This is a genomic window from Providencia sp. PROV268, assembly GCF_028477805.1.
GTDB classification, from domain to species: Bacteria; Pseudomonadota; Gammaproteobacteria; order Enterobacterales; family Enterobacteriaceae; genus Providencia; species Providencia stuartii.
Genome location: NZ_JAMPLW010000016.1, coordinates 115,344 through 173,014, shown reverse-complemented (window position 1 = coordinate 173,014; position 57,671 = coordinate 115,344). Strand labels below are relative to the sequence as shown.

Annotated in this window: 58 protein-coding genes and 2 pseudogenes (2 of these 60 cut by a window edge); 19 read left to right on the top strand and 41 right to left on the bottom strand. The window is 42.1% G+C overall.

The window, feature by feature from the left end:
* The 7 genes from rpsG to fkpA all read right to left on the bottom strand — a co-directional run.
* Positions 1-154, bottom strand: partial view of a 30S ribosomal protein S7 gene (rpsG, locus tag PR699_RS13495; protein WP_004923925.1) — the beginning only. Its footprint begins 317 nt before the window's first position; the window shows 154 of its 471 coding nt (coding positions 1-154); the start codon lies at positions 152-154; the stop codon falls past the left edge of the window.
* A gap of 98 nt (positions 155-252) precedes the next feature.
* Positions 253-627 carry a 30S ribosomal protein S12 gene (gene rpsL / locus PR699_RS13490; protein ID WP_004923923.1) on the bottom strand — a complete coding sequence of 125 codons (375 nt, stop codon included), beginning with the start codon at positions 625-627 and terminating at the stop codon, positions 253-255.
* Positions 628-764: 137 nt separating this feature from the next.
* Positions 765-1,052 carry a sulfurtransferase complex subunit TusB gene (tusB, locus tag PR699_RS13485; protein ID WP_004923919.1) on the bottom strand — a complete coding sequence of 96 codons (288 nt, stop codon included), beginning with the start codon at positions 1,050-1,052 and terminating at the stop codon, positions 765-767.
* Between the two features lie 20 nt (positions 1,053-1,072).
* A complete protein-coding gene (tusC, locus tag PR699_RS13480) occupies positions 1,073-1,432 on the bottom strand; it encodes a sulfurtransferase complex subunit TusC (RefSeq protein ID WP_004923916.1) in 360 nt (119 codons plus the stop codon).
* Between the two features lie 126 nt (positions 1,433-1,558).
* Entirely contained in the window at positions 1,559-1,960 is a 402-nt protein-coding gene (tusD, locus tag PR699_RS13475) for a sulfurtransferase complex subunit TusD (protein ID WP_014656962.1), read from the bottom strand.
* Positions 1,957-2,661: a transcriptional regulator gene (locus PR699_RS13470; protein WP_014656963.1), complete on the bottom strand. Its 705-nt coding sequence runs from the start codon at positions 2,659-2,661 to the stop codon at positions 1,957-1,959. Before PR699_RS13470 ends, tusD begins: the two co-directional genes overlap by 4 nt.
* Positions 2,662-3,070: 409 nt before the next feature.
* A complete protein-coding gene (gene fkpA / locus PR699_RS13465; protein ID WP_004923907.1) occupies positions 3,071-3,823 on the bottom strand; it encodes an FKBP-type peptidyl-prolyl cis-trans isomerase in 753 nt (250 codons plus the stop codon).
* Positions 3,824-4,033: 210 nt separating this feature from the next.
* On the opposite strand from fkpA, the gene PR699_RS13460 reads away from it, so the two are divergent.
* Positions 4,034-4,255, top strand: coding sequence for a SlyX family protein (locus tag PR699_RS13460; protein WP_004923904.1), 222 nt, complete (start codon positions 4,034-4,036; stop codon positions 4,253-4,255).
* 68 nt (positions 4,256-4,323) lie between these two features.
* On the opposite strand, the gene slyD is transcribed toward PR699_RS13460, so the two are convergent.
* The 4 genes from slyD to kefG form a co-directional block, all read right to left on the bottom strand.
* Positions 4,324-4,926 carry a peptidylprolyl isomerase gene (slyD, locus tag PR699_RS13455; protein ID WP_004923903.1) on the bottom strand — a complete coding sequence of 201 codons (603 nt, stop codon included), beginning with the start codon at positions 4,924-4,926 and terminating at the stop codon, positions 4,324-4,326.
* Between the two features lie 89 nt (positions 4,927-5,015).
* Positions 5,016-5,219, bottom strand: a complete 204-nt coding sequence (locus PR699_RS13450) for a YheV family putative zinc ribbon protein (RefSeq protein ID WP_004923902.1) — start codon at positions 5,217-5,219, stop codon at positions 5,016-5,018.
* An 11-nt stretch (positions 5,220-5,230) separates the two neighbouring features.
* On the bottom strand, positions 5,231-7,036 hold the full coding sequence (kefB, locus tag PR699_RS13445; RefSeq protein WP_004923898.1) for a glutathione-regulated potassium-efflux system protein KefB: 1,806 nt from the start codon (positions 7,034-7,036) through the stop codon (positions 5,231-5,233).
* Positions 7,036-7,590 (bottom strand): glutathione-regulated potassium-efflux system ancillary protein KefG, encoded by a 555-nt coding sequence (gene kefG, locus PR699_RS13440; RefSeq protein ID WP_004923894.1) that lies wholly within the window; start codon positions 7,588-7,590, stop codon positions 7,036-7,038. The genes kefB and kefG overlap by 1 nt, the downstream gene beginning before the upstream one ends.
* Positions 7,591-7,756: 166 nt before the next feature.
* Between kefG and PR699_RS13435 the strand changes: the two genes are divergently transcribed.
* On the top strand, positions 7,757-9,694 hold the full coding sequence (locus PR699_RS13435; RefSeq protein WP_004923891.1) for an ABC transporter ATP-binding protein: 1,938 nt from the start codon (positions 7,757-7,759) through the stop codon (positions 9,692-9,694).
* A gap of 47 nt (positions 9,695-9,741) precedes the next feature.
* On the opposite strand, the gene adiA is transcribed toward PR699_RS13435, so the two are convergent.
* Together adiA and PR699_RS13425 are read right to left on the bottom strand one after the other, a co-directional pair.
* Positions 9,742-12,018, bottom strand: a complete 2,277-nt coding sequence (gene adiA, locus PR699_RS13430; protein WP_004923888.1) for an arginine decarboxylase — start codon at positions 12,016-12,018, stop codon at positions 9,742-9,744.
* Positions 12,019-12,134: 116 nt separating this feature from the next.
* The gene (locus PR699_RS13425) at positions 12,135-12,995 is read right to left on the bottom strand and encodes a MurR/RpiR family transcriptional regulator (protein ID WP_014656964.1); all 861 of its coding nucleotides are present in this window, start codon (positions 12,993-12,995) and stop codon (positions 12,135-12,137) included.
* A 237-nt stretch (positions 12,996-13,232) separates the two neighbouring features.
* Here PR699_RS13425 and murQ point away from each other — a divergent pair, with 237 nt between their 5' ends.
* Entirely contained in the window at positions 13,233-14,144 is a 912-nt protein-coding gene (gene murQ, locus PR699_RS13420; RefSeq protein WP_004923882.1) for an N-acetylmuramic acid 6-phosphate etherase, read from the top strand.
* Between the two features lie 27 nt (positions 14,145-14,171).
* A complete protein-coding gene (murP, locus tag PR699_RS13415) occupies positions 14,172-15,644 on the top strand; it encodes a PTS N-acetylmuramic acid transporter subunit IIBC (RefSeq protein WP_004923877.1) in 1,473 nt (490 codons plus the stop codon).
* Positions 15,645-15,684: 40 nt separating this feature from the next.
* Here the strand turns inward: murP and PR699_RS13410 are convergent, their stop codons facing one another.
* A complete protein-coding gene (locus PR699_RS13410) occupies positions 15,685-16,290 on the bottom strand; it encodes a LysE family translocator (RefSeq protein WP_004923874.1) in 606 nt (201 codons plus the stop codon).
* A gap of 97 nt (positions 16,291-16,387) precedes the next feature.
* On the opposite strand from PR699_RS13410, the gene PR699_RS13405 reads away from it, so the two are divergent.
* The 3 genes from PR699_RS13405 to PR699_RS13395 are packed head-to-tail and all read left to right on the top strand — an operon-like array spanning position 16,388 to position 18,507.
* Positions 16,388-17,368 carry a hydrolase gene (locus PR699_RS13405; protein WP_004923872.1) on the top strand — a complete coding sequence of 327 codons (981 nt, stop codon included), beginning with the start codon at positions 16,388-16,390 and terminating at the stop codon, positions 17,366-17,368.
* Positions 17,365-17,583, top strand: a complete 219-nt coding sequence (locus tag PR699_RS13400; RefSeq protein ID WP_004923869.1) for a YheU family protein — start codon at positions 17,365-17,367, stop codon at positions 17,581-17,583. The genes PR699_RS13405 and PR699_RS13400 overlap by 4 nt, the downstream gene beginning before the upstream one ends.
* A 57-nt stretch (positions 17,584-17,640) precedes the next feature.
* Positions 17,641-18,507, top strand: coding sequence for a phosphoribulokinase (locus PR699_RS13395; protein ID WP_004923866.1), 867 nt, complete (start codon positions 17,641-17,643; stop codon positions 18,505-18,507).
* A gap of 73 nt (positions 18,508-18,580) precedes the next feature.
* Here the strand turns inward: PR699_RS13395 and PR699_RS13390 are convergent, their stop codons facing one another.
* On the bottom strand, positions 18,581-18,985 hold the full coding sequence (locus PR699_RS13390; protein WP_014656965.1) for an OsmC family protein: 405 nt from the start codon (positions 18,983-18,985) through the stop codon (positions 18,581-18,583).
* 304 nt (positions 18,986-19,289) lie between these two features.
* On the opposite strand from PR699_RS13390, the gene crp reads away from it, so the two are divergent.
* Positions 19,290-19,922, top strand: coding sequence for a cAMP-activated global transcriptional regulator CRP (gene crp, locus PR699_RS13385; protein WP_004923862.1), 633 nt, complete (start codon positions 19,290-19,292; stop codon positions 19,920-19,922).
* Between the two features lie 194 nt (positions 19,923-20,116).
* Positions 20,117-21,091 (top strand): hypothetical protein, encoded by a 975-nt coding sequence (locus tag PR699_RS13380; RefSeq protein WP_014656966.1) that lies wholly within the window; start codon positions 20,117-20,119, stop codon positions 21,089-21,091.
* Between the two features lie 25 nt (positions 21,092-21,116).
* Here the strand turns inward: PR699_RS13380 and PR699_RS13375 are convergent.
* Positions 21,117-21,251, bottom strand: a pseudogene (locus tag PR699_RS13375) (IS5/IS1182 family transposase); the annotation flags it as partial.
* 954 nt (positions 21,252-22,205) lie between these two features.
* Here PR699_RS13375 and PR699_RS13370 point away from each other — a divergent pair.
* Positions 22,206-22,346, top strand: a pseudogene (locus PR699_RS13370) (IS256 family transposase); the annotation flags it as partial.
* A gap of 81 nt (positions 22,347-22,427) precedes the next feature.
* On the opposite strand, the gene PR699_RS13365 reads toward PR699_RS13370, so the two are convergent.
* The 12 genes from PR699_RS13365 to ppiA all read right to left on the bottom strand — a co-directional run bounded on the left by PR699_RS13365 (position 22,428) and on the right by ppiA (position 33,726).
* Positions 22,428-23,642, bottom strand: a complete 1,215-nt coding sequence (locus PR699_RS13365) for an aspartate aminotransferase family protein (protein ID WP_014656967.1) — start codon at positions 23,640-23,642, stop codon at positions 22,428-22,430.
* A 129-nt stretch (positions 23,643-23,771) separates the two neighbouring features.
* Complete coding sequence (locus PR699_RS13360) at positions 23,772-24,347, bottom strand: aminodeoxychorismate synthase component II (RefSeq protein WP_004923848.1); 576 nt, start codon at positions 24,345-24,347, stop codon at positions 23,772-23,774.
* Between the two features lie 326 nt (positions 24,348-24,673).
* Positions 24,674-25,822: an N-acetylglucosamine-6-phosphate deacetylase gene (nagA, locus tag PR699_RS13355; protein WP_088498890.1), complete on the bottom strand. Its 1,149-nt coding sequence runs from the start codon at positions 25,820-25,822 to the stop codon at positions 24,674-24,676.
* Positions 25,823-25,866: 44 nt separating this feature from the next.
* On the bottom strand, positions 25,867-26,721 hold the full coding sequence (locus tag PR699_RS13350) for a tagatose bisphosphate family class II aldolase (RefSeq protein WP_014656969.1): 855 nt from the start codon (positions 26,719-26,721) through the stop codon (positions 25,867-25,869).
* 9 nt (positions 26,722-26,730) lie between these two features.
* Positions 26,731-27,165 (bottom strand): PTS galactosamine/N-acetylgalactosamine transporter subunit IIA, encoded by a 435-nt coding sequence (gene agaF / locus PR699_RS13345; protein WP_004923836.1) that lies wholly within the window; start codon positions 27,163-27,165, stop codon positions 26,731-26,733.
* Between the two features lie 12 nt (positions 27,166-27,177).
* Positions 27,178-28,071: a PTS system mannose/fructose/sorbose family transporter subunit IID gene (locus tag PR699_RS13340; protein ID WP_014656970.1), complete on the bottom strand. Its 894-nt coding sequence runs from the start codon at positions 28,069-28,071 to the stop codon at positions 27,178-27,180.
* Positions 28,061-28,843 (bottom strand): PTS N-acetylgalactosamine transporter subunit IIC, encoded by a 783-nt coding sequence (gene agaW / locus PR699_RS13335; RefSeq protein ID WP_004923830.1) that lies wholly within the window; start codon positions 28,841-28,843, stop codon positions 28,061-28,063. Before agaW ends, PR699_RS13340 begins: the two co-directional genes overlap by 11 nt.
* A gap of 10 nt (positions 28,844-28,853) precedes the next feature.
* On the bottom strand, positions 28,854-29,336 hold the full coding sequence (agaV, locus tag PR699_RS13330; RefSeq protein WP_014656972.1) for a PTS N-acetylgalactosamine transporter subunit IIB: 483 nt from the start codon (positions 29,334-29,336) through the stop codon (positions 28,854-28,856).
* A 14-nt stretch (positions 29,337-29,350) separates the two neighbouring features.
* Positions 29,351-30,505, bottom strand: a complete 1,155-nt coding sequence (locus PR699_RS13325) for an SIS domain-containing protein (protein WP_004923826.1) — start codon at positions 30,503-30,505, stop codon at positions 29,351-29,353.
* A complete protein-coding gene (locus PR699_RS13320) occupies positions 30,502-31,797 on the bottom strand; it encodes a D-tagatose-bisphosphate aldolase, class II, non-catalytic subunit (protein WP_004923825.1) in 1,296 nt (431 codons plus the stop codon). Before PR699_RS13320 ends, PR699_RS13325 begins: the two co-directional genes overlap by 4 nt.
* Before the next feature lie 70 nt (positions 31,798-31,867).
* A complete protein-coding gene (gene agaR, locus PR699_RS13315) occupies positions 31,868-32,641 on the bottom strand; it encodes a transcriptional repressor AgaR (RefSeq protein WP_014656973.1) in 774 nt (257 codons plus the stop codon).
* A 512-nt stretch (positions 32,642-33,153) separates the two neighbouring features.
* Entirely contained in the window at positions 33,154-33,726 is a 573-nt protein-coding gene (gene ppiA, locus PR699_RS13310; RefSeq protein WP_014656974.1) for a peptidylprolyl isomerase A, read from the bottom strand.
* A 366-nt stretch (positions 33,727-34,092) separates the two neighbouring features.
* Between ppiA and yihA the strand changes: the two genes are divergently transcribed.
* Positions 34,093-34,704, top strand: a complete 612-nt coding sequence (gene yihA / locus PR699_RS13305; protein ID WP_004923816.1) for a ribosome biogenesis GTP-binding protein YihA/YsxC — start codon at positions 34,093-34,095, stop codon at positions 34,702-34,704.
* 510 nt (positions 34,705-35,214) lie between these two features.
* Here the strand turns inward: yihA and PR699_RS13300 are convergent.
* Complete coding sequence (locus tag PR699_RS13300) at positions 35,215-36,018, bottom strand: SDR family oxidoreductase (RefSeq protein ID WP_004923813.1); 804 nt, start codon at positions 36,016-36,018, stop codon at positions 35,215-35,217.
* Between the two features lie 320 nt (positions 36,019-36,338).
* On the opposite strand from PR699_RS13300, the gene tolC reads away from it, so the two are divergent.
* Together tolC and PR699_RS13290 are read left to right on the top strand one after the other, a co-directional pair.
* Entirely contained in the window at positions 36,339-37,691 is a 1,353-nt protein-coding gene (gene tolC / locus PR699_RS13295; protein WP_053110236.1) for an outer membrane channel protein TolC, read from the top strand.
* A gap of 129 nt (positions 37,692-37,820) precedes the next feature.
* Positions 37,821-38,147, top strand: coding sequence for a hypothetical protein (locus PR699_RS13290; RefSeq protein WP_004923806.1), 327 nt, complete (start codon positions 37,821-37,823; stop codon positions 38,145-38,147).
* Positions 38,148-38,226: 79 nt separating this feature from the next.
* Here the strand turns inward: PR699_RS13290 and polA are convergent, their stop codons facing one another.
* The 4 genes from polA to PR699_RS13270 all read right to left on the bottom strand — a co-directional run bounded on the left by polA (position 38,227) and on the right by PR699_RS13270 (position 43,324).
* On the bottom strand, positions 38,227-41,019 hold the full coding sequence (gene polA, locus PR699_RS13285; protein ID WP_014656976.1) for a DNA polymerase I: 2,793 nt from the start codon (positions 41,017-41,019) through the stop codon (positions 38,227-38,229).
* A 376-nt stretch (positions 41,020-41,395) separates the two neighbouring features.
* Complete coding sequence (gene dsbA, locus PR699_RS13280; RefSeq protein WP_004923800.1) at positions 41,396-42,019, bottom strand: thiol:disulfide interchange protein DsbA; 624 nt, start codon at positions 42,017-42,019, stop codon at positions 41,396-41,398.
* Between the two features lie 33 nt (positions 42,020-42,052).
* Positions 42,053-43,048, bottom strand: coding sequence for a serine/threonine protein kinase (locus PR699_RS13275; RefSeq protein ID WP_014656977.1), 996 nt, complete (start codon positions 43,046-43,048; stop codon positions 42,053-42,055).
* Between the two features lie 6 nt (positions 43,049-43,054).
* Positions 43,055-43,324, bottom strand: a complete 270-nt coding sequence (locus PR699_RS13270; protein WP_004923794.1) for a YihD family protein — start codon at positions 43,322-43,324, stop codon at positions 43,055-43,057.
* Positions 43,325-43,539: 215 nt separating this feature from the next.
* Between PR699_RS13270 and mobA the strand changes: the two genes are divergently transcribed.
* Entirely contained in the window at positions 43,540-44,127 is a 588-nt protein-coding gene (gene mobA / locus PR699_RS13265) for a molybdenum cofactor guanylyltransferase MobA (RefSeq protein ID WP_014656978.1), read from the top strand.
* A 2-nt stretch (positions 44,128-44,129) separates the two neighbouring features.
* Positions 44,130-44,651 (top strand): molybdopterin-guanine dinucleotide biosynthesis protein MobB, encoded by a 522-nt coding sequence (mobB, locus tag PR699_RS13260; RefSeq protein ID WP_004923791.1) that lies wholly within the window; start codon positions 44,130-44,132, stop codon positions 44,649-44,651.
* A gap of 294 nt (positions 44,652-44,945) precedes the next feature.
* Here the strand turns inward: mobB and gorA are convergent, their stop codons facing one another.
* Positions 44,946-46,298, bottom strand: a complete 1,353-nt coding sequence (gene gorA, locus PR699_RS13255; RefSeq protein ID WP_014656979.1) for a glutathione-disulfide reductase — start codon at positions 46,296-46,298, stop codon at positions 44,946-44,948.
* Positions 46,299-46,418: 120 nt separating this feature from the next.
* Positions 46,419-47,261, bottom strand: a complete 843-nt coding sequence (locus PR699_RS13250) for a 23S rRNA (adenine(2030)-N(6))-methyltransferase RlmJ (RefSeq protein WP_004923787.1) — start codon at positions 47,259-47,261, stop codon at positions 46,419-46,421.
* 235 nt (positions 47,262-47,496) lie between these two features.
* Between PR699_RS13250 and PR699_RS13245 the strand changes: the two genes are divergently transcribed.
* Entirely contained in the window at positions 47,497-47,898 is a 402-nt protein-coding gene (locus PR699_RS13245; RefSeq protein WP_004923780.1) for a DUF1090 domain-containing protein, read from the top strand.
* A 176-nt stretch (positions 47,899-48,074) separates the two neighbouring features.
* A complete protein-coding gene (gene yhjD / locus PR699_RS13240; protein ID WP_272577848.1) occupies positions 48,075-49,070 on the top strand; it encodes an inner membrane protein YhjD in 996 nt (331 codons plus the stop codon).
* 73 nt (positions 49,071-49,143) lie between these two features.
* Here yhjD and PR699_RS13235 read toward each other — a convergent pair whose 3' ends face one another.
* Positions 49,144-50,205: a nitronate monooxygenase family protein gene (locus PR699_RS13235; RefSeq protein ID WP_014656981.1), complete on the bottom strand. Its 1,062-nt coding sequence runs from the start codon at positions 50,203-50,205 to the stop codon at positions 49,144-49,146.
* Positions 50,206-50,290: 85 nt separating this feature from the next.
* Here PR699_RS13235 and PR699_RS13230 point away from each other — a divergent pair, with 85 nt between their 5' ends.
* Entirely contained in the window at positions 50,291-51,172 is an 882-nt protein-coding gene (locus PR699_RS13230) for a LysR family transcriptional regulator (RefSeq protein WP_071599670.1), read from the top strand.
* 106 nt (positions 51,173-51,278) lie between these two features.
* Positions 51,279-52,283 carry a serine hydrolase gene (locus tag PR699_RS13225; protein WP_014656982.1) on the top strand — a complete coding sequence of 335 codons (1,005 nt, stop codon included), beginning with the start codon at positions 51,279-51,281 and terminating at the stop codon, positions 52,281-52,283.
* Between the two features lie 55 nt (positions 52,284-52,338).
* On the opposite strand, the gene PR699_RS13220 is transcribed toward PR699_RS13225, so the two are convergent.
* From PR699_RS13220 to dppC, 5 genes are all read right to left on the bottom strand, one after another.
* Positions 52,339-53,817, bottom strand: coding sequence for a pitrilysin family protein (locus PR699_RS13220; RefSeq protein ID WP_014656983.1), 1,479 nt, complete (start codon positions 53,815-53,817; stop codon positions 52,339-52,341).
* 169 nt (positions 53,818-53,986) lie between these two features.
* On the bottom strand, positions 53,987-54,682 hold the full coding sequence (locus tag PR699_RS13215; RefSeq protein WP_004923758.1) for a HAMP domain-containing protein: 696 nt from the start codon (positions 54,680-54,682) through the stop codon (positions 53,987-53,989).
* Between the two features lie 399 nt (positions 54,683-55,081).
* Positions 55,082-56,086, bottom strand: a complete 1,005-nt coding sequence (gene dppF / locus PR699_RS13210; RefSeq protein ID WP_004923755.1) for a dipeptide ABC transporter ATP-binding subunit DppF — start codon at positions 56,084-56,086, stop codon at positions 55,082-55,084.
* Entirely contained in the window at positions 56,083-57,063 is a 981-nt protein-coding gene (gene dppD / locus PR699_RS13205) for a dipeptide ABC transporter ATP-binding protein (RefSeq protein WP_004923750.1), read from the bottom strand. The genes dppF and dppD overlap by 4 nt, the downstream gene beginning before the upstream one ends.
* Before the next feature lie 12 nt (positions 57,064-57,075).
* Positions 57,076-57,671 carry the 3' portion of a dipeptide ABC transporter permease DppC gene (gene dppC / locus PR699_RS13200; protein WP_004923748.1) on the bottom strand. Its footprint extends 307 nt past the window's final position, so only the last 596 of its 903 coding nucleotides appear in the window; the start codon falls outside the window, past its right edge — the gene reads right to left on this strand; the stop codon is at positions 57,076-57,078.

Sequence of the window (57,671 nt, the reverse complement as noted above, 5' to 3'; positions counted from 1 at the left end):
GAGCCAGGGTCTCAAGCGCGTTATATACGATTGCTTCAGCAGTAGATTTTTTCCCGTCTACCATCAGGATGTTCACAAATTTGGCCAGTAATTCTGATCCGAACTTAGGATCTGGAAGAATTTTACGTTGACCAATTACGCGACGACGTGGCATGGATATTACTCCGTTTTTAATTCAGGTTTGCCCAAAACTCGATTCGAGTATTTTGACATTAAGTTTAAAAATGTTTGGCCTTACTTAACGGAGAACCATTAAGCCTTAGGTTTCTTAGCACCGTATTTAGAACGGGCTTGTTTGCGGTCTTTAACACCAGAGCAGTCCAGTGCACCGCGAACGGTGTGATAACGCACACCTGGCAAGTCTTTAACACGACCGCCACGGATCAGGATTACAGAGTGTTCCTGCAAGTTGTGGCCTTCACCACCGATGTAGGAAGAAACTTCATAACCATTAGTTAAACGAACACGGCATACTTTACGTAGTGCTGAGTTTGGTTTTTTAGGAGTGGTGGTATATACACGAGTACATACGCCACGTTTTTGCGGGCAAGCTTCCAGTGCTGGAACGTTGCTTTTAACAACTTTCGAGCTACGTGATTTGCGTACCAGCTGATTAATAGTTGCCATTATTAAAAAAGCTCCTGGTTTTTTTGCTTCGTAAACACGGATTTTCGACCTCGTTCGCCAACATGACGATACACGAGGACGCGAAATTTTATTGCTGACTGACTCAGGTGTCAAGAAATATACAACTTTTAACCCTTTTATAGGGCAAAATGTTGTTTATGACTCACTGTGAGCTGTACAAAATCTCGATATGAGGCTAAAGACACCTGCTCTGAAATCATATTCTGCAAGCCGCGGGCATTAACATCTGCATCTAATGCGTAGACTCGCGCACCTTTTTGTTGCAGTTCACGTAAATGAGTCGATTGACTTACCGCGGCAATCACACCGTCTTGTATCAGTAATACCGCATCATCTGGCGCAATCAGCCGCAAAATGGCCGTGAAATCACAATGAAAAGGTGAAGTTGCTATAGTATAAAGCATAGAAAAGATCCTACAACAGATCAAAATTTAAGCACAACATCACATTTGGATAATTTATCGCGAATTTGTGTCGAATTGATGACACTCGCGTCCACAATCCATCGACTCTCTTCGCAAATTCCTCTTTCCTTTAAAGAATCAGAGCAAATGTAAATATTGTCGATATCGTAAAGCGGCAAAATTTTAAAGGTAGAAATATAGTCCCGCGCTAAAATTTCAGTGGGATTTTGATTTGCCAGTAACTGGCACACACCATCCGACAAGAAAAACACTGAAATATCCTCCGTCAGTGCTGATGTCGCCAATAAGGCATCTAACCCTTCTCGGCCACTGGCATTTCCATGAGGCATTGATGTAAAAACAAAAGCGAATTTTTTCATATCTGCTCTAAATAATTCGAAATGCGGCTAGGAATTGAGGTAACGGCATCATTCGCACGGATCCCCCACGAACGTCACCATTTCTACTGCAATATCATGCTAGTTTTGCAGTATAACGAGGAAGCCCTAAAAACGGATAGTACGATCTGCCGTCATCATTGCTTCTGCCAAACTGCCTAATCCGCTCATGATAAAGCCATCACCGAGGTTACTGACAGCAAGGGAGAGTAGCTCAGCTTGTTCTTTATCGACCACACCACGGCGCAATGCAGCAGACACACAGATATGCATTTCACAACCCGACTTTTGAGCAAGCTGTTGCCATGCTTTCACTAAATTAAATTCATCATTGGCAGGTGAAGTGAGCGCATTCGCATTTGTAACACCTTCACTGTAAAAAAACAGTGTTTTTAAACAATGCCCTTCTTCAAGAAGGGCATGAGCAAATTGGTAAGCACTCGCGGCTTGCTGAGTACCATAAGCAGGCCCGGTCACCAGCAAACAGTATGTTAGAGGTTGTGTGTTCATTCCCCACTCTTAAACTGGCGAATATAGAGATAAACAGTATGTTTAGAGATATTTAGGCGATCTGCAACTTGGTTTATCGCATCTTTGATATCAAAAATCCCTTTTTCATAAAGATTCAGGACAACCTGTTTATTTTTCGCATTATTTGACACATTACGATCAGAGCTAACTTCTTCAATTGTATATTCTAATGTTTGTGCAACCAAATCATCGACTGAGGAGGCAAAGTTAACGTCTGAAGTCACATCTTGCTTCTCTTCAGGGACAAAACTTTTGATGATTTCTGAGAATGGCACATCAAGATTCATGTTAATACACAGTAAGCCAATGACACGCTGATTGCGGTTACGAATGGCAATCGTAACCGATTTCATTAAATCACCGCTTTTAGCCTTGGTGAAATAGGCTTTTGATACATTAGATTCTTCATCAGCCATGTCATGCAGCATACGCAATGCAAGATCCGTGATTGGTGAACCAATTTTACGCCCTGTATGTTGCCCGTTGGCTATTCTGACGGCTGAACATTTTAAATCTTCCAGAGAATGAAGGACAATTTCACAATGTGCACCTATCAACATAGCTAAGCCATCAACGGCCGCTTCATACGATTTTAGAATTTCATGATCGGTTTGGGTGAAAGGCTCATTATTAAGTAAATTAATATCACTGTGATCATTTGAAAGTACTGAGTTAGACATTTTTAAACACCATCCTTCAAGTGTACGAAAATTCACCAATCTGACTAATGAGGCGTTAATTGTTAGAGGCTTTTGCCTGCATTTCATTATAAAGCGTCAGTAAATAAGGCGAAGAAATAATAAAACGTTATATAGTGAAGTTAAAACTACGGGGCGCTGCCGTCAAGCGATTGCATGCAAGACAGTTTGTTTTATCACAAGTTTTAAACAAAATAAGCATTATTTTTAGCAAATAATCAATAAACTTATTCGAAATCAAATTCCAGATGGCTTTTCTTAAATATGTCAGCATAATCAACTAATTATTTATTATATCTTGTTTAACTTTTTCTTCGCAAAAAATAAGTTGATCCCGCCTTAACGTAAAAAACCCAGACAATGCTGGGTTTTTTAAACTACTGCTTAAAAGTTATTTGCCTGTTGGCTTGATATCTAACAATTCAACATCAAACACCAGTGTGGAGTTAGCAGGAATACCTGGAACACCATTTTCACCGTACGCCAGTTCTGCAGGGATCACTAACTGGATTTTCCCGCCTTTTTTCACGTTAACTAGACCTTCGGTCCAACCTTTAATCACTGAATTCAGTGGGATTGTCAGAGGTTCATTGCGTGAATATGAGCTATCGAACTCAGTACCGTCAACTAATGTACCTTTATAATGAACAACAACGGTATCATCTGCTTTAGGTTTAGCGCCAGTACCTTCTTTTTCAATTTTGTATAACAGACCAGATTTCGTTTTCACTACGCCTTTTTCTTTCGCGTATTTTTCACGATATTCAGCACCTGCTTTTTCGTTAGCCGCTGACTCATCTTTCATTTTTTTTTCAGCTGCTTCTTTCACTTGGCCTTCAAACTGACGCAAAGTTTCTTCAACTTCTGCATCCGTCATTTTACTTTTGTTGTTAAACGCATCTTGAACGCCTGCAAGCAGTTGCGCTTTATCTAAATTGATACCAATATTTTTCTGCTCATCCAGTGAGTTTTGCATATAGCGGCCTAAAGATGCCCCTAACGCATAGGCATTACGCTCTTCGGCTGATTTAAATGCGCTACTTGTTGGCGCTTTCGTTGTCGTTTCAGCGGCCATAACTTGTGGTGCTCCGAAAGCTAGCGCCAATGTCGTTGCCAGAAGACTTGCCTTAAACAGTGATTTCATCCTAATCTCCGATATCTATTATAAGTATGCGTTGTTACTTACTTCATAATCTTTAGTATAGAATAGTAAGCAACAGAATTGACTACTTAGACAACATTAACAAAAAGAGGTTTCAACGCCTATCCTTTTAACTAAAACTTATCTATTGATTTGTAATGTTCAGTTATTATGATGATTTTTTTATGATGAAAAACCATAAGGAGCCACTAAATGGATTCATCGGACGCTTTTGAACAACGCCTTGAGCTTTTGGAAAGCAAAGTTGCTTTTCAAGAGGTAACGATAGAACAGCTCAACCAAGTCATTACGGACCAACAAATGCAACTGTCTAAATTACAAGAGCATATCCGTATTGTGGCTGAAAGACTAAAATCATCACAATCCTCGCACCTTGCGAGGCCTGAAGAAGAAACACCACCGCCACACTATTAAGTTTTCACCCATTATAAAAACAAAAAAGGAAAGCGATTTCAATGCTTTCCTTTTTTAATATTGATTAATTAGTGGCAGCCACAACCGCCGTGTTTGTGACCATGTCCGTGACCTTCGCCACCACCACAGCAACCACCTTCTTCGCCATGGCTATGACCGTGACCACCGCCACAGCAACCCCCTTCATGGTCATGATCATGACCGTGAGCGCCATGTGCGTGACCATGAGCTAATTCTTCTTCTGTTGCTTCACGAATTGCGATGATCTCAACATTGAATTTTAGGTTTTGACCAGCCAACATGTGGTTACCATCAACGATCACTTCATCACCTTCAATACCGGTAATTTCAACTGGCACTGGTCCCATATCTGTATCAGCCAAGAAGCGCATACCAACTTGTAGTTCTTCAACGCCCATAAACACATCTTTTGGAACACGCTGAACTAAATTTTCATCGTATTGACCATATGCGTCGTCTGATGCCACTTCAACGTCAAAGTGATCACCCACCGCACGGCCTTCTAGCGCTTTTTCCAAACCTGAAATTAAAGAACCACGGCCATGTAGATAGTCGAGTGGCGCATTTGCCGGGGACTCATCAACTAAAACACCGTCTTCTGTTCTTACTTGATAAGCCAAGCTGACTACCAAATCGTTTGCTACTTTCATGACATCTCCTACTACCCATAGAGGGGGAAAAAATTTTGCTAATTGTACCGGAAAACAAGACGGCTGTATTGAGAATTGACAAAATTCTCTTACTCAGGTGTAAAAATTCCGATAACTTGTTCCTGCTTGCGTACATGAGGCGTTGCACTATCGTCAACTTGGCGCTGCTGATCCCCACAATTCACACATTCGACGACATCAATTTTATCTTCACGCCACATCATAAGAGTGTCTTGTGACTGACATTTAGGGCATGTTGCCCCTGCAATAAATCGCTTACGTGTTGACGACATTGTCCTATCCTTTATTCATCATGATTCCAGCTATGAGGCTGGCGGTGCTCTCTAAGCATCTCTTTTTCGAACAGCTCATTTAATTCTCTACGAGCCTCTTTCACACGGGAAATTTGACCACTATCCCCTTCATTTTCAGGGATAATCTCTCTTAATACCCGCATATCTAAGCGCCTAAAATGCTGTTTTGCACGATAGGCTTTATGAGGGTGCATTCCCGTACTGATTAACGCCTTGCTGCCAAGCTCTAGCGCACTGGAGAACGTTTCACGGCTGAAATCTTTAACGCCGCTTTGCAATAATTCATGGGCTTCAACGCGCCCTTTCGCCCTAGCAATAATATGCAGGTTAGGGAAATTTTCTTGGCATAAATGAACAATTTCCATGACCTCTTCGGGAACATCGCTCGTGATCACAATCGCCTTCGCTTTATCTGCCCCAGCAGAGCGTAGCAGTTGTAATTCGCGCGCATCCCCATAATACACCGTATAACCATAACGGCGCATGGTACTAATTGCCGTGACATCCTGCTCAAGTACCGTAATTTTAACTTTGTTCGCCATCAATAAACGCCCGACGACTTGCCCCATCCGCCCAAAGCCAACCAAAATAACGTGTGGGTCGTTATCTTCCACAAAGGGCTTCTCCGTGGACGTTGGCTGGCGATTATAACGGTAGTTGAGGTAGGCATCTATCAACTGCATCACAAGTGGCGTCGTCATCATAGACAAGGTGACGACGACTAACAGTAAATCCATTTGCCTTTCATCAATCACGCTTGCCCCAGAGGCGGTCGCAAAAATAACAAAAGCAAATTCACCACCTTGGCTTAATACCCCTGAAAATTGAGCTCTCGCGCCACCGCGTAATCTTGCTATCCAACTTAAGATATATAAAACCAATGCTTTAACCGTGACTAAAGCCAACACCCCAAGCAAAACTTGCGGTAGGTATGACCAAAGGACTTGTAAATTTAACGACATCCCTACTGAGATAAAAAATAGCCCCAATAATAGCCCTTTAAATGGCTCTATATTGATCTCTAATTCATGACGAAATTCCGTTTCCGCCAGCATTACACCAGCCATAAACGTACCTAATGCCATAGAGAAGCCAAGGCTTTCCATAATCAGTGCAGAGCCAAGCACCACGAGCAATGCCGCTGCGGTAAAGATTTCATGTACGCCAGATTTTGCAGCAAGACGGAACATTGGGCGTAACAGATAGCGTCCTACAACCCAAAGGCCAGCGAATGCCACCACTTTTATCCCTATACGATACCAATCATTACTTGCTGTATCGCCGGCTAACAGTGGGATCAACGCCATTATCGGGATCACCGCCATATCTTGGAATAGCAAAACCGAAAACCCTAGCTGCCCGCTCTCTTTGTTGGACATCCCTTTTTCGTTCATGAGTTGCAATGCCATTGCGGTTGATGACATCGCCATACCAAGACCACCCACAACGGCAGCTTGCCAAGAGAACTTAGCTAAAAAGAGTAAACCTGCCATTAAAGCAGCCGTCACAACGACTTGAGCCGTTCCTACCCCAAAAATTGAGCGGCGTAGCTCCCACAGTTTGGATGGTTTCAGTTCCAATCCAATCAGAAACATCAAAAAGACAACGCCCATTTCTGAGAAATGGAGAATATCGTCAACGTTATGGATAAAGCCAAATACAAATGGCCCGATCACAATCCCAGCGAGAAGGTAACCCAGTACCGCCCCTAAACGAATTTTTTGTGCGATGGGCACCATCACTACACCAGCACACAAGAAAATAATCACAGATTCAAAGATATCGAGTTGCCCCATTAGGATAGCCCCCCAATTTGTAGCGGCTGTTGAATCCACTCGCGATATCCCGCAATAATCTGTTGTAACTGTTTTTTATCTTGCCGACGTGCTGCATAAATCACACTTGGCTCTAACCATTGCATATCACACATCGCTGCCGTTAATTCAAAAGGCCGTAAAATATCGCTCAAAGGGTAATGGTTATACCCTCCGTATTGATAGGCCTCTTGAGGTTCCCCTGTAGTAATAATGGAACGCCAATATTTCCCTTTTAGCTTTTGATATCCCATATCCGTTGCGAAACGGCGAGTTAATACCCTATCAAACCACTCTTTTAATAAGGCCGGACAGCTATAGGTATAAAGTGGGTGTTGAAATACAATAATGTCGTGCTGGCATAACAATTTTTGCTCTGCCGTCACATCAATAAAATAGTCAGGATACGTCGCATACAGATCATGAATTGTGACATGTTCTAAATCCTCAACGGCTTTGAGTAAAGCTTTATTGGCGACGGATTCATCAGGATCTGGGTGTGCATAGAGCACCAGTATTTTCAATTTATTTGACATCTTTCCCTCCTCAAAGGCGTGTCAGACGGATAATTTTCCGTTACCATGCAGCTTTTGGTAAAGCGCTTTTATTTTTACGCCCCGTCATTTTCATATGGCCATACGCTTGTTGAAAATCTGAGGGTATTCATTATTTAATTTAACATATTTTCAACTGACGGCTGCTATGATTGTTTTCTCTTCCTTACAAATTCGCCGTGGCGTACGTGTTCTTCTGGACAATGCCACCGCTACAGTTAACCCCGGTCAAAAAGTTGGGCTAGTGGGGAAAAATGGCTGTGGCAAATCCACACTGCTTGCGTTACTCAAAGGTGAATTACAAGCAGAAGCAGGCTCAGCTAGCTTTCCCAGCACATGGTCACTGGCATGGGTTAATCAAGAAACACCTGCGCTGGATGTTCCTGCTCTAGAATATGTCATTGATGGTGATCGCGAATTTCGTGCGCTTGAACAACAGCTACAATTCGCCAACGAAAAAAATGATGGTAATGCAATCGCGGCCTTGCATGGTCAACTTGATGCAATTAATGCTTGGAGCATCCGCTCTCGCGCCTCTAGCCTATTACATGGCCTAGGTTTTAGCCAAAACCAGTTACAAGAGCCTGTAAAATCTTTTTCAGGTGGATGGCGTATGCGCCTTAACCTTGCTCAAGCGCTGCTATGTCGCTCAGACCTCTTGCTGTTGGACGAACCGACCAACCACCTTGATTTAGATGCTGTTATTTGGCTAGAAAAATGGCTCAAAAGCTATCCCGGCACATTAATATTAATTTCTCATGACCGAGACTTCCTCGATCCTATTATCGATAAAGTGCTGCATATTGAACAAGAAACAATGTTCGAATATACGGGCAACTACTCCTCATTTGAACGTCAACGCGCCACGAAACTCGCTCAGCAACAATCTCTCTATGAGAGTCAGCAGGCTAAAGCGGCTCACTTACAAAGTTATATCGACCGATTTAGAGCAAAAGCCACCAAAGCGAAACAAGCACAAAGCCGTATTAAGATGTTAGAGCGTATGGAAATGGTGGCACCTGCACATGTGGATAATCCGTTTCATTTTTCATTCCGCCAGCCAGAGAGTTTGCCAAATCCATTATTAAAAATGGAGAAAGTCAGCGCGGGTTATGGTGATAAAGTCATCCTAAACTCAATCAAATTGAATTTAGTACCAGGCTCTCGTATTGGTTTATTGGGCCGTAATGGCGCAGGTAAATCGACACTGATTAAACTACTTGCAGGTGATTTGCAGCCTCTGCAAGGCGTAGTATCGCTAGCGAAAGGGATTAAACTCGGCTATTTCGCGCAGCATCAGCTTGAGTACTTGCATGCGGATGAATCCCCTTTACAGCACCTAGCTCGAATTGCGCCACAAGAGACTGAACAACAGTTACGTGATTATTTGGGAGGGTTTGGTTTTAAAGGCGATCAAGTTACTGATCCTAGCGGGCGTTTTTCTGGAGGGGAAAAAGCACGCTTAGTGTTGGCATTGATTGTTTGGCAACGGCCTAATCTGTTACTACTCGATGAGCCAACCAACCATCTTGATTTAGATATGCGCCAAGCCTTAACAGAAGCTTTAATTGATTTTGAAGGTGCATTAGTTGTCGTTTCCCATGATAGGCACTTACTACGCTCAACAACGGATGATTTGTATCTCGTGCACGACGGTTTAGTAGAGCCTTTTGATGGTGATTTAGATGATTACCAGCAATGGCTAGCAGAGCAAAATAAACTGGAGTTGCAGCAGGTTCGTGAATTGCAAGAAAAAGAGCGACCAACCAATAACGCAACGGTCACTGCGCAAGATAGGAAAGATCAAAAGCGCCGCGAAGCAGAGTTTCGTCAACAAACTCAGCCTATCCGTAAGAAGTTGATTGAGTTGGAAAAGAAAATGGAGAAACATTCAGCGCTGCTAGCAGAATTGGAAGCAACATTATCTGACGCTGCAATTTATGAGCAAGAGCGTAAAGCTGAATTGACCGAGTGCCTGAAAAAGCAAACGGAGCAAAAAAACGCATTAGAAGAGGTAGAAATGGCGTGGATGGAGTTGCAAGAGCAGCTTGAAACCATGACTAGCGAATTTGAGGCCAACGCATAATTGTTTGATTAAGATAGCCCATTTAATATCGGGCTATCTTTTATCGCTTATTCGTCACATGTTTTCACACACATCACATAATATTGGCCATCAATAATTTCTGTTCCTTCTGTTTCATGCTCAAACCCGGGAAATTCACTATCCCATGCCTGTAAACTCCGTAGATAATGAATATGCGGGCTATTTTCATCACCAAAGTTCTCCCCCGATAAGAGCATCGGGATCCCCGGTGGATAAGGGATAATCGAGTTTGCAGCCACTCTCCCCATGAGCTGATCAACGGGTACGGCTTCAACACGGTTAGCGACTATTTGTTGATAGGCATCGCGTGGGGTCATCATCACTTGAGGTAATTGCGAATAGGCCTGATTTAATCGTGCACCTGGGTTATTTTTTTGTAGATAGGCAAACATTTTATCGCCGAGATCACGTAATCCCATTTCACCATAAATTTCAGGTGCTGACGCCACGACTTCGGGTAACACCTTTTTCAAGGCAGTGTTGTTATCATAATGGCGTTTAAAGGAAAGTAACGTATTAACTAATGTTCCCCATTTTCCTTTGGTGATGCCCATGGAGAATAAGAACATAATTTGGAAATCCGTCGTTCTTGTTGGCACAATGCCATAGTGATTCAGCCATGCTGTCACGAGAGCGGCAGGAACCCCTGTATCTAACAGCTTTCCATCGTCTCCCATACCGGGAGCAAGAATACTCACTTTAATGGGGTCTAGCATGGCCCAATTATCAGGAATATCATTAAAACCATGCCATTTATCTTCAGGGTGCATTACCCAACAACTCTGTTCCCTCATCAATAATTCAACAGGTGCATCTTCAAAGGCGTATCGTTTCCCTGTTGCGGGGTCTTTCACCATCTCCTGATTCCAAGGTTTGAAAAACCATTCATCATCATTGAGAAACTCTTTATATAGGTAGGCTAAAGATTGCCTAAAGTCGATAGATTCTCGGATCACTTCATCCGTCAGTGAACGTCCACTATTGCCGTCCATCATGTCGGCAGCAATATCATTAGATGCACAAATAGCATATAGCGGTGAGGTTGTTGAGTGCATTAGATAGGCTTGATTAAAACGATTAAAGTCAATGGCGTTACGCCCGTTACGCACATGAATAAACGACGCTTGAGACAGCGCATTGAGTAATTTATGGGTGGAATGGGTAGCGAAGATAGTCGGCTCGTTTTCTGTCCGCTCTTCGTCACGCATGGCAAAGTGGTTACGATAAAGCGGGTTAAAGCGCGCGTAACCATACCAAGCCTCATCAAAATGAATACGGTCTAAAGAGCCATCGAGCAAATCTTGCACTTTACGTGCGTTATAGCAGACACCATCATAAGTACAGTTAGTCACCACACTATAAGCGGGTTTTTGCTTTACTTTACCTTTCGTTAACGGGTTAGCCGCGATTTTAAATTTAATCGCATCTGGGGTCATTTCTTTTGGGTAAATTGGCCCGATAATACCGTAACGGTTACGACTTGGGATCATATAAACGGGTTTTGCTCCCGTTAAAATCAAGCCCTGCTCGATCGATTTATGGCAGTTACGGTCAATCACCACCACATCATCATCGGTCATACAGGCCTGCATAATTGTCCGATTAGAGCCGGACGTACCGACCACCACGGAATAAGATTGGTCGGCGCCAAAAATGCGAGCGGCGTTCTTTTCACACTCACCAAATGCACCGGTATGATCCAGTAGCGATCCCACTGCCACCCGTTCAATACCAATATCTGTACGAAAGAGATTTTCACCAAAGAAATCATGGTAAATACGTCCAGCAGGCGTTTTGGTAAAACCAACACCTCCTTGGTGCCCCGGCGCTGCCCATGAATATTCATGAACATCACTGTATTTAATGAGGCTTTTCATGAGCGGCGGGAGTAGTTGTGAGCGATAACGTTGGATAGCGGCAAGTACTCGACCCGCAATAAAGTCGGCAGAGTCCTCCAATATCCATGCGAACTCGTCAACTTGCTCCATCATATTGCGGTCAAAGGCGACCAATGCCTCTTCACGGTCACTAAGCAAGAAAACCGGTACATCTTCTTGCCTTCGGTGTAATTGCGTAATTAAGCGATGTGCTTGGATTTGTTCGTCACGATCCGACATATCGCGACCGTATAACAAGCAATCAATACTGGTATTTGAACGGATATAAGCGAGGCCATCTTCAAAGTCACGAATAATGACAGTTTCCACATGCTCATCATTCAACTCACTGGCAAGTCTTGCTACAGCATGGCTAATCACGGAATCTTTATCCGTTAGCTCGGTATAAACAATTAGTGCCCTCATTAATAATGCCCCTATAAATTACGTCAAATTATTCACTCACTACATTAGTCTTAACGCAAATAGGTACTTTTTGCAAAAACAAGCGGATTACTAATTGATAAAAAACAGCTTTATTTTTATTCATCTAGCCTGTTGATCATGACTCGCGCATTCATCACCAACATTTTCGCCCGTGCTTCACGTTTTTGTAATAGCGCCATAAACAGCAGATCGGTTAAGGTATTTTGTGCCGTGCGTGAGGAAATCGATGAACTGCGCCATTCATTTTCTTCCGCGATACTCTCAAGCACATAATCAGCTAATTGAGCAAGCGGTGACAGCCGACTACGGGTGATTGCAATCACATTCGCACCTTGCTTACGCGCAATACTCGCGGCGGTCAGCATGTCTTTACGTTTGCCCGTAAAAGAAATGACAATCTGTGTATCTTGTGGGGTCAATGTCAACGCTGCAGCAATTTGCACATGATGATCGGACTCCACCAATGTGGTAATGCCTATCTTTTGTAATTTATAGCTTAAATCCTTCGCGGTTAACCCCGAGCCGCCAATGCCAACAATTTGTACACGCTGGGATTTATCAATGGCATCCACAATTTTTTCAAACAGTTTGAAATCGATATGGCGAGTTGTTTCAGTAATCGAATAATTTTTTTCTAATGCTAATTTTTGTGCAACTACCATCAAGTTATCATTTTGCGTGATACGGTTATGCAACGCCGTATGCGGATTGGCCTCATCAAATTGCTGCCGTCCGATGATCTCACTTAACGCTAACTTCAATGCTGGATACCCTTTGACACCGACTTTTTGGCTAAATTTCACCACAGCGGATTGGCTCACATTTAATGTTTCCGCTAACTGCTGTGACGATAAGCTCAGTACACGCTCTGGCTTCTCAAGAATAAACTGAGCGATCCTACGTTGGTTTTCCGCAAGTCTTGGCAGCAAACAAGTGATGGTATCCAGTAAAGTCATCCTTAATTCCTTATTTGTTGAATATAATAAAAAATAAATTATTCCTATTAGAATAACTTCATTACTTAGTTTTAATCCTTTAAATTCAATAAGTAATTTATTTAAGCAATCTAAATTATCCGAAAATATTCTTTCATATTGGCAATTCAGAATAGAGAACGCCGTGATCATTATCACATCACTGGAATAAATAATTCCTTAATATCGCCTCATTAACTGAGGTAGGAGTAATTTATTATGACCATTGACTTAAGCAGAATGGTAACTGAAAGCCGTAACGCCGCGAGCACCAATATCGATCAACTGTCGACCATCGATATGTTGCAAGTCATTAATAACGAAGACAAGCAAGTGCCTTTAGCGGTTGAGAAAGTCCTGCCGCAAGTTGCCCAACTTGTCGATAAGGTGGCCCAAGCATTTCTTAATGGTGGCCGCTTAATTTATGTTGGTGCTGGCACTTCTGGCCGTTTAGGAATTTTAGATGCCAGTGAATGCCCTCCTACCTACGGTACACCTCATGAGCAGGTGGTCGGCTTAATCGCTGGCGGTCACCAAGCTATTTTTCGCGCTGTGGAAAATGCCGAAGATAAGCCAGAGCTGGGTGAGCAAGACCTGCTTAATATTCAATTTAACGATAAAGATGTTTTAGTGGGTATCGCGGCAAGTGGGCGTACACCTTATGTACTCGGGGCACTGGCTTATGCGCGCAAGGTCGGCGCAGCTACCGCTTCAATCAGCTGTAATCCGAATAGCCCTGTCGCAAATGCTGCCGATATCGCCATCACCCCTATTGTCGGGCCTGAAGTCGTGACAGGCTCTTCACGTATGAAAGCAGGTACTGCACAAAAACTGGTGCTCAATATGATCACGACTGGCGCCATGATCCGTATCGGAAAGGTTTTCGGTAATTTAATGGTGGATGTCGAAGCAACCAATGCCAAATTGGTTGAGAGACAAGTCAAAATTGTCATGGAGGCAACTGAGTGTGACAGGCAAACTGCGGAGCTAGCACTACAACAATGCCAAAGACACTGTAAGACTGCAATTTTGATGATCTTATCTGGGCTTGATGCTCAGGAAGCGCGTCAATTGCTATCGGACAACCAAGGTTTTATTCGTACAGCTCTTAATGTCGCAAAGTCCGTTTAATACACGGGAACTGATAGGGTAAATGGCATGGCTAAAATAACAAAAGAAATGATGCAGGCAATCCTGCAAAATGTCGGGGGTAGTGAAAATATTCGTCATGCAGGAAACTGTATGACACGTTTACGTTTGACCCTCAACAATGACCAACTTGTCGATAAAACAGCAATTAAACAGATCCCCGGCGTTCTTGGTGTGATTGAAAGTGAAGATCAATTGCAGATTGTACTCGGCCCCGGCAAAGCACAAACCGCCTCTGATCTCATGAATCAGCTCTTAGAAAGCGATGAATCTGGTTTCTTTTCTAACATCGATACATCATTAGAAAATAACTTAAATGCCCTCGCTTCATCCAATAAACAGCAAATGAAGCAAAAGCAAACAAGTGCAATTCATCGTTTTTTATCTAAGTTTGCGACCATTTTTACCCCTCTTATTCCGGGCTTTATTGCAGCAGGCTTATTACTCGGTTTTGCTACGTTAGCAACTCAAACCCTTTACCCTGGGGGTTTACCGAAGTCGCCTGAACAACAGACATTTGCAGTTCATCTGATCCTGTATATGTCAGTGTTTAGTAAGGGGCTATTTAGCTTTTTAAGCATTCTGATTGGTTATAACGCGCAAAAAGCATTCGGTGGAAGTGGCGTCAATGGTGCTATCATCGCTGCACTATTCGTCCTTGGTTATGACCCAAATGCCACTTCAGGGGTCTTTTCTGGAATGACCAACTTCTTTGGTTGGGATATCGACCCGCGTGGTAGCATTATTGGCGTGTTAATCGCTTGTATTTTCGGTGCATCGGTTGAAAAACAAGTCCGTAAAATCATTCCTTCTAACCTCGATATGATTTTAACATCAACCATCACGTTGCTTATTGTTGGTGCTGCCGCTTATGTTGTCATTATGCCACTAGGAAGTTGGTTATTTAATGGCATGTCATGGCTGTTTATGCACTTAAACGGTAATCCTTTCGGAACGGCAATATTAGCGGGTTTATTCTTGATTGCGGTGATGTTTGGTGTACACCAAGGGTTTGTTCCCGTCTATTTTGCCCTAGTGGATGCTCAAGGCTTCAACTCCCTATTCCCTATTTTAGCAATGGCGGGGGCAGGACAAGTCGGTGCAGCATTAGCGCTCTATGCGAAAGCGAAGAAAGGCTCTATCTTACGTAATCAAATTCGTGGCGCTATCATTCCGGGTTTCCTCGGCATCGGCGAACCGCTGATTTATGGTGTCACCTTGCCTCGAGTAAAACCTTTTGTAACGGCTTGCTTGGGTGGTGCTGCGGGTGGTTTCTTCATTGGGCTAATCGCTTGGATGGGGTTACCTGTCGGGCTTAATACCGTATTCGGGCCATCGGGTCTTGTCGCCATTCCGCTAATGACATCAGCCCAAGGCGTATTTGCTGGAATGGCTGTGTATGTTGGTGGTATTGCTGTTGCTTATGTATGTGGATTTATTTTCACTTACTTATTTGGCAGCAAAAATATCGATTTAACATAAAGCCAATCAATGCAATGGGGGGTTGTCTATCCCCCCTTTTTTATTCGAGCCAAATTAATGGCACACACGCCGCGGTTAATAGCCCCATCACTAAGTTGAAAATAAACCACGCTCTGCGACTTTTTAGAAAATGGCCGATCAATGCTCCGCCCGCCATCCAGATTAGCCCTGCCACAAAATTAACGGTAACCACCGCAATACTCATGATGATAATGGATTGCACAAACAGTTCTCCGGGTAGACTATAGCTCCCCACAGCACCTAACCCCATCATCCATGCTTTAGGATTTAAAAATTGTAACAAACCACCTTGATACCATTTGATATTTTTTGTTGCTGTCGTTTCTGTTTTTAGTGGCGAATAACGAGCCGTAGCGGTTTTCCATGCTAACCACAATAGGTACGTACTACCCGCGATTTTCATCGCCACATGCAAAGCAGGATAAAGCAATAAAAGCGCTGCAACACCGAAAGCGGAGAGGTAAAGTATTGATTGCATGCCTAACATAATCCCTAATAATAAGGGAATACTGCGACGAAACCCATAATTTGCCGTGCTTGATGTTAATAGCATGTTATTAGGGCCAGGTGTTATTGCTGCAATGAATAGAAATGTAAAAAGAGAAAAAACCAGCCCTAGACTCATTTATAATCAATCCTCAAAAATTGAGCATACTTGCATCATAAAAAAATAACAGTATGTTATGTGCCCTACAAGGGAATTACTAAATTAAATTAAGGCTATGTCAGAAAACTTTCGCCCTATTAATTGGGCTAAAAATCCACATCTTCAAACATTATTGCCAAGAATTTTTCGTAGAACGCCGAAAATCAAACCAATTTGGCAACGGCTAGAGCTACCTGATGGCGACTTTATTGATCTTGCATGGAGTGAAGCTCCCGAACAGGCAAGCAAAAAACCTCGTTTAGTCATCTTTCATGGCTTAGAAGGTAACTTTAAAAGCCCCTATGCGCATGGGATGCTTGAAAGTGCCCAAAAGCAGGGATGGCTGGGTGTGATTATGCATTTTCGCGGTTGCAGCGGCGAGCCTAACCGCCAAAAACGGATCTATCACTCTGGCGAAACCAGTGATGCACGTTACTTTTTGCATTGGTTAAAGCAGACTTGGGGGGATGTTCCGACAGCGGCTGTTGGTTATTCTCTTGGTGGCAATATGTTAGCCTGCTATTTAGCAGAAAATGGTGATGACGCCGATATTGATGCAGGTGTTGTTGTTTCCGCACCTTTAATGCTAGAGCCTTGCTCAATCCGTATGGAAAAAGGGTTTTCTCAATTTTACCAACGCTATTTACTTAATGGATTAAAGCGTAACGCAACACGTAAACTCGTTCGCTACCCGGGTTCATTACCGCTTAATTTGCTACAATTAAAGCAGCTAAAACGTATTCGTGAATTTGATGATGTGATCACCGCAAGAATTCATGGTTTTGAGAATGCGACCGACTATTACCAGAAATGCAGTGCATTACCAAGGCTGCCTCGTATTACAAAACCAACATTAATTATTCACGCAAAAGATGACCCTTTTATGGCACCTGAAGTCGTGCCAGATATCTCACGTTTACCTGCTAATATTGAATACCAAATGACAGAGCATGGTGGGCATGTTGGTTTTGTTAGTGGTAGTTTAAGAAAGCCAGAAATGTGGCTAGAGAAACGTATTCCACAGTGGCTAACACCGTATTTGGATAAACAATCATGATTATTCCTTGGAAAGATTTAGCACCTGAAACTTTGGAAAACCTAATTGAAGCTTATGTGCTCCGTGAAGGAACGGATTACGGCGAGCATGAAAAGACGTTACAGCAGAAAGTGGATGATGTGAAACGGCTGTTAGTTTCTGGGGAAATTGTGCTAGTCTGGTCAGAATTGCACGAATCTGTTAATTTTATGCCTAAAAATCAGTTTCGCCCGTAACCCCGTTTCGCTCATGGCTTAAACAGCGTGGACGTAACGCAACACAGGGAGTCCACGATGTCAAAAAAGCACCCCATTATTGCAATTACCGGTTCTAGTGGTGCTGGAACCACCTCAACAAGTCTGGCATTTCGTAAAATATTCCACCAATTAAATATTCAAGCCGCAACCTTAGAAGGTGATAGTTTCCATCGTTATACTCGGCCTGAAATGGACATGGCTATTCGCAAGGCGAGAGAGCAAGGCCGCCATATCAGCTACTTTGGTCCAGAAGCCAATGACTTCGCCTTATTAGAGCAGACACTGTTAGAATATGGCTTACATGGTAATGGTAAATCGCGTAAGTACCTGCATACCTATGATGAAGCGGTACCGTATGGGCTTCAACCCGGTACATTTACGCCATGGGAGTCCCTGCCTGCGAACAGTGATATTCTTTTTTATGAAGGCTTGCATGGCGGGGTGGTGACGCCAGAAAATGATGTTGCACAACATGTTGATTTATTAGTGGGCGTTGTACCAATTGTTAACCTTGAATGGATTCAAAAGTTGATCCGCGATACGACCGAACGCGGCCATTCACGTGAAGCCGTCATGGACTCCGTCGTTCGTTCAATGGGGGATTACATCAACTATATTACGCCGCAATTTTCACGTACGCATATTAATTTCCAACGCGTCCCCACTGTCGACACATCAAACCCATTTTCTGCGAAAGCGATCCCTTCACAAGATGAAAGTTTTATTGTGATCCGTTTTAGGGGGCTAGAACAAATTGACTTCCCATATTTACTGTCCATGTTAAACGGCTCATTTATATCAGCAATGAATACCATTGTTGTTCCTGGCGGTAAATTAGGCTTAGCCATGGAATTAATTATGACACCTCTCGTTGAAAAATTAATAAAGCAGAAACACGATTAAGCGCCGATGATGCTTATTATTATTTAATAAATAAGCATCATGAATTAAAAAAATTATATAATTAATAAATAAATTATTGATTCTGGATTTCAAAACTGTGGGTAACTTTAACCGCTTTTTCTAACATTAAAGAGACTGAGCAATATTTTTCAGCCGAAAGTTGAACTGCACGTTCAACCGCTTTTTCCGTTAAATCCGTTCCAGTTACAATAAAATGTAAGTTGATATGGGTAAAATAACGTGGAGCTTCATCGCGGCGTTGTGAGGTTAATTTAACTTCACAACCTTTTACGTCATGGCGGCCTTTTTGTAGAATAGACACAACATCCACTGAACTACACCCCCCAACCGCCATTAACACCATTTCCATTGGACTTGGAGCTTTATCACCTGAATTGCCATCCATCATAACTTGATGGCCTGATGCTGATTCTCCTAAAAATGAGAGACCTTCAACCCATTTAACTCTTGCTTCCATATTTAATTCCCCTAGGAAAATATTTTCTAAAAGATAACATTGTTGCATAAATACTTTCAATCAAATAGCTGCTTTAAGATGCTGAACCGATAAAAGCAAGACTTTCTCGGTTGAATATGTTACAAACAAAGTTCCACCTGATAGGGTTAAGATCAAAACTCAAGGTTTCAATTGATAATATTATAGTGTTGGTATTAACTTGCTCTATAATGCGAATTAATATGCTAAGCTAGTGACTTTAAAAACCAGCCATTCTCGTTACAATTAACTGAATGGCTGTATTAACATACAGAGGATAACGCTAATGGTTCTCGGCAAGCCACAAACAGACCCTACTCTTGAATGGTTTTTGTCACACTGCCATATTCATAAATATCCATCCAAGAGCACTCTGATTCATCAGGGTGAAAAAGCAGAAACCCTTTACTATATCGTTAAAGGCTCAGTGGCTGTTTTAATCAAAGATGAAGAAGGCAAAGAAATGATCCTCTCCTATTTAAATCAGGGAGATTTCATTGGTGAACTAGGGTTATTTGAAGAAGGACAAGAACGTTCAGCTTGGGTTAGAGCAAAAAGTGCCTGCGAAGTCGCTGAAATTTCTTACAAAAAATTCCGTCAACTTATTCAGGTCAATCCTGATATTCTTATGCGCCTTTCTGCGCAAATGGCAAGTCGCCTGCAAACCACCTCAGAAAAAGTAGGTAACCTTGCTTTCCTTGATGTGACAGGCCGTATTGCACAAACTCTGCTTAATTTAGCGAAACAGCCCGATGCGATGACGCATCCAGATGGGATGCAAATTAAGATCACTCGCCAAGAAATTGGCCAAATCGTTGGTTGTTCACGCGAAACCGTTGGTCGCATTTTGAAAATGCTAGAAGACCAAAATCTGATCTCCGCACACGGTAAAACGATTGTCGTGTACGGTACTCGTTAACCGATATTAGTCTCACCACTTTGGTAAGACCGCGATTGCATAATGGCTTTATATCTTTGATATAGAGCCATTTTTGCTTCAACATCACCGAAAACCAGAAAATAGCATTAATATCGTTATTTTATATTATTCATATCTACTAAAAAATAAAATCTAGAATAATTAATATACTATTATTTGAAGGTTTTATTAAAATGAAAATAAGTGAACATCGTCCATCCCTAAAATATATCAACCAAACAATCACGGCTCATGCAGAGATGCTAAAGCGTGGCAATATGACCCCTGAGACAATCTCTGAATCATGCCGGATAAAAAGAAATAATTTAGAGGCAAAATATAAGTTTCTTAACGAAACAAATAGCATTAAGCCAATATCAATCACCTTACCTACACCAGTAAAATTCGATGACAACGCATTTAAAGAGCGACAAGCTAAAATCGATGCGGCAATGAATATCGCCAATATCCTAAAGGAGAGTCAACTCCCTTCTCTGCCCTCATTATCGTTACCATTGAACTATTCATTAAAATCGAAGCATTCAACAAATACGATTAAAGAGCATGATTGTAATATGAGTGGTAACCAGTCAGCTCATTCGCTAAATATACCTAGACCCACAACGGATCTTCGACAAAAACTTGAGCAGTTGAGATCTAAATGTGAGAGGGTTGCTGCTAATTTAGATGCTAATAGTTATTCTGCTGAATCACTAAAGGTGAATTCAATGATCCACCTGAAAAAATTAGAACTCAATGCAAGCCTTATTGGCACTGACTACTCAGAGCTGGATTTAGTATGGTATATGGATAAAAAAGCACAAACTCAATCCGAGAAAGAGGCAATAATTAAAAATTTCACGCCCCCAAAACCAATCGCACATCAAAAAGGAAGCCGAATTCCCCTCAAGATACCGACTATCACTCAGGAATTAGATCAACCTAGAAAAAAACGTTCCATTCATCAGGCTACTGACATTATTTCATCTCATTCTCAGGGCAAGGGGCGAGTGATTATCAATGGGCAGGTAAAAAGAGACCTGAGTGGAGTGGCATTATCCCCTTCGACTGCCGATCCGCGCAAAACAAATATCGATAAAATGTCCAAGAAAGAAATTAGCATTAATCATACAAAAAATATCAATACAAAAAGTGCTAGGGCATGTTGACCTTTGCTGTTTATTTTTTAATAAATCATATAGGGAGCCACATGACTGAACATGCTAAGGCGACCATGCTTTTATAATTGCTTGTTAATTTGTGATACCGAGTTACGACGGCTCGGTATTTCTAAATTTACAGGAAGGCATTTTCAACTACGTGCCAATATTACTTGTCCACAGCTCCTTAATTGAGACAGCGATAATTAGATTTTTAGCCCGAAAAATATAACGCTTGTTGCCGACATCCAGTGTGTGGGCTGGCTGAATCATGCCAATGAAGTTATTTATTGAATAAGTGAAATCAAATCTCAGTAGATAAAATTAACTACTGGTAACTGATTGAATAGTTAAGGATTTTTAAGTCTATAGTCGAGGTGATTGTACTGTAAAAACACAAACAGCTAAAGAACACGCGGTAAAATCAAGACAGTATACCGTGGGGTACTTGCGCCCCCGCCCATAGCTGATTATTAGTGGTCAGTGGCAGAATGAGCTCGGGTTTACGGTAGGCAGTCACTTTACCCTCACACACCAAGCCGAGTCGTTGACTATCCGGCTGACTGATAATTTCAACCCTTCTTTATCTGCCATTGCGGCAATATCCACATACAGGCTCTTTTGTCACCCTCATATTCATATCTCGACTAACGGTAATAATCTTCATATGCTTACGAATAGTACCAACTTCAGCATGAGCAGAAGCCATATTTCCATTCGATACATATTTGCTAGGATTTTTTCTACTTTAGTTTCATTCTATCGTTAATTAACGTTGGACGATTTTTATCACCTAAAAAATAATCCGGTCTATTTCCTTGGTTAGTCTCTTTAAATATTTCCCCTGTTTCTTTATTTATTAATTCCGCTTTCACCTTCGGAATAGATGTATGTGTAGTGGCATAGTTAATTTGGCCACCTAAATAGAGCTGTTATTATACACTGCATAACTTAACAGGTGACATGTATAACAAAGCAAATTCGACGTAACTTCAGGGCGGAATTTAAACGAGAAGCGGCTCAATCAGTTCACTCGACGGCTGACTAAACTGATCGTTGAAACAACATTAAATATGGAATTAACTAAACACCTTGAGCATGAAAAAATCCCCCTCAATCAGGCTCTAATGATCCTGTGCGTAAAGTCATTTATTTAGCGATTGAATCGGCCTCTAAAAAGTAGAGTATGCCAATTCAAAACGGGAAACAGACAATGAGCCGTTTTATTATTGTATTTGGTGACCGCCTAAACAGTCACCTTTAATGAAAGGCAAATACCCCAAATTATTTATAGGGTCAAAAAGACTCAAAGAGGTATTAACCTCTTTGAGTGTTAAAAATGTATTTATTTCAGAATACGTTCAATCGCTTTTTCTAATTTCAACATACCACTATTAATTTCTTCTTCCGAAATAATTAACGATGGCGTAAAACGTAATACATTAGCGCCAGCATTAAGCATCATTAATCCTTCATTGGCACAAGCTTGTAAAATATCTTTCGAACGATCTTTTAATTCCCCTTTAAGCTCTGCACCAATTAATAGCCCCATGCCTCTAATTTCAGCAAAAATATTATATTTCTCATTCAGCTTATTCAAATGAGCAACAAATAATTCGCGACGCTTTGTCACACCAGCAAGTACCTCTTTTGTATTGATAATATCAAATGCTGCATTACCAACCGCACAGGCTAATGGGTTACCACCATAAGTGGTACCGTGAGTTCCCAACCCCATAGTTTGCGCAATTTCATGGGTTGTTAACATTGCACTGATAGGGAAACCGCCACCTAAAGCCTTAGCTGTAGTCAGAATATCCGGTGTCACGCCGTAGTGCATATAAGAGAATAACTGCCCAGTGCGCCCCATACCACTTTGTACTTCATCAAATACCAGTAATGCATTGTTATCATCACATAGCTTACGCACACCTTGCATAAACTCTTGCGTGGCAGCAGTCACACCACCTTCCCCTTGAACAGGCTCTAATACCACCGCACAGGTATTTTCATCTATCACCGCTTTCACGGCATCGAGATCATTAAATGGCACATGAATAATATCAGCAGGTTTCGGCCCAAAACCATCCGCATATTTCGCTTGGCCTCCAACTGAAACCGTAAAGAAAGTACGCCCGTGGAAAGCTTGTTTGAACGCAATAATTTTGGTTTTATATGGGCTGTGCTTGGTAATGGCATAATGGCGCGCTAACTTAAACGCAGCTTCATTAGCTTCCGCCCCTGAATTGGCGAAGAACACTCGCTCAGCAAACGTCGCATTGATCAGCTTCTGTGCCAATCTTAAGGTTGGCTCATTAGTAAAAATATTACTGACATGCCATAGTTTCTCACTTTGCTCACGAACAGCAGCAACTAATGCAGGATGACAATGGCCTAATGCCAATACCGCGATCCCACCAGCAAAATCGATATATTCTTTACCTTGCTGATCCCAAACTCGGCTACCTTCCCCACGGACAGGAATAAATTCCGCTGGAGAATAAATAGGTAAAATAACCTGATCATAAGTTTGCCGATTTACTGCTTGTGGTTCTTTCATACCCCTCACCTGCCTTATCCAATGCCTAAGTGAAAATATAATCATTAAATATGAATAAAAAATCACAAAAGAGCAATAGCAAAGCGAGTGATGGGGATGAATTTATTTTTTTATAGATACAGTGAGTAACTAATATTTTAAAAAATTATTCAGCAATTCATGGCCTTGTTCACTCAGAATACTTTCTGGGTGAAACTGAACCCCCTCAATTGGCAGAGTTTTATGACGTATTCCCATAATTTCATCTACGTCACCGTTATTCAGTGACCATGCGGAGACATCAAAAGACGCTGGTAATGTTTCTGCAGCAATAACGAGAGAATGATAACGTGTAACTGTTAGTGGCCGATTTAAACCTTTAAATACCCCTTGGTGGTTATGATGAATAGCCGATGTTTTGCCATGCATCACTTCTCTAGCCTTCACAACCGTTGCACCAAAGGCTTGACCGATCGCTTGATGACCAAGACAAATGCCTAAGATAGGGATTTTCCCTGCAAAATACTTAATTGCTTCAAGAGAGATCCCTGCCTCATCAGGCGTACAAGGGCCTGGTGAGATCACTAGGTGTGTAGGCGCTAACAACTCTATCTCTTCGATAGAAATTTCATCATTACGTTTAACGAGTACTTCCGCCCCTAATTCACAGAAGTATTGATATAGGTTATAAGTAAATGAATCGTAATTATCAATAAGTAAAAGCATAGTAGCCTATCCGACTGATTTTTATCATTATATGTTATATTCCCATACACAGTTTTTTGCGCTTAGCAATCAGAACTCTGACTAAAAAATAGCAAAAAATAGTCGGGGGCAGGTATCATAACACAGCCGAAGCAGGAAAATAGCCTATTTAAATCAAGTAATCTGATTTACTGAAGCCAGTTTCCATATAAAAATCATGGGATTATATTCACATACTGATAACAAGTTATTCTTAATTAATAAGAATAACAATGTTCCATTCTACATCTATTCATACAATTGCAAGACAACCGCTTAGGGCATGGCGTTTCATACCCTAAATCTGTTTATCGTTGAAAAACCCGCTTACCGTTTACAAAGGTTGCTTGTATTTCGCCTGCTGTATCACAGAGCGTTAAATTCGCTTGCTTGTTGGGGGCGATTGATCCCAGACGATCCGCAATACCTAATGCTTTTGCTGGATATAAACTGCCATGTAACCATGCTTGTGCGAATGATATGTCGCAAGCTTGCAGCAATGTTTTCACTCCTTGTTCGAGGGTTAAGGTACTCCCTGCGAGGCTACCACTTTCTGTTCTGACAACCCCCTTTTTCATCTGCACAGTCATTTCACCGAGAGAGTATTCACCATCAGGCATGCCAGTAGCACGCATCGCATCTGTAATCAGTAGTAACCGCTCCCCACAGCAGCGGTAAACCACTTTGATAGCGGCAGGATGTACATGATGACCATCACAGATTAATTCAACCTGACATTGGTCGTTGGTTAAGGCTGCACCGACCATGCCTGGCTCACGATGATGTAGGCCATTCATGCCGTTATAGCAATGAACAACCCCATCCGCACCTTGATTTAGCCCATCCTGAGTCAATGCATAATCCGCACTGGAGTGGCCAAGCATGACACGGATCCCTTGTGATTTTAACCAAGGTATTAGCTCAAGAGAGGTTGGATGCTCGGGTGCGAGAGCTACACATTTTAAACTTCCTTCAGCAAGTGATATCCATTGCTGTAATAGGGCTTTCTCAGGTTGGTGCAATAAGCTTTCTGGGTGAGCTCCTTTATGTTGGGCCGTAAAAAATGGCCCTTCAAGATAACTTCCTAGAATTTCGGCGCCATCTACCCCTTGCTTCTGGCTATCTTTCACTTGAACCAATGCTCGCTCAATATCTTTATGCTGGGCGGTCACTGTTGTTGCTAAAAATGCGCCAACGCCTTTCGATGCTAAGAAACGAGATATATTATTGAGCGATTCATGGGTCGCATCCATCACATCGGCACCAGCACTACCATGAATGTGGGTATCAATAAGTGCAGGCAATAATGTGAATGGCAATAGCTCTTCAGCAGACTGCGTATTCGGGATAACGTGTTGGATACACCCATTATCATTCAATACGACTAAAACATTATCAGCCCACCCAGAAGGCAATAATGCCCTACGAACATATATCTGTTTATCTGATTTCATCATCTTACATCCTATCAGTGCCCCTTGTATGCGTCAGTAAACACGACTTACATCATACCTGCACTGCCACAAATATTGATTTTACTTTCAACGACTTTACGCATTGCCTCTTTACCTGGTGTAATATATTTACGAGGGTCATTAGCGTCTGGGTGCTCAGCAAAATGCGCTTTGACAGCATCCGCAAAAGCAATTTTTAAATCTGTTGCCACATTCACTTTGCACACACCAAGTGAAATCGCTCGTTTAATCATCTCTTCAGGGATACCAGAAGCACCGTGTAGGACCAAAGGAATATCGACTTGCTGTTTAATCGCCGCTAAACGCTCAAAATCAAGGTGAGGTTCACCATGATATAAGCCATGGGCGGATCCTATCGCGACGGCCAATGAATCAATACCTGTACGCGTGATATACTCTTTCGCCGCCATAGGATCAGTATAGAAGCTATCTTTGCTATCAACGACTAAATCGTCCTCTTGCCCCCCTAATCGCCCTAACTCCGCCTCAACGCTGACATCATAATTTTGGCAATATTTCACGACTCTACTGACGGCTTCGATATTCTGTTCGAAAGCAAAGTGAGAGCCATCAATCATCACAGAACGAATACCGGCACGTACTTTACGGCAAATATCGTCATACTCCTCATGGTGATCAAGATGTAATGCAATCGGTAAGTGATTCACTCGTGCAGCTTCACGACAAATCGATACCATGTATTCCAATCCTGCATAAGTAAACGTGCTCGGTGTTCCTGCTAAAATAACGGGGGATGACATCGCTGCTGCTGTTTCGACAACAACTTGAACAGTTTCAAGGTTATGTACATTAAAAGCGGGAACTGCATAACCATTACGTTGTGCTTTTTTCAACATTTCACGGTTAGAAATTAAATACATATGCTCTCCTTAAATGCCATCATCATGAGCAACAGATTGTTTTTCACGTTGTTGCTCATGCCACAAACTGGTTAACCCTCGATGCCCACACTCCAATGCCATATCGCGGAATTCTGTTACTGACATTCCATCCCTCTCCAGCATCATTTCTGCGACCATTTGCATATTGGTTCCAGTGATAACTTGGTAGTTTTGATTTTCCAAGGCCATCAATGACGCTTGCCGAAATGGTGAGCCACCTAATAAATCTGTTAAAAAAACGACACCATCACCTTGATCACATTGCTGACTTGCCTTTCTTAATGCTTGTTGAAGCGAATCGGTACACATTCCCTCAGGAAAATCTATCGCAACACATTGTTCTTGTGGGCCAATAACCTGTTGTACTGCTTGTAACAGGCCACTCGCAAAACCTCCATGGCCTGTAATGACGACACCTAACATTTGCCATTCCTCTTATAAGAATCCAACTAATTTACCAAGCACGCCAAATACCACGGTGACACCAATTAATTTCACAGGTGAAAAACCTTTTTTCATTAGCCAGTAGACAAGTAACGTAAAGCTTAATGGCAATAAATTTGGCATCAGTTTGTCTAAAACGTCTGTCTGTAAAGCCACTTTTGCTTCACCAGCCGTCATGATTAGTGGTGTAGAAAGATGCACATAAGAGGCAACTAGGGCGCCGATAACCGTCATTCCAACAATAGAAGCGGCATGTGAGATATTTTTGGTATGTGCTTTTAGCATGGTTATCGCTTTTGTTCCCGCGCGATAACCATAATGAGCCAGTCCAAAACGCAATGCGAAATGCACGATATTGAACATAAGCAGAAAAATAATCGGCCCAAATAAACTGCCTTGTAGTGCGAGTGATGCCCCAATACCAGCACAGATGGGCAATAAGGTTAGCCAGAACAACGCATCGCCGATGCCGCCTAGCGGCCCCATTAACGCTATTTTCACTGCACGAATGGTGGAAATCTTCTCCTTGCTACGCTCCATCGCTAGCACTAAACCGGATAAAAATGTCACATCAAATGGATGCACATTGATAAATTCCATGTGCATTTTCATAGAATTAGATAAATCTTCCGGTTTTTTATGAATTTTACGTAACGCTGGGATCAAGGTATAAAGCCAACCGCCAGCTTGCATACGTTCATAGTTAAAAGAAGCTTGTAGTAATAGCGAACGCAGTGCCATAACGTTAATATCACGGTGAGTCAGTGCTGTTGCAGGTTCGCTATCAAGGTAATCATCACGCTCAACCTGACTAGTTGCCATCGCTTGAGCCATTCGTTGCTCCGCTTTTGCTGCCAGAGCTTCATCATTGTCATTAAATGCCATCATTCATCTCCTGAGCAACTTTAGGTGAGCTGCCGTTATCATTGTTGTCATTACGTGTGCGGTTGAAGAAATCAATCAGTGCGATTGCAAACGCGCCAAGTGCGACCGCAATAATGGGCATATTCAGGAAAGTCACTGAAATAAAACCAAGAATAAAATAGGCAACATACGTCTTTTTCATCATGATTTTCATCAGTAGTGAGAAACCAATCGCAGGCATCATGCCACCCGCCACAGCTAAGCCATCCAATAGCCATTGAGGTGCTTTTTGTACCATGGCACTTGCGGCATCAGCACCAAAGTAGATGGGTAAGAAAGCAACAATAAAGTAGAAAGAAAACAGAATCAGGATCCCAAAATAGTTCACCATCTCAATACCGCGCCAATTGAGCTTTTTCACCATTTCGTCGCATTTATGCATCATGGGTGAATAGAGTGTGAACAGTAATGTGATACAGCCTTGTACCGCGATAGAAAACGGTACAGCAATACCGATAGCAACTTTAGGATCCGCATGTGTCATGATGGCAAATGTCGTGCCAATAATACCGCCAATCACAACATTGGGTGGCTGAGCACCAGCAAGTGGCACCATCCCCATCCAAACCAGCTCTAACGTTCCTCCGACTAATAACCCCGTTTGCACATCACCTAAAATCAATCCAACAATAGGCCCAATAACCACAGGTCGATGGAAGTGTGTCAAACCATTAAATAAATCGACCCCCGCGATCCCAGCAATCAAAGCGATAAGTAGTGCGTCAGTCATCATACTGACCTCCTTAGCTAATTAGCTTAGAGACGGCTTCCCCCGCCTCATCAGGTACACGACGAATTTCACAAGTGATCCCTAATTTTTCTAATTCGCGGAATGCATTAATATCGCTATCATCCACAGAGACCGTTTTATGAATTTGTTTTTTACCTTCGATAAAGTGCATATTGCCAACATTGACAAATTTGATAGGAACTCCACCTTGAACTAGGGTGAGTACATCTTGAGGCGTTTTACAAACGATAAAAATCTTTTGTCGATCCGCAGCCTTATGGATCACATCAATGGTTTTTTGCAGCGTAAAATAGCGAGTTTGTACACCATCGGAAACCACCATATCCATCAAAGATTGAGCAACGGGATCAACGGCGGCTTCATCATTTGCAACAACCACTAAATTAGCACCAAGAGAATTTGTCCAAGTCACGCCAACTTGACCATGGATCAAACGATTATCGATACGAGTCATCAATATATTTGGGGTAGACATACTCACTCCTATTATTATTTTGTTGATTTGTATGGGTATAGCTGAACACCTTTAACAACACGATTCACTTCCCCCGTCGGACAAGGGTTATCCGGTGATAAACCATGATTGAGAGAAGCTTCAAATGACAAAAGCTGTAAAAAGACGAGATAAGGAAATATCAACCAAATATCATTGAGTGGGCTATCAAGCACGACGGCCTGCTCTAAAGGTAAACTACTCAATGCCACAATGTGTTTTGCCCGCTGGTCATGTTTCAGCTCATTGAGCAAATCTATATCATAGTGACGGCAATACTCTTCGGCTGATAACATCACTATTACCAATGTTTCTTTATCAATCATAAATTTAGGGCCATGGCGAACCCCTAATGTTGAATCAAAGCGCGTTGCAACTTTCCCCGATGTGAGCTCTAACATCTTCAGCGCCCCTTCTTCGGCAATCCCCGTAAAACAACTTGAGCCAAGCACAACCATTCGACTAAAACCATTTCCTGTCATGCCTTGGATCATCGGCAACCATTGTGGAATGCCGGTTTCTGCAAGTGTGGCAATCTCTTCAACATAACTACGTGCTTGAGTAAAATCTTGAACACCAAATAGTAATAATGTCGCTAATGTCATACAGCTAAAGCTTGAGGTCATGGCAAAGCTGCTGTCATGAGAACCATCGGGCATGATTAAAGAGCAAACATGCTTTTTCCCTTCCGCATAACGTGCCAAAGCGCCATCTGGATTACAGGTCAACATAAGGTGATAAACATCGTCGAGTAGCTCATCTGCCAGCTCTACGACACCAACACTTTCAGGACTGTTACCCGAGCGAGCATAAGAAACTAATAATGTCGGTTTATGTTTATCGAGGTAATGCCAAGGTGTTGGTACAATATCGGTAGATGCATACGCATGTACGTCTAATCCACAATATTCACGTAACCAAGGTGCCATGGCTTTCCCTGCAAAGGCAGACGACCCAGCACCACATAACACAATTTGTAAATCCGGCTTGGCGAGCAGTTCAGATAAAAACGGTTGCCATTGCTCCGATTTAGCCGCTAACTCCCGATATAATTCACGCCATAAGCGGGGCTGATGAGTAATTTCTTGTGCAGTAAACAGAGCGCCGTGCTGCTCTAACCATGATTGTGAATATGACAATATTTCCTTCATGCCACCGCTCCTTTTGACTGTGATTCACATGCCAACGCATATTGAAGTAATACGCTTCGAACCTTATCCATGACCCACGCTTTTGGGTCATTCTCTAAGTCACCGACTTTAACGGCTTCGGCCTGCTCTGGTAGGTATTGGCTCAGCATCGAAATCGGTACTGGGTTTTGCCGTAAGTTGTCCAATAATTTCGCCACTGCTTTTTCAACTTCAGGCTCCGCCCAGTAATAGCGAATACGGTCACTTAAGCTATATTGTCTGTCGATGTATTGCTGATGAGCACTTCCTTTGTAATAAGGGCTCCAACGCTCTGGCTGCTCATTCATAATTTGTTCGAGGGTTGCGTGTAAATGGGCAGCATCACGCTCACCATTCCATTCACGATCTAATTTATCGAGTGCAAATAACCCTTCACGTAAAGCAAACGTTAATGCAGGGCCAACTTTTAAGATCGCAAAATGGTCGCGGACTAACTGACGATACGCCTTTAGTGCTTGGTAATCGGTAGAGTGTGCTTCATAAACAAGATGGGGAACTGATTCGATAAATTGGCTAAGTGCTTTCGCTTTTTCAGGTTGATAATGTTCAACATTGTGATGATCAAATTCGACCCCTGGCTGAACAACCAAGGCAATCACTCGGGGCCACACATCGGCTAACCCATGCTCTTGCCATTTATTTTTATGGATAGACAATGTGGTTTTAGCAGCTTCGGGCGATGTAACTTGTAATCCATCCATCGATTCTTTCGCACCGCCCGGCACAGGAACTTCTGTGCCAATAACATAAACAGGGGCTTCACCACCATGATCTTGCCAGCTACGTTCAGCCACTTGGCATAGCCTTGCCGCACGGGAAGCGACAACGTCATCGCTCAAAGGAATAGGGTCATCAGCACAAGACATTGAACAATCAAGGTGAATTTTACGAAAGCCTGCCGCAACATAATCATAAATGAGTGTTTCTGATAGTTGCATCGCCTCATCAGCGCAACGATTTTGCCATGCATTAGGGCCTAAATGATCGCCGCCTAACCACACTTTTTCACGTGGGAAAGCCAATCGATCGGCAATTTTCCATACCATTTCACGAAAATCGCAAGGAAGCATACCGGTATAGCCACCGAACTGGTTAACTTGGTTAGAAGTGGCTTCAATTAATACTGAAGAGTTACGTTGTTTAGCAAAACGAATCGCACTTTCTAGAACCCAAGGGTGTGCGGAACAGACAGAGTAAACCCCAACGTCCTCGCCAGATTTATGGCGATGGATCAGCTGTAATAGCGGCTGCATAATATCTCCAAATAACTCAGATATGATTAAAAACGTTGCGTTTTTAATTAAGAATTAAAATAGATATGCCTTATTCATCAACAACAATGACTTCTACACCAAATGCCGTTAAAGCTTGGCGATAATGAAGTGGAATGCGGCTATCAGTAATAAGACGATGGATCAGTCTAGCTTCGCGTATTAAACAAAAACTCTTTCGCCCAAATTTAGTACCATCTGCTACAGCGATAATTTGATGTGCCACATCACACATCACACGGTTGAGATGCGCTTCTCCGCTATTCGGTGTGGTGATCCCAGCTTCAAGATCAAAGCCATCTACCCCAAGAAACAACGTATCAAAACGGTACTGTGATAACTGCTGTTCGGCGGCAGGACCATAAAGGGAATAAGAATTTTTGCGTACGTGTCCACCAAGAACCATAACATCTACGCTGTCGAAACCGGCCAGTTCGTATGCGATATTGAGAGCATTAGTCATCACAACTAAATCACGGTGGTGTTTTAAAAAAGGAACGATTTCTGCTGTTGTTGAGCCTGAATCAATGATGAGAGAATCCCCATCATTCACAAATTCCGCCGCTTTTTTGGCAATACGAGTTTTAATTTCTCGATCCATGCGACCTTTCACTTGTAACGGTCTATCAAAAGCAAATTTATGATTCACCATTGCGCCGCCATAAGAGCGTAAGGCACAACCCTTTTTTTCCAGATAACGTAAATCATTACGAATAGTGACGCTAGAAACATTAAACTGTTTGCTTAAAGCATCGACACGAACACTCCCTTCTTGGCACAACATATCCATGATGCATTCACGTCTTTTTACGGTATCTGTACTCATGTTTATCACTCCGAAAAACATCACCTTGCTATCACGATTGACCATGCTAACAACATATCTGAATTACAGCAGAGTGAGTCAATCGAAAATGTGATCCTTGTTAAAGTTCATTTTTAGAGCAAAAAACCTCAAAAAACCTTTCGATTCCATTCAAATCGAAAGGCACAGCTTTCAATTGATTGACTTATTTTTTCATGCAAATGCCTAGCAAAGGCCAATATTTAAGTTAGTAAATGTATTAAAAACGAAACACAAAGAAAAAATGTCAAACAAACCGTTTTCAAACCGCGCGGTGAGCAAGATCACAAAATTGAATTTATGTAAAAATAACTAGCAGGTTAATAAGAAGAAAAGAATGAAAAAAGAGAAGGGAAAAAGAAAATAAATTCTAATTAATGGGGAAATATACTCTGTGAGTACATCACTACATAAATAGCACTCACAGTGATACAGCCTTATACATGAAAAATAATATAAGTGGGTAAATACTAGCGACCTACCCACTCTATCTATTATGGCTTTTTAATGACTTCCGCAGAAATAATTGATATTGGTTCAACAGGCACATTTTGATATGGACCAACATTCTCTGTTTTTACTTTAGAGATTTTATCCACTACATCCATGCCTTTTACCACTTTACCAAAAACAGCGTAACCAAAATCACGTTGACCGTGATCTAAGAAAGCATTGTCAGCGACATTAATAAAAAACTGGCTGGTCGCACTGTCTTTATTCGCTGTACGTGCCATAGAAATGGTTCCACGTAAATTGCGCAAACCGTTATCTGCTTCATTTTTAATTGGAGCACGAGTCTGCTTTTGCTGAAGATCTTTGTTAAAACCGCCACCCTGGATCATAAAACCAGGAATAACACGGTGAAACGTTGTTCCGTTGTAATAACCTTCATTCACATATTGTAGAAAGTTCTCAGTGGTCACAGGTGCTTTTTTATTATTCAGTTCTAATTCAATATTACCTGCTGAGGTGACTAATTTAACATACGTTTCACCCGCAGCTAATGCTAGAGAAGATGCGCTGATAGCACAGACCGCCAGTAAAGGCACAAAAATTCGTTTTAACATTCAAGATCCCTTTCGCTATAGCTAAATGACTTAATTATACTCGAAATAGTTCGAGGTGCAGCTAAGCGCATAAGCAAATATGTGACTCATGTGAATAGACATAGCCAACAAAGCTGCAACTGGAAGTATGACGAGTACAATTCACCAATTCTAGAGCTAAGCTGAATATATTGCTAAAGATTTACCTTTATTTACGTCAGATAAGCGAGTAATCATCAAAAACTGTCAGATGACGCCCAATATGTACGTAAAATCGTTGTTTCAAAAGCAAACAGCTACTGCTCTATCGCAATTTTGGCTTTGTTTGTCTGCCACCAGTCGCTATAATCCCTCAGCCTCAAAAGGTCAACTCAGGGAGAACAACCTATGACAATCAAAAACCATAACTACCATATGACAAAATTTGTCATCAGTGCACCCGATATCCGTCATCTACCAAAAGATACGGGTATAGAAGTTGCCTTTGCAGGCCGCTCCAATGCAGGTAAATCCAGCGCACTAAACGCGCTTACACAACAAAAAAGCCTTGCTCGCACCAGTAAAACGCCTGGACGGACACAGTTAATTAACCTGTTCGAAGTGGAAGAAGGCATTCGTCTTGTCGACTTACCGGGTTATGGCTATGCCGAAGTGCCGGAAGAGATGAAACGCAAATGGCAAAAAGCGCTTGGTGAATACCTACAAAAAAGGGAGTGTATTAAAGGTCTTGTCGTATTGATGGATATTCGCCATCCACTAAAAGACCTTGATATGCAAATGATTGAATGGTCTATTGCGATGGAAATTCCTGTATTAGTCCTTTTGACTAAGGCAGATAAACTCGCTTCTGGCGCACGCAAAAAACAATTAATGGAAGTCCGCCAAGCACTCTCTCCATTAGGGGGAGACGTCGAAGTCGAATATTTTTCAGCATTGAAAAAAATCGGTATTGATAAATTGCGTCTCAAACTTGATAGCTGGTATAGCACGCCAATTTGATCCATTTCGATCCTTGTGCGTCACTCGGCGCACAACGGCAAGCACGATAACTTTACACAAAGTTTGGATAAAAAAATGCTCCAGTCAAAATTTTGACTGGAGCAGCTAATATTCAGCTAAATCCGATTACGTGAAGTAAAAGGTCTGAAAGATAGAACATCTTACCTCTGTACCCTACGCCTTATACTTTACTTGATTTTTTACGCGAAAAAAAGCTTTTCTGTAATTTTTTTTCAATGCTTACTACGATTCAGCGAATAAAACATCATAATAATAGCCAAAAAACGTATTTTTATTACATATTTATGAGAGCCAAGTCGCATTAATATGTAATGTAAATTTTTTATCTCATTAGGTAATAACGCGTATTTTGTTCAAATAACAGACAGGAATAAGCTTTATCGCATCTATATGGCAACATGCGATAAAGAAAATAAGAAGAGTGTTTTATCGAATCGGCGAATAGGTTGACGCCATTATTGATGACTCAGAGAATAAGCAAGCTCGCCTCTATTGTTTTATATCCGCTGATGACAATGCGCTTTCGGGAAGTAATGCTCCGCCATCAACGACAATAGTCTGTCCTGTCATATATCCCGCGGCTTGTGAGGCTAAAAATACCATAGCGGCAGCAATATCTTCTGCTTCCCCTAAACGCCCTAGTGGTACAGCACGAGCAATCCTTTGATTCAATTGCTCATCCCCTAAGTTTTCCATCGCAGGTGTTCGTATCATCCCCGGCTCAACGCCATTCACCGTTATCCCAAAAGGAGCCAACTCCAATGCGGCTGACTTAATAAAACCATTAACCCCCGCTTTAGAGGCGGCATAATGCGCAAGCCCTGGGTAAGCGACTTTAGGACCAGTGACAGATGAGGTGATTAAAATACGCCCTCTTCCCTGCCTTTTCATAATCGGTTGAGCAGCTTGAGCCAAATAAAAAGGCGCCATTAAATTAACACTCAGTGTCTGTTGTAATAAAGCCTCATCAATTTGCATAAATTCTGTTAGCGGAAAATAAGCTGCATTATGGATAACAACATCTAATTGATGATATTCGCGATCTATTTTTGCAACCAAGGCTGTTATTTGTTGCTGCTTTGCACAGTCACAACCTTCCGCCTGAACGTTAAACCCTTTTGCTACTAATGAAGCTGCGGCTGCTTGCGCCTTTTGTAACTGCAAATCAGCCATAATCACGCAAGCCCCTAATTGAGCAAAGGCTTCAACAATCGCTAAACCAATACCTTGAGCCCCACCAGTAACTAGCACGACCTGCCCTTGAAATGCAGTTGGAGAAAATAAGCGTTCCATGATTAATCCTTTGGCTCTGAGATAAGCCTGTCGCCATAAAAGATATTACGTTACATGAACGCTATATTGAGGTAAAAAAATGTACTGTGACAATCGTTCTTAGGTAGTAAATGCACATTACGTTCGACAGTAAAATAGTCTCATTTTTTACACTAACTTAATCAAGTTAGCTCATATAGCAAAACATATACATCAAATTAAAATTTTAAATGTGGTTTTTTATATTTACATTTTAATGGCTGAGCTATAATTTAATTAAAACCTCTTTCTTAAATCCCATTTAGACTAAACTGTAAAAAATTAATTAGGAATTAATAATAATGAATAAAATAATTAAATTATTTATTTTAATAAGTTCAATAATTATAGGTTATAATTGTAACGCAGAGGATTTATTGCAAGTTTATAAAATAACTAAAGATAACAACCCCACATTAAAAAAAACAGAAAGTGAACGTTATCAAGCCTATAAAAAAATAGATGAAGAGCGTAGTTCATTACTCCCTCAATTAAAATTAAAAGCTAATTCAAACTATAAAAACAATGATGGTACAGATGATAATAAAAATATTAAGAACACCGAATTATCTCTACAAATGACACAATCTATAATTGATATATCTAAGTGGAAATCACTATCTATTCAAGAAAAACATGCAGCTATTTCAGATATTAACTATCAAATAAGCCAGCAAGATCTGCTGTTAGAAACGGCTATCTCTTACTTTAATATATTAAAGTCTATTGATGCCCTCACTTACATAAAAGCCCATAAACTCGCGGTTTATCATCAGTTAGATCAAACCACACAACGCTTTAATGTAGGGCTAACGACCATCACTGACGTACAAAATGCGAGAGCTAACTATGACAGTATCATTGCTCAAGAGGTTCTAGGTTACAACGAATTGAAGAATTCAGTTGAGGTATTAAGAAAAATCAGTGGAGTACGATATACTCAATTAGCAAAACTCAATATTAATAAGTTACAACTCACCAAACCAGATAATATCACATTTCTACTTGAAAATGCGCGAATTAAAAACCTGAGCTTATTAAAAGCTCGCCTGTCACAAGAAATATCAAATGATAAAATATCCCTCGCCAAAAGCGGGCATTTACCTATAGTCACTTTAGATGCTTCTACAGCCATCAATAACACTCGGCTAGATAAGAATAGTATCGAAAGCCAGCATAAAATAAATAACCATTCAGGGAAAAACAATGCAGCCCTCTCGTTAAATTTACCAATCTATCAAGGAAATACGGTTAATTCTCAAGTTAAGCAAGCTCAGTATGGTTTTGAGGCTGCAACAGAGCAACTTGAAAGTGATAATCGAAACGTCATCCAGCAAGTTAACTCTTCATACAATAATCTATTGTCGTCAATAAGTAGTATTAATGCCTATAAGCAACTAATCATTTCAACACAAAGCTCATTAGATGCCACAGAAGCGGGTTATCAAGTAGGAACACGCACTATTGTCGATGTACTATCTGCAACTGCCGCCCTCTATCAGTCGAAAAAAAATTTATCGAATGCCCAATATGATTATTTAATCAACCAATTAAAAATGGAATATTTACAAGGTTCCTTAAACGAAAATAGCATTCAGCGTATCAATAAAATGCTAGGTAATGAAATATCAATTTATGAATCAACAATGCAATAATTAGCATTCGAATCATTTAATATTAAATAATTTATTTTAATTAAAACTTAATAAATTTCATTTTTATCACTCATCATTTTCTATGCCATTATTGATTTTAAAGTAAAAATGAGCTCAAGGAAATAAACAGTGAAAGTAAATGAAATGTATTGCATTAAAAATGGAGAAGCGTTAATCATTTCTCCTTCACCACAAAAAAGGAAAATAACCATTCCAAAATTGATGGCATCGAGTAGAGGGCAAAAAACAAAAGCCCATCACCGTCTAGATATCAATGGAAAGCAAGTTGCAATTGCTGAAGTTGATACACGTTATAATCAATATGGAGTTACTTTAATCAGTATATCATCTTGGTCTGGAATTATTGAGCCTAATACCCAAATGAAAATCATGGCTAGTGAAAGAACATCCAAATATTCATCTGTACTTAGTTATGTATTAGTATTAATAGAATAATATATAATTTCACAATAGATAATATGACTAAATAAAACTGAGTCGAATTAAGCATTATCCGACTCAGTTCAGACTCTAACTAGTGGGCTTCATCCCAGTTATCACCAATACCGACATCAACCTTCAACGGTACATCAAGTTGCATACTTTGTTCCATCAACTCACGTATTTTGGTGGTCACACTATCAAGCTCTGACTCTTTGACTTCGAAAACTAATTCATCATGCACCTGCATTAGCATGTCAGCATGCGGTTTTTCGGTCTGTAACCAAGCATCCACCGCGATCATCGCTTTCTTGATAATATCTGCTGCCGTACCTTGCATCGGTGCGTTAATAGCCTCACGCTCAGCCGCTTTACGACGCATTCCATTACTTGACTTAATGTCGGCAAGATACAAGCGACGCCCTTCTAACGTTTCAACATACCCCTGCTCAGCCGCTTGATGGCGCGTATTTTCCATATAGCGCAGCACGCCTGGATAACGTTCAAAATAGAGGTCCATATAACGCTGAGCTTCACCGCGAGGAATGCCTAACTGTCGAGCAAGACCAAATGCGCTCATACCATAAATCAAACCGAAGTTAATCGCTTTTGCACTACGACGTTGATCACTTGTCACTTCATCCAGTGGTACACCAAATACCTCTGCTGCCGTTGCACGGTGAATATCTTTGCCTTCAGCAAACGCCGTTAATAGCCCTTTATCTTGCGATAGATGCGCCATAATACGTAATTCGATTTGCGAATAGTCCGCGGCCACTACTTTGTAGCCTTTGCGTGCAATAAATGCTTGGCGGATACGGCGACCTTCTTCCGTCCTAACCGGAATATTTTGTAAATTGGGGTCTCGAGACGATAAGCGCCCTGTCGCTGTCACTGCTTGATGATACGAGGTGTGTACCCGTTGAGTTTTCGGGCTGATCATCAACGGCAACTTGTCGGTATAGGTTGATTTCAGTTTTGCGAGACTACGGTGCTCAAGCAAGAGTTTAGGTAGGGCGTGATTTAGAGCCAACTCCTCAAGCACTTCTTCGTTGGTAGACGGTGCACCACTCGGTGTTTTTTTCACTACAGGCAGTTGTAGCTTTTCAAACAGAATCGTTTGTAATTGTTTGGTTGAAGCAAGATTGAACTCTTCACCCGCAAGCTCAAATGCCTCTTTCTCCAATTCTGCCAAACGCGCAGTGATCTCTTTCGATTGGGCCGCTAGTACCGCAGCATCGATTAATACCCCTTTACGCTCCATTCTGACAAGAACAGGCACTAATGGCATTTCAATTTCACGAAAAACGTGATTCAGTTTAGGCTCAGCCTCTAATTGAGGATACAGTGCTTGATGAAGCAATAACGTCACATCGGCATCTTCTGCCGCGTAATTGGCTGCCTGCTCAAGCGCTATTTGATTGAATGTCAGCTGCTTTTTCCCCTTCCCTGCAATCTCTTCAAAAGAGACCGTTTTATGGTTAAGGTGCCGTTCAGCGAGGCTATCCATATCATGGCGCCCCATACCCGCTACGCTATTTAGCACATAGGATTCCAGCATGGTATCAAATGCAATACCTTTCAGTTCAATATCGTAGTTGAGTAAAACCTCAGCGTCATATTTTAAGTTCTGACCTATTTTGAGTATTTTATCATTTTCCAATATCGGCTTCATGGCAGCCAACACATCATTTAATGGGAGTTGGGCTGGTGCATCAAGATAATCATGACCTAATGGCAAATAGGCCGCATAGCCGGGTTCAATGGCAAATGACATCCCAACTAAACGCGCTTCTTGTGTATCCAAACTGTCCGTTTCAGTATCAAAGGCAAAGATTGAGGCTGACGTGAGTTTTTCTATCCAGCGGTCTAAATCCGCTTTTTCCAAGATAGTTTGATAGTTTTCCGCACTCAACGTCGGTGCTGCCATGACGGCTTCAATTTTCTTTTCTGTTTTACTTGCCGCTGGCGCACTACTTTTACCACTTTTACCATCCATCCACGTGCCATTCTCAACATCCGCTAACCAGCGTTTAAACTCATAACGGCTAAACAACTGGTAAAGTTTGTCTGTGTCTGGCTCGGAGATCGCAAGTTCTTCGCAGCTTTTTTCTAGCTCCACATCGGTTTTGATGGTCGCTAATTGGTATGAAAGGAAAGCAACCTCGCGATTCTCTTCCATTTTCGGGGCTAATGTTTTCGAGCCTCTAAAGCCAAGTGGGGCGATTTTATCTAAAGAGTCGTAAATCTCTTTTAAACTGCCAATGCCTTGCAGCAAAGCAAGTGCCGTTTTTTCGCCCACACCGGGAACGCCTGGAATATTATCGGAAGAGTCGCCCATCAATGCGAGGAAGTCGATGATCAGCTCTGGCGGAACCCCATATTTATCCTCAACTTCTTGAGGGCCTAAAATGGTATTGGTCATGGTATTGATCAAGGTGATATTAGGCTCAACCAATTGAGCCATATCTTTATCGCCTGTGCTGATCAAGACAGGGATCCCTTTTTGACTCGCTTGCCTCGCAAGAGTACCAATGACATCGTCCGCTTCAACACCGGAAACCACCAGCAACGGTAGTCCCATCGCTTCGACCATTTCATGCAATGGCGCTATTTGCTCACGCAAATCATCCGGCATCGGTGGGCGGTGTGATTTATAACTCTCAAACAGCTCATCACGGAATGTTTTTCCTTTGGCATCAAAGACGACAGCCACATGACTTGGCTTATATTGCATAATCAAGCTACGCAACATATTGAGCACACCATACATGGCTCCTGTCGGTTCGCCCGCACTGTTAGTCAGTGGTGGGAATGCATGATAAGCACGGTACAGGTAAGATGAACCATCTACCAATATAAGGGGATTTTCTGCTATCTGAGCCATAATCTGTCATCATCTTTTTGTCAGGAATGAATAATAATAGGATGCCACAATGTGCGCTTAGATACACGTCGAGTTTCAACTTCATCAACAATCCTCCCCCTACTCAATTAAATAAATTAAATCGTCATTTTACTCCTTCGCTACCCTATTTTGACCGATATAACCTGTGGATAACTCTGTGAGCAAAATAATGTTATGCCTTAGATTCAATGACTAAGAAAAGATCAAGGGGTTAAACAAGAAAATAAAATCAATGAGTTAGACGAAAATCGCTTGATCTAGCTCAAAAAAAGGATTTTAAACGTATTGTGGATATTGATTACGGAACGTGAATAATTATGAATGTGGCGGCGAGTCACGCCGCCACAAGGAGAGATTATTTTTTGTCGAGCAGATAGTTCACAACTTTAGAAAACTCTTGCCCATAATCTTCGGCTTTATCGACCGCAATGCCATCATTACGGATTTGGTATTTACCATCAACAAACATCGCTGGCACACCACGTAGTTTTAGATCTTGCGCTGCGTTTTGTTGTTTAGCGACTAAAGATTTTACAACGAAGCTGTTTAGTGCAGCATCATACTCTTCACCACTCACACCTGCTTTAATAAAGGCGTTACGGATATCGTCTACCGTACGAATAGATTGTGTTTTTTGGATACCTTCAAACAGAATTGGCGTCACTTTATCTTCAACTTTTAGAACGATTGCCACTGCCCAAGATTGAGTGAGGTTTTTCCCTAATGGGCCTAAGAAATCAACGTGGTAACGTTCCATTTTGACGCCTTCAGGTAAGTTTTTCTCTACCGTTTGTGGCACTTTATACACATTTTCAAACTGATAGCAGTGAGGGCAATAGAAAGAGAAGAACTCTAAAACTTGTGGTAAGTTTTGTACTGGTTGTTTTAAAGCAACGTACTCTTTCCCTTCTGAATAGTTTGCGGCCGCTGCCCCAAATGACATGGCAATACCAATTAAAGCCAACATGATTTTTTTCATATACTACGTTCTCCAAAAAATACCACTTATTTATTAAAATTGAGGGTTTAACTGCAAAGGGGCTTCCTGCAATCGTTCAATTTGCTGAGCAAATTCGACGGATTGTTTTTGCCAAAAATCATCATCCTGCAACCATGAAAATGCTCTTGGAAAAGCGGGATCTTGCCAGCGGCGAATAATCCATCCTAAGTAATGAACCATTCTCATGGCTCTCAGTGGCTCGATTAATTTGAGCTCTTTTACATCAAAGTCACAAAACTCATTATAGGCTTCTAACAGCGTATCTAGTTGGATTAATTGATCCTGACGCGAGCCATTTAATAGCATCCACAAATCTTGTACCGCTGGGCCATTACGCGCATCATCAAAGTCCACCAGCCAAGCCTCATCACGCCACAAAATATTACCGGGATGGCAATCCCCCTGTAAACGTATTGGTGATGAGATAGTTGGCCAATACTGCTTCACTTGCGTAATCAATCTATCGAGTGATTCAACAATGGAGGCCTGCCACCTTGGAGCGATCAATTCACTTTGTACGATAATTTGGCGAGGTTGCTCAAGATACTCAGCAACACCCAGTGTTGGGCGAAAAACAAACGTTTCTTTCTTACCAATTTGGTGAATACGGCCTAATAAGCGCCCGACGTCTTCAAGCTGAAATAAATTATCGGTTTCATACTGGCGACCACCAATACTTGGAAAAACAGCAAAGATGAAACCACCAAATTCCAGCACGGTTTGCCCTGCAAACTCCAGTGGCGCAGCCACAGATAAACCCGCGTCTTGCAATTCTAATGTGAAATCATGCTCTTCTTGAATTTGTGACCGGCTCCAACGCTCGGGGCGATAGAATTTCACGACAAAGCGTTTTCGGTTTTCATCCTGAAACTGATAAACCCGATTCTCATAGCTATTTAGCTCTGTTAATCCTGATTCAGGGTAAATGCCCGCTTCCATCAACGCATCAAGGATCAAATCAGGGGAAATCCCACTAAAGTGAAAATGAGAGTGTTCGATATTATTCATCTCTGATTAATCTTTTATGATGCCGCGAGCACGCAATAACGCGGTTTTAAAGTCTTCTTCATAATCTTTTTTCAAGCCCGGTATCGCTTCATCACTGCTTTTTCCACGCATTTTCAGGTGATATATCAACACATCATCTGTTAGCTCAGACAATGGTCCTTTAAAACCTGCCTCATCGGCCAGCTTTTGTAGTAATTCCACTAAGTTTAAGTCTGAGTTGTCTTTCCATACAGGATGCAGCAGCTCAATAACTTCATTTAAGCGATGGCATTTCATGTTTATTCCTTCATCACGAATATTCGGGCTAAATTAATTGCTATCATACAAGAGAAAAAGCGAATTGATGTCAATCTAAGTAAAGTTTAACTTTAATTCGCATGAACATTCGTTGATTTTATAGGAAAATAGAATAAATTTTGGCAAATACTATAACGAAATTTATTTTCGAACATGTTGAAACCTTTTATTGAAGATAGTCAGGAAAATTGAATATGTTAGATACGCAGTCGATTACGGGTGTCATACTCGCAGGCGGTTTAGGTCGGCGTATGAGGGGCGAAGATAAAGGCTTGGTACCTTTACTCGGTAAGCCACTGTATCAACATATTATTGAACGCCTAATCCCACAGGTAGGCACGCTGATTATCAATGCTAATCGCAACCAAGAGCGCTACCAACAAAGTGGATTTACCGTCATCTCTGACCTCAATCATGATTTTGCAGGGCCACTAGCAGGCATGCAAGCAGGGTTACATCATGCAACCACAGAGTGGGTACTGTTTGTGCCTTGTGATGTACCTGCTTTTCCACTCACGCTTGCAGCAACCATGTTTCAACACAAAGGTGATAGCTTGGCTTGTTATGCCAATGATACTGAACGTGACCACCCAACTTTTGCCTTACTCCATCGTTCATTAGCACCCTCATTGGATGAGTACCTTGCAAAAGGAGAGCGCAAATTAATGTTTTTTATGCGGGAAATAGCAGCGAAATGTGTGATTTTCCCTCCACAATTAGGCTCTTTTGCTAATTTAAATACCCCTGAAGATAGCCTCAACTGGGAGCAACAACAAAAATAATCATGAAACAAAAATCTCTACCTCTACTCGGCATCACCGCCTATAGTGGCACCGGCAAAACCACACTATTAAAAAAAGTGATCCCATTATTACGGCAACGCAATGTTCGCGTCGGTTTAGTCAAACATACACATCACGATATGGATGTCGATAAACCCGGCAAGGACAGTTATGAATTACGTAAAGCGGGCGCTGATCAAACACTTGTCGCCAGCCAAAAGCGCTGGGCGCTGATGACCGAAACCCCAGCTCAGGATGACGAATTAGACCTGCATTATTTGGCGAGCCGTTTTGATCCTAGCTCCCTCGATCTGATTTTAGTCGAAGGGTTTAAGCATGAGACGATCGATAAGATCGCGCTGTTTAGATCGGAAGTGGGTAAACCATTAGATGGCTTAATTGACCAACATGTGATCGCCGTCGCCAGCAATCAAATTATTGATACCACCTTGCCACAATTAGATATCAATAACCCAGAACAAATCGCTGATTATATTGTGTCTTGGTGGCAAAAAAGCCAATAGCCCCCTGCCGCTGGATTTTGGGTGCATTAAAAGCAGGGAATCAATATGTTAAAAATGGAAACAGTGCGACTCAATAGTATAGCGGGAGCTATTAAGCATGACACAACGGGATTTAGCCAATAAGTAAAGGCACGGTGAATACGATCCATAAAATAGTATCAGCATAGCCCCTACGCTCAGGTATTTCACTGGCAATGATTTAAATGGATTCGTCGGAGTTTAGTTATTTGGAGTGAAATGTCTGAGGCTGAACGGATAACGTTCAGCCTTTTTAACGTGTTGTGACGGTGACTCTTAGCGCATTGTCACAAATTCTTCTGCCGCTGTTGGGTGGATAGCCACAGTATTATCGAAATCTTTCTTCGTTGCCCCCATCTTCAGTGCAACGGCAAAGCCTTGTAAGATTTCATCCATACCAAAGCCAATACCATGAATACCAACAATTTTCTCATCCGTTCCCACACACACCAATTTCATACGGCATGGCTGACGATGAGAAGTGACCGCGGTATACATCGCTGTAAATGAAGATTTATAACATTTAACCTGATCCGCCCCGTATTTTTCGATTGCTTCAGGCTCCGTCAAACCAACGGTACCAATAGGTGGATGGCTAAACACAACGGTTGGAATATTACTGTAATCTAAGTGTTCATCTGGCTTATTATTAAATAAACGTTCAGATAGACGACGCCCCGCAGCAACCGCAACTGGTGTTAACTCAACAGCCCCCGTGTTATCACCTACCGCATACACACCCGCGACATTGGTGTTTTGGTATTTATCGACTTTGATATAACCTTTTTCATTCAGCTCAACACCCGCTGCTTCAATATTCAGGTTATCAGTCATTGGTTCACGGCCAATCGCCCAAATCAATGCATCGACAGTTTGTTCTTTGCCATTTTCCAATTTCAGCGTCAAAGAACCATCGGCATTTTTGACGACCTCTTTTGGTACAGATTCTGTATGCAGAGTTGGACCTTCGGTATTCATCACCTCAACCAAAGTTTCAACAATCAGAGGGTCAAACGAACGTAGCGGAGCATGTTTACGGACAAATAGATGAGCCTCACTGCCTAGGCCATTTAAGACACCCGCCAATTCAACCGCAATATAACCAGCACCAACAACCGCAACACGTTTTGGTAAATATTCAAGCTCAAAGAAGCCGTCCGATGTCATGCCATATTCTGCACCAGGAATGGCAGGGATCACTGGGCGACCACCTGTTGCAATTAAAATATGATCAGCGGTATAAATTTCACCATCGACTTCAACAGTATGTGCATCGACAAAACGAGCAAACCCCTTGATCACATCGACCTTGTTATTACCTAATACACGGTCATAAGATTGATGGATACGATCAATATAAGCAGTACGACTTGCAATTAAGGTTTTCCAATCAAAACGGTTAATTGTGGTATCAAAACCATAGTCAGGGCCATAAGCACGGATCGCCTCAGAGATTTGTGCGGCATGCCACATCACTTTCTTCGGTACACATCCCACGTTCACACAGGTTCCACCTAACGCTTTCGCTTCAATTAGGGCACACTTTTGTCCATACATTGCCGCTCGGTTCATAGAAGCAATACCGCCACTTCCGCCACCAATCGCAATATAGTCGTAATGTTTGCTCATAACTTGGTTATTCCCATTTTTGATTAATTAAAAAGCTAATACTTACTATTATGCTATTTATCAATTTGATCACAATAGCAATAAAAGATAGGTATCTCCTCTTAATGAAATAGAGGCTGCCTATTCAGGCACAATCCACTCGACTAAGGTATGCCCTGTTCCTTCTGGAACGAGGGTTTTGTGTAACCAAGGGAGCACTTTTTGCATCTGCTGCTCTAATTTCCATGGTGGATTGATCACAATCATACCTGATGCCGTCATGCCTCGTTGATCGCTATCAGGACGTACAGCTAATTCAATTTGTAATATTTTACGGATCCCAGTCGCTTCCAATTGACTGATCATGCGCTTAATTTGTTGTCTCAATACAACAGGATACCAGATCGCATACGTTCCCGTCGCAAAGCGTTTATAGCCTTCGACGATCCCCTTTACGACAGCTTCATAATCAGATTTCAGCTCATAAGGCGGATCAATCAACATAAAACCGCGACGGCTTGGTGGCGGTAATTTCGCTTTCAGTTGTTGATAACCATCGTCTTTGGACACCTGAGCACGGTTATCGCGAGAAAATTCTGCACGCAATAGCGGGTAATCAGTAGGATGCAACTCAGTGAGCACCAATTTGTCTTGCTCACGCAATAAGTGCTTCGCTAATAGCGGCGAACCAGGGTAATAACGTAACCGCCCATTTTCATTCATGCGACGGACAATATTCATATAAGGAAGCAATTCCTCTGGTAAGTCCGGCTGTTCCCAAATGCGCGCAATCCCTTGTAGATATTCACCTGTTTTTTCTGCATGCTCACTGGTTAACTGATAGCGACCAGCCCCCGAGTGCGTATCCACATACAGGAAAGGTTTTTCTTTCTCTTTAAGAGATTCAATAATAAGGCTTTGAACAGTGTGTTTTAACACATCTGCATGGTTGCCTGCATGAAAACTATGGCGGTAACTTAACATGACACTTTTCTTTCCTGAGGAAATTCAACACTAGCCAAATATGACTATTATCAAATAGATTCTTTAAAGACAGCCTGTAAAATAAAACATAGACCGAATGATTTGTTCTGATTCTGAACCATTATAGCCAAATTTCGTTAAAATTAGCACTATTCCTAATTTGACAAAACGGCATGACTTCAACATGATAAAAAGCTATCCTAAACAAAATTAAAATATAATTAAGGACAAAAAAATGCATAAATCACTCATGACAACGATAACAGCGGTTTTACTTTTAGCAGGGACTTCGGCAACGGCAGGAAATAAACAAAATGGCTGTGAAATTAAAAAGCAGAAAATTGAAACTCAAATAAAATACGCCAAAAAACACGGTAACACTTACCGTGTTGCAGGTTTGCAAAGGGCTCTTGATAACGTTAATACCTATTGCACGCCGACATCGCTTTACCGTGACAGCCAAAAAAATGTGGCTGAAAAACGAGAAAAAGTACAAGAAAGAGAAGCTGAATTATTGGAAGCAAAACAAAAAGGAAATAGCGATAAAATCGCAAAGCGCGAACGTAAGCTAAAAGAGGCTCAAGAAGAGCTAAAAGAAGCACAAGCGGAGTTAGAGCTCTATAAAACAGGCCTATAAATTCTTCGTAACCTTCTATTTTTCCGACCAAATTCAGTCCTCATTTGCAATGAAATAACCGACCTTAAAGCCTATTTTGTAGATAAAAATGGGCTTTAAGGTGAAGAATTTTGCAAATTTACGCTATAGTATGGTGAAAATTAAGTAAAATTAGATACGGAGTCAAAGGGGAACGAATGTCGAATATGCATGAAGAAGAGCAAAAAGACGCCAGTAAATTAAAATCAAAGCTCAATAAAAGCATCGATAACAGTAAAAAAGCACTGACATTTTCTATGCGAGTAGTGAATTTTATTTGTGCAATTCCTTTTATTGCACACCTTATTCGTACTGCTCAACGATTCACTGATCGTATGGGGAACCAGTTCGGTGCTGCGATTACCTATTTTTCGTTTCTTTCTTTAATCCCTGTATTAATGTTTACCTTTGCAGCAGCGGGTTTTGTATTAGCCAGTAACCCAGAATTACTTGAACGGCTAGTTCGCGGTATTTCTGCCAGCATCAGTGACCCGACATTAGCCAATACATTAGAAAGAACCATTGATACCGCAATCCGCCAGCGGACTACCGTTGGTTTAACCGGTTTGGCATTAGCCGTTTACTCGGGCGTAAACTGGGTTAACAACTTACGATTAGCCATTTTGGCGCAATCACGCCCTGTTTGGGAGCGCAATGAAGATGAACATGAAAAAATTTATTTCCTCTATTTGCGCGATTTTCTATCCTTAATTGGCCTACTTATCGCCTTGATCGTAACAATTACGCTCACCTCTGTCGCAGGCTCCGCTCAAGCAACCATTGTTAGAACGCTTGGCCTAGATAATATCGAATGGTTAAAACCGGCTTGGACTCTGATTGGTCTGACGATTTCAATTATCGCTAACTTCTTGCTGTTCTTATGGATTTTCTGGATTTTACCGCGTATGCAGCACCGCCGCTCTTCCTTATTGAAAGGCACTCTACTCGCGGCTATTGGCTTTGAAGTGATTAAATCAATCATGACTTGGATTTTACCAAACTTAGCCTCATCCCCTTCTGGCGCGGCTTTCGGTTCGGTGCTGGGCTTAATGGCCTTCTTCTACTTCTTTGCTAGATTGACTCTATTTTGTGCTGCGTGGATCGCAACGGATGAGCCAAAGAACGCAAAAGAGAACGAAATTCTCACTTCTTAACGCATTGACAGGGTGGCAAAAGATCCATCATTTGCCCCCCTTCAAAATTTCTCACATGTTACAACTTTACACATTATTTCGTCATTTCTGATACAAGCGTCTCTACCAATACGCTCGCTGGCATCTCTCGCGCTTTCAACGCATTTTGGCCTGCCCAATGTGCGGCAAAATCATCACTCCCCATTTTACTTGCCACTGCATGCAACTGTTTTCCAAGATCATACGCTATCGGGTAATCCGGTATAGCAGGACAATCATCCGCTTGTGTCATACGAATAAATTGGTTCACAATCCCTCTTGCGGGTCGGCCAGAGATAGCCGCTGTTAATGCCGTGTCCGCTGCATTTTGGCTTTTCAGCTTATGACGGTAACCTTCATTTGCTGCTGATTCAGGGCACAAAATAAACGCTGTACCAAGTTGAGCCGCCACGGCTCCTTGCTCTAAAGCTGTTTTAATTTCTTGCCCATCCATCAAGCCGCCCGCAGCAATAATCGGTAATTGGCTATTTTTCACTAGTAATTCAACCAAGTGGAATGTTGTTATCGCTTCATCTTCGGCATTAACATCAAACATTCCTCGGTGCCCACCCGCTTCAATGCCTTGAGCGATAATAGCATCAATACCTGCCTGCTCGATCAACTGAGCCTCTCGTAAGCAAGTTGCCGTCGCCATTGTATAGATCCCTTGGGCTTTTAACTGATCAATCACCTGTTTATCCGGAATATTAAAATGGAAACTGACAACTGCTGGCCTCATTTCTAGCAGTAGTGCCAACATGTGAGGATCATCTAAGAATGATGTGTAAACTTGGTTTAATTGCTGAGGTGGCAATACGTTAAACTGAGCTAATTGTTGGGCAAAGTAATGAATCCATGCTTGTTCAATCTCACGATTACGTACGGGGGTAGAATGGCAGAACACATTCACATTAAAAGGTTTGTCTGTTAAAGCATTAGTTTTCTCAATCAATGCTTTAGCTTGAGGTACAGAGCTAGCCCCAAGCCCTAATGAGCCTAGCCCCCCTGCCTCAGAAACTGCCGCAGCCAACTCAGGTGTTGAAACGCCCGCCATAGGGGCTTGAATGATTGGGTAACGTAAGCCCAAACGTTGGAGAAATACTTCAGAATGCTCCATTATCTTTCCTTTATCATCAAGTAGGGTTACACTTATTATTCTGTTATTAAGAATAAATATAGCATCATATTCACGAAAAAAGAAAATGAACTCTGAATCCCTAAAAATATTTTGCATGGTCGCAGAAGAACTCAGTATCACACGCGCAGCAATGCGCCTCGGTAGGGTTCCCTCAAATATTACAACGCGTATTCAACAGCTTGAGTCCGATCTGGGAGAGCCGCTGTTTATTCGTCAAGGTAAGCAGATGCAATTGTCAGAAGCCGGCACACGCTTCCTACAATACGCCTATCGTTTACTGGCGTTAGAGCAAGAAGCCCGCCATGTCACGAGTTTAGGCAGAGAAGGAGGACAACTAAGAATAGGTAGCATGGAGAGCACGGCGGCCTGCCGGTTACCTCAACCTTTGGCAGCCTACCACCAACAGCACCCAACAACCCAATTGTCATTATTAACCGGAACCTCACAAGCCCTAATCGAACAAGTACGTCGTGAACAGTTAGATTGTGCTTTTGTGGCACTTCCCCAAGATTTGTATGATATTAACCAACTCTGTGATATGGGCATTCAGTCACAAGTCGTTTGGCAGGAGCAGCTAGTCTTATTGCTTCCCGAGCAAGATAAATTAGCAAAGACCGCCTCAGATATTCAAACACGCTCACTTGCTACCTTCGCCCAAGGATGCAGCTACCGCTATATTGCTGAGCAGTGGCTAAATATTCCAAATCAACGAGATTGGCATATTCAGCAACTTAGCTCCTATCATGCGATGGTCGCATGCGTCAGTGCAGGAAGCAGTATCGCGCTACTACCGGCTCAATTATTTCATTCTATGGGGGATGCTTCCTCATTGTTAGCCTCGCTCCCCGTCACAACATGTGATACCTATTTGATTTATCGTACTGGATACCAAGTGCCTGCTTTTACGGCTTTTAAGACATTAATTTTATCGCGTGAGGTTAATTAAAAATTCACCGCCTTTCTGGACACATGGCAAGCTGATTATTCAAGTATGTTATAAGTGAATATGAGCACTCACTCTATCTCTAAAGACCAAATGAGTTGGGAGAAAAATGATAACTACACAATATATTCAGCAGTTAGAAGACTTACCTTGCGGCGTTGTGCTTTACTATCACAACCAAAAAAAGGCGAGTATCAGTACATTTTGTGCTAGAGGAAGCGATCTGGCAGGTCGGCCATTGACAGTTGATACCCCATTACGCATTGCCAGTAACACAAAAACGTTTACCGCAGCAGCCATACTTAGGTTAGTTGAAATGGGGAAATTATCGTTAGATGATGCCATTTCACAACATATCACACCTGAATTTAACCAATTATTGTGTGACAGCTATGCCACCGATCATATCACTATTCGTCATCTACTCAGCCATAGTAGCGGGCTTTTTGATCATGCAGATGATCACTACCTCAAGCGCGTACTTGCGAAACCGACACACCAGTGGACTCGGTTAGAGCAAATACAGCTCTATGTGCGTAAAAAATTCCCTATTGTCGCACCTTCAGACACATTTATTTATTCAGATACAGGTTACATACTGTTAGGCGATATCATTGAACGTGTTACGGGCCAATCGTTAGGCCACGCCGTTAGGGAGTTATTAAAATTCAATAAAATTGGATTAGATACCGCTTATTGGGAGTATTTAGAGCAACCTACGACAGATGCACCTCGTGCACGCCAATACCTAAAAGAGATAGAAGGTACACATATTCATGCTTCGATGGATGTGTATGGCGGGGGTGGTTTAATTACCTCATCTCAACAAATGGCTCGATTCCTTGAAGCCTTATTTAATGGCGAAATCTTTGAGAAACCAGAAACTCTACAGACAATGCTGAGTGTAGGTCACCATGTGGGCGCCCAAGAGTACCGATTAGGGTTGATGGCAAGTGTTGTAAATGGCATGACGCTATATTCACACCTTGGTTTTTGGGGATCTGCCGCCTATTACTCACCGGAAACCCAGACAAGTGCAGCCGGCTTTGTCGATGACAGGGATTCCCGAGAAACCTTAATTCGGGTGATTGAAGGGTTACTGACGCAACGTTAAAAAACAACAGGATGAAAAGTAAATAGCCCCTAAGTTGGGGCTATTTAATGACAGATTATTTCGCTGCTTTTGCAGGCTCCGCTTCAATTGCCGGTGTAGGCTCAACCTGTGGCCACAGCACCTTAGTAAATTTCTGGCGGATTTGCTCAGCATCCATCAACTGCTTCTCTTTCGGTTGAACCAACACAAAGGCAGCTTCTTGAGACAATAAACGACGCACTTCCATATTCACTTGATCCAGCGTTTGCCCCGCTAAGAAAGATTGCCTTAGTCGTTGATACTGCTCAGGAGCGATATCAACCACCCCATTTTGTTGAGAGATCAAGCGTTGGCCTGCTAACACATCCGTACTGGTACGAGCATAGGCCGCAAACAATTGTGATAATTGCACCTGTTTTTCATTGAGCATTTCATCAAACAATTCAGGTGAAATCCCATTTTGAACAGCGGTTGATAGCTCATTGAGAACAACATCTGTCACTGCTGCCATTTTTTCTGGCGCTGCTGCAACCGTTAACGTACAGCTAGCCTTCTGATATTGCACTCGGCAATCTAAGTTCGAATTCACTTCATCTTGGTTAAACTTTTGGCTAAAGGTTTTTTGTAATGAACGATAAAGTGCTTCACGGGCTAAATCACTTCCCCAATAGCGCATCAGTACGGCAGAGTCATTAATCGGTTGCCAATCGATATCCCAAATTAGGGATAAGCTATCTTTTGTTTGCTTATCTTGCAGAATGTCGATGGATTGAGGTTTCACCTGCGATAAAACAGCTACCGCAACAGGCTCTGAACGTTTACCTTCTAGTGAAGAGAACGTTTGAGTGATGTAATCAGATAACATGCGTGAATCAACATGACCTGCAACATACAGCGTCATAACATCTGGCGTATACCATTTTTGGTAAAACGAATTCACACTCTCTAAATCTACATTGTCCTTAACCTTTTGCCCTGGGTCATAGCCCATCATTGCAGAGCCTTTCAGACGTGCGCGCCATACAGGATCCGTCGCATCAATAGGCAATGTAGCAACAGGAGCATTTGTCACACTCAGACCATTGTGCAGTGTGGTTTCAGTATAAGTTGCCCCAGCCGCGGAGGTTGCTAACCAGTTGAGTGCTTGTTTGAGAAGCTCTGGCTTATTGTGTGGTAAGCTCAAGCTATAAATTGTGTAGTCATATGAGACGACCGCTGGCGGAATGGGAACATCAGGATCGGTTGCCTGACGCCAAAAATTTTGCAACGTTGCGGTTGGAAATGCTTCTGTTTGATGTAACAGCGCCATTTTAGGGATTAAGTAGCTGTAACCTTTTTCATTTGCTTTTTCTGACAAAGACCCTGTTTTAATGGCCAATCTCAGTTGAATTCGGTCATTAGGACGCTGTGGAGTCTGCAATAGCTGCCAGCTAAAGCCATTTTCAAGCTTTCCTTGCTGCCATGCTGGATCAGGCTGCAATGGCTCAGCACTCGCAAGGCCAGCGACTGACAGTAGCACCACACTAAAGATATACCGAATTTTCAAACCCTGCATGTAAACCCCTATGTATTTTCTATCCTTGTATTTAACCGCAAAAATATGACTGATAAATTAACGAAAAACGCTAATTATAGGGTTAAACGATATGGTTTGGTCTCATACACTGTAAGTGACACCAATTATTAACGATATTAGACCACAAAGCTCGCCACATGTTCATGACTTAGTCTGAATTTTGCTGTTTTCTTTGGCGGTTATAATTCTTCGCCAATAAGCCTATCTCGTCATCCTTATGATAACCTGATACTTTGATGTCTTGATCGCCGCCATCTTGTAATTCTAGCGCAATTTTACGTAATGGCCTGACAATCATTCGACTTACACACCATGTCATCGCAATCGCAATGATCAAAACTAACAACAAATATGTCGTTATCATTAATGCCAACGTGTTGAAGGCGAATCGATAAACACGATTTGAATCAACTTGCAGCGTTAAATACCCTTGGGGTTTCGCCGTCAAGACGGTATTCCCATAGGCATACAAAGGTACTGTCATCTCTACTGGAATACCGGCAAATTTCACCGCCCAACTAGGAATTGGACGGGGTGTCGCAAAGTCTAAATGGATAACAGTCGCCCCATCGACTGTCACAATCGCTTTGCCCATAATACCCGATGTTTTCAAGCTCACGAGTAGCCGTTTAACTTCGTTCAGATCTGAACTTAATAATGATTCAGTCAATGGTTTTTGAATTTGTACAACCGCATTACTAAGCTGATTGAGATAGTCACCTTTTCTTTGCTCAAGTAAGTAACTAAATTGAATTGCCAAAAAAAGGGCGAGTGAGCTTAACGTGATCACAAAAAATACGATCATGCTTTTTAACGTTAGAGAACGTTGCACCCTGTTCTTCATGTTTCCGAAACCTTCTTTATCAAGCTTCTTTTGAATTGAATATTTTTCGCTTTAAAAAGCGGCCCTTTATCAACAAAGTCAGATAAACACCGACTAACATCCCCCCATTAACCCAACATATCACAATATTTTTTACCAATATTGCGAAACTGCAACTGGGCGCGAATCATTATTCAAGCCAAATAATCAATAAGTTTGGGTAGCGCGCCCAAAAAGGTAGGTTTTATGGGGCATTGGATGTCACTGAGTTATTCTCAGTATACTTGATTTTATCAATAAAGGAGCAGTTAAAAGTGAAAGTTTATGTAATTAAGACAAAGGGGGGATTTACGGAAACAACAACAACGTATCACACTGGATAACGGCAGAAAAGCAATATTTCTGCCGTCTTAGTGGGGATTAACTGGCTACAACGCTATTTTTTTCATCTTCATCGACGGCAAAACAGGCAACCAATTGCCCTCCGTACTCTTTAAGAGCCGGTTGGAATTGCGTGCATTGCCCGAATGCTCGGCGGCAACGAGCTGCAAAAGCGCACCCCGGTGGTGGATTCAGCGGGCTTGGTAACTCTCCCGTCAACTTGATCCTTTCACGCCGTGAATCAGGGTTTAACCTTGGTGTTGCTGATAGCAGTGCTTGAGTATAAGGGTGCAAAGGATTATTAAAGATCTGTTCTTTAGTTCCTTTTTCTACGCAACGCCCCAAATACATCACCATCACTTCATCAGCTATATGTTCAACCACGGATAGATCATGCGAAATGAACACATAAGATAGCCCTAGCTCTTGCTGCAAATCCATCATTAGGTTAAGCACTTGAGCGCGTACGGAAACGTCCAGTGCTGAAACTGGTTCATCAGCAACAACAACATCAGGATCTAACATTAACCCTCGTGCGATTGCGATGCGCTGGCGTTGCCCGCCCGAAAACATATGAGGATAGCGCTCATAATGCTCCGTTTTTAACCCAACCTTAGCCATCATCGATAACACCTTTTCTCTACGCTGCTCTTTAGATAACGAGGTGTTAATCAATAAAGGCTCCTCAAGTATTTGCCCGACTTTTTTACGAGGATTTAAAGAGCCATATGGGTTTTGAAAGACAATTTGAATTTTTTGGCGACGTAGCTTTTCAGCCGCCTTGTCTTTAACCAGTAGGTTTTGGTCTTGATAGTAAAGCTCCCCCTCTGTGGGTTGTTCAATCATGGTCAGTAAACGACCTAGTGTCGATTTACCACACCCAGATTCTCCAACAACGGCGAGTGTTTTTCCTTTTTCTAGCTCAAATGAAACGCCATCGAGAGCTTTGACTAACCTTTCTGCCGAAAATATACCGCTTTTCGCTGAATAATATTTCTTTAAATTAATAGCCTGTAGTAAAGGCTTATGTTGATTTTCACTCATAGTGTCGGCCTCCCCATATCATCCAGCGGCATGTGGCATTTCACCTGCCTATCTCCAACAGAGCGCAATTCAGGCTCCTCAATACGACAACGCTCTGTCGCATAGGGGCAGCGAGGGTTCAACAGACAACCTTGTGGTCGGTCATATTTCCCCGGCACAACGCCCGGTAATGACGCTAACCGAGATTTATTAGTGGCAAACTCGGGCAAGGCACGTAACAGCGCTTGAGTATAGGGATGACGAGGATGTTTAAAGATATCAGAGGCCTTCGCTGATTCCACGACTTGGCCCGCATACATCACAATAATGTGATGTGCCGCTTCAGCAACCAAGGCAAGATCATGGGTGATCAAGACCAAGGCCATATTCTCTTGTTGTTGTAATTCAAGCAATAACTCAATAATTTGTGCTTGGATCGTCACATCAAGTGCGGTCGTCGGTTCGTCTGCAATCAATAACTTAGGCCGACATGCGATCGCCATCGCAATCATGACCCGCTGACTCATCCCACCTGATAGCTGGTGTGGATAAACATCAAGCCGCGATTTCGGGTCAGGGATCCCGACCATCGTCAGTAAATCAATTGCACGTTGTTTACGCGTACTTTTACTACCGCCTTGGTGCACTTTCAGCGCTTCCATTATCTGATAACCCACTGTAAAACAGGGGTTCAGACTGGTCATAGGGTCCTGAAATATCATCGCTACATCGGCACCAACAATTTGCCGACGCTCTTTTTCGGGAATAGACAATAAGTCACGCCCGTCAAATTGCAACGAATTAGCCATCACTTTCCCAGGATAGTCTATCAGCCCCATTATCGCTAAAGAGCTTACCGATTTCCCCGAGCCAGACTCACCCACTATGCCAACAACCTGACCTTTTTCAACGCTATAGCTGATGCGGTCAACGGCACGGAACGGGGTACTTTCATCACCAAAGTGTACCGAGAGTTGTTCTACATTTAACAATGCCATTAGATTACCTCATCACTGCTTGAGTTTTGGATCAAATGCATCACGCAAACCATCACCCATCAGGTTAAACGCTAATACAGTTAACAAGATTGCCAGACCAGGGAAGGTGACGACCCACCACGCACTTTGAGCGAATTGCAGCACGTCAGACAACATTGTGCCCCATTCAGGTGTTGGTGGCTGTGCTCCCATACCAAGAAAACCCAAAGCAGCCATATCTAAGATGGCATTAGAAAAGCCAAGTGATGCTTGAACAATCAACGGTGCCAAGCAGTTCGGTAAAATATTAACAAACATCTGACGCGTAGCACCGGCGCCTGCCACACGTGAAGCGGTGACATAATCGCGATTCACTTCTACCAACACCGCGGCGCGAGTAAGCCGGATATAGTGAGGCAATGCAACGAAGGTCAGTGCAAGTGAGGCATTAACGATTGAAGGGCCAAAGATTGCCACCAATACTAAAGCCAGCAATAAACTCGGTAGGGCTAACATGATGTCAACGATACGCATAATCACAGCATCGACCACACCACCAAAATAGCCTGCAATAACGCCGACCGTCACCCCCATAATCAATGAGAGCACCACCACAAGGCAGCCGACTA

What these genes read in the sequence shown, in the direction of transcription:
- PR699_RS13215 (WP_004923758.1), bottom strand. Translation starts at nt 54,682, where the DNA reads ATGAAGAACAGGGTGCAACGTTCTCTAACGTTAAAAAGCATGATCGTA.
- PR699_RS13450 (WP_004923902.1), bottom strand. Translation starts at nt 5,219, where the DNA reads ATGTCGTCAACACGTAAGCGATTTATTGCAGGGGCAACATGCCCTAAA.
- crp (WP_004923862.1), top strand. Translation starts at nt 19,290, where the DNA reads ATGGTTCTCGGCAAGCCACAAACAGACCCTACTCTTGAATGGTTTTTG.
- agaF (WP_004923836.1), bottom strand. Translation starts at nt 27,165, where the DNA reads ATGTTAGGTGTCGTCATTACAGGCCATGGAGGTTTTGCGAGTGGCCTG.
- rpsL (WP_004923923.1), bottom strand. Translation starts at nt 627, where the DNA reads ATGGCAACTATTAATCAGCTGGTACGCAAATCACGTAGCTCGAAAGTT.
- mobA (WP_014656978.1), top strand. Translation starts at nt 43,540, where the DNA reads ATGTTAGATACGCAGTCGATTACGGGTGTCATACTCGCAGGCGGTTTA.
- ppiA (WP_014656974.1), bottom strand. Translation starts at nt 33,726, where the DNA reads ATGTTAAAACGAATTTTTGTGCCTTTACTGGCGGTCTGTGCTATCAGC.
- PR699_RS13360 (WP_004923848.1), bottom strand. Translation starts at nt 24,347, where the DNA reads ATGCTTTTACTTATTGATAATTACGATTCATTTACTTATAACCTATAT.
- PR699_RS13410 (WP_004923874.1), bottom strand. Translation starts at nt 16,290, where the DNA reads ATGAGTCTAGGGCTGGTTTTTTCTCTTTTTACATTTCTATTCATTGCA.
- kefG (WP_004923894.1), bottom strand. Translation starts at nt 7,590, where the DNA reads ATGTCAAATAAATTGAAAATACTGGTGCTCTATGCACACCCAGATCCT.
- PR699_RS13435 (WP_004923891.1), top strand. Translation starts at nt 7,757, where the DNA reads ATGATTGTTTTCTCTTCCTTACAAATTCGCCGTGGCGTACGTGTTCTT.
- PR699_RS13425 (WP_014656964.1), bottom strand. Translation starts at nt 12,995, where the DNA reads ATGACTTTACTGGATACCATCACTTGTTTGCTGCCAAGACTTGCGGAA.
- PR699_RS13275 (WP_014656977.1), bottom strand. Translation starts at nt 43,048, where the DNA reads ATGAATAATATCGAACACTCTCATTTTCACTTTAGTGGGATTTCCCCT.
- agaW (WP_004923830.1), bottom strand. Translation starts at nt 28,843, where the DNA reads ATGATGACTGACGCACTACTTATCGCTTTGATTGCTGGGATCGCGGGG.
- PR699_RS13365 (WP_014656967.1), bottom strand. Translation starts at nt 23,642, where the DNA reads ATGAAAGAACCACAAGCAGTAAATCGGCAAACTTATGATCAGGTTATT.
- PR699_RS13230 (WP_071599670.1), top strand. Translation starts at nt 50,291, where the DNA reads ATGAACTCTGAATCCCTAAAAATATTTTGCATGGTCGCAGAAGAACTC.
- PR699_RS13340 (WP_014656970.1), bottom strand. Translation starts at nt 28,071, where the DNA reads ATGGCATTTAATGACAATGATGAAGCTCTGGCAGCAAAAGCGGAGCAA.
- mobB (WP_004923791.1), top strand. Translation starts at nt 44,130, where the DNA reads ATGAAACAAAAATCTCTACCTCTACTCGGCATCACCGCCTATAGTGGC.
- gorA (WP_014656979.1), bottom strand. Translation starts at nt 46,298, where the DNA reads ATGAGCAAACATTACGACTATATTGCGATTGGTGGCGGAAGTGGCGGT.
- PR699_RS13380 (WP_014656966.1), top strand. Translation starts at nt 20,117, where the DNA reads ATGAAAATAAGTGAACATCGTCCATCCCTAAAATATATCAACCAAACA.
- fkpA (WP_004923907.1), bottom strand. Translation starts at nt 3,823, where the DNA reads ATGAAATCACTGTTTAAGGCAAGTCTTCTGGCAACGACATTGGCGCTA.
- murP (WP_004923877.1), top strand. Translation starts at nt 14,172, where the DNA reads ATGGCTAAAATAACAAAAGAAATGATGCAGGCAATCCTGCAAAATGTC.
- slyD (WP_004923903.1), bottom strand. Translation starts at nt 4,926, where the DNA reads ATGAAAGTAGCAAACGATTTGGTAGTCAGCTTGGCTTATCAAGTAAGA.
- murQ (WP_004923882.1), top strand. Translation starts at nt 13,233, where the DNA reads ATGACCATTGACTTAAGCAGAATGGTAACTGAAAGCCGTAACGCCGCG.
- agaV (WP_014656972.1), bottom strand. Translation starts at nt 29,336, where the DNA reads ATGTCTACCCCAAATATATTGATGACTCGTATCGATAATCGTTTGATC.
- PR699_RS13350 (WP_014656969.1), bottom strand. Translation starts at nt 26,721, where the DNA reads ATGTATTTAATTTCTAACCGTGAAATGTTGAAAAAAGCACAACGTAAT.
- PR699_RS13460 (WP_004923904.1), top strand. Translation starts at nt 4,034, where the DNA reads ATGGATTCATCGGACGCTTTTGAACAACGCCTTGAGCTTTTGGAAAGC.
- polA (WP_014656976.1), bottom strand. Translation starts at nt 41,019, where the DNA reads ATGGCTCAGATAGCAGAAAATCCCCTTATATTGGTAGATGGTTCATCT.
- PR699_RS13220 (WP_014656983.1), bottom strand. Translation starts at nt 53,817, where the DNA reads ATGCAGGGTTTGAAAATTCGGTATATCTTTAGTGTGGTGCTACTGTCA.
- yihA (WP_004923816.1), top strand. Translation starts at nt 34,093, where the DNA reads ATGACAATCAAAAACCATAACTACCATATGACAAAATTTGTCATCAGT.
- dppD (WP_004923750.1), bottom strand. Translation starts at nt 57,063, where the DNA reads ATGGCATTGTTAAATGTAGAACAACTCTCGGTACACTTTGGTGATGAA.
- PR699_RS13395 (WP_004923866.1), top strand. Translation starts at nt 17,641, where the DNA reads ATGTCAAAAAAGCACCCCATTATTGCAATTACCGGTTCTAGTGGTGCT.
- dppF (WP_004923755.1), bottom strand. Translation starts at nt 56,086, where the DNA reads ATGAGTGAAAATCAACATAAGCCTTTACTACAGGCTATTAATTTAAAG.
- PR699_RS13325 (WP_004923826.1), bottom strand. Translation starts at nt 30,505, where the DNA reads ATGAAGGAAATATTGTCATATTCACAATCATGGTTAGAGCAGCACGGC.
- tolC (WP_053110236.1), top strand. Translation starts at nt 36,339, where the DNA reads ATGAATAAAATAATTAAATTATTTATTTTAATAAGTTCAATAATTATA.
- PR699_RS13400 (WP_004923869.1), top strand. Translation starts at nt 17,365, where the DNA reads ATGATTATTCCTTGGAAAGATTTAGCACCTGAAACTTTGGAAAACCTA.
- PR699_RS13320 (WP_004923825.1), bottom strand. Translation starts at nt 31,797, where the DNA reads ATGCAGCCGCTATTACAGCTGATCCATCGCCATAAATCTGGCGAGGAC.
- agaR (WP_014656973.1), bottom strand. Translation starts at nt 32,641, where the DNA reads ATGAGTACAGATACCGTAAAAAGACGTGAATGCATCATGGATATGTTG.
- adiA (WP_004923888.1), bottom strand. Translation starts at nt 12,018, where the DNA reads ATGAGGGCACTAATTGTTTATACCGAGCTAACGGATAAAGATTCCGTG.
- tusC (WP_004923916.1), bottom strand. Translation starts at nt 1,432, where the DNA reads ATGAAAAAATTCGCTTTTGTTTTTACATCAATGCCTCATGGAAATGCC.
- PR699_RS13405 (WP_004923872.1), top strand. Translation starts at nt 16,388, where the DNA reads ATGTCAGAAAACTTTCGCCCTATTAATTGGGCTAAAAATCCACATCTT.
- yhjD (WP_272577848.1), top strand. Translation starts at nt 48,075, where the DNA reads ATGTCGAATATGCATGAAGAAGAGCAAAAAGACGCCAGTAAATTAAAA.
- PR699_RS13245 (WP_004923780.1), top strand. Translation starts at nt 47,497, where the DNA reads ATGCATAAATCACTCATGACAACGATAACAGCGGTTTTACTTTTAGCA.
- PR699_RS13235 (WP_014656981.1), bottom strand. Translation starts at nt 50,205, where the DNA reads ATGGAGCATTCTGAAGTATTTCTCCAACGTTTGGGCTTACGTTACCCA.
- dsbA (WP_004923800.1), bottom strand. Translation starts at nt 42,019, where the DNA reads ATGAAAAAAATCATGTTGGCTTTAATTGGTATTGCCATGTCATTTGGG.
- nagA (WP_088498890.1), bottom strand. Translation starts at nt 25,822, where the DNA reads ATGATGAAATCAGATAAACAGATATATGTTCGTAGGGCATTATTGCCT.
- PR699_RS13250 (WP_004923787.1), bottom strand. Translation starts at nt 47,261, where the DNA reads ATGTTAAGTTACCGCCATAGTTTTCATGCAGGCAACCATGCAGATGTG.
- PR699_RS13470 (WP_014656963.1), bottom strand. Translation starts at nt 2,661, where the DNA reads ATGTCTAACTCAGTACTTTCAAATGATCACAGTGATATTAATTTACTT.
- tusB (WP_004923919.1), bottom strand. Translation starts at nt 1,052, where the DNA reads ATGCTTTATACTATAGCAACTTCACCTTTTCATTGTGATTTCACGGCC.
- PR699_RS13270 (WP_004923794.1), bottom strand. Translation starts at nt 43,324, where the DNA reads ATGAAATGCCATCGCTTAAATGAAGTTATTGAGCTGCTGCATCCTGTA.
- PR699_RS13300 (WP_004923813.1), bottom strand. Translation starts at nt 36,018, where the DNA reads ATGGAACGCTTATTTTCTCCAACTGCATTTCAAGGGCAGGTCGTGCTA.
- PR699_RS13390 (WP_014656965.1), bottom strand. Translation starts at nt 18,985, where the DNA reads ATGGAAGCAAGAGTTAAATGGGTTGAAGGTCTCTCATTTTTAGGAGAA.
- kefB (WP_004923898.1), bottom strand. Translation starts at nt 7,036, where the DNA reads ATGGGGCAACTCGATATCTTTGAATCTGTGATTATTTTCTTGTGTGCT.
- PR699_RS13225 (WP_014656982.1), top strand. Translation starts at nt 51,279, where the DNA reads ATGATAACTACACAATATATTCAGCAGTTAGAAGACTTACCTTGCGGC.
- tusD (WP_014656962.1), bottom strand. Translation starts at nt 1,960, where the DNA reads ATGAACACACAACCTCTAACATACTGTTTGCTGGTGACCGGGCCTGCT.